The organism is Actinomadura sp. KC216 (genome assembly GCF_004348535.1).
In the GTDB taxonomy this organism is placed as follows: Bacteria; Actinomycetota; Actinomycetes; order Streptosporangiales; family Streptosporangiaceae; genus Spirillospora.
Window position 1 is genome coordinate 1 of the sequence record NZ_SMJX01000033.1, and the last position, 43,247, is coordinate 43,247.

At 73.5% G+C, this 43,247-nt stretch carries 30 protein-coding genes and 1 pseudogene; 18 read left to right on the forward strand and 13 right to left on the reverse strand.

Annotated elements, in window-relative coordinates:
• On the reverse strand, positions 1 to 876 hold an 876-nt coding region (entS, locus tag E1264_RS08405; protein ID WP_132171315.1), incomplete at its 3' end, for an enterobactin transporter EntS.
• 79 nt (positions 877 to 955) lie between these two features.
• Here entS and panD point away from each other — a divergent pair.
• The 3 genes from panD to E1264_RS08420 all read left to right on the forward strand — a co-directional run bounded on the left by panD (position 956) and on the right by E1264_RS08420 (position 6,731).
• Positions 956 to 1,363 carry an aspartate 1-decarboxylase gene (gene panD, locus E1264_RS08410; RefSeq protein ID WP_132171317.1) on the forward strand — a complete coding sequence of 136 codons (408 nt, stop codon included), beginning with the start codon at positions 956 to 958 and terminating at the stop codon, positions 1,361 to 1,363.
• 5 nt (positions 1,364 to 1,368) lie between these two features.
• A complete protein-coding gene (locus E1264_RS08415) occupies positions 1,369 to 2,937 on the forward strand; it encodes an AMP-binding protein (RefSeq protein ID WP_132171368.1) in 1,569 nt (522 codons plus the stop codon).
• Positions 2,938 to 3,092: 155 nt separating this feature from the next.
• Complete coding sequence (locus E1264_RS08420; protein WP_132171318.1) at positions 3,093 to 6,731, forward strand: ATP-binding protein; 3,639 nt, start codon at positions 3,093 to 3,095, stop codon at positions 6,729 to 6,731.
• Positions 6,732 to 6,780: 49 nt separating this feature from the next.
• Here the strand turns inward: E1264_RS08420 and E1264_RS08425 are convergent, their stop codons facing one another.
• Positions 6,781 to 7,680: an AraC family transcriptional regulator gene (locus tag E1264_RS08425; protein ID WP_132171320.1), complete on the reverse strand. Its 900-nt coding sequence runs from the start codon at positions 7,678 to 7,680 to the stop codon at positions 6,781 to 6,783.
• A gap of 122 nt (positions 7,681 to 7,802) precedes the next feature.
• On the opposite strand from E1264_RS08425, the gene E1264_RS08430 reads away from it, so the two are divergent.
• A complete protein-coding gene (locus E1264_RS08430; protein ID WP_132171322.1) occupies positions 7,803 to 8,402 on the forward strand; it encodes an NAD(P)H-dependent oxidoreductase in 600 nt (199 codons plus the stop codon).
• A gap of 7 nt (positions 8,403 to 8,409) precedes the next feature.
• On the opposite strand, the gene E1264_RS08435 is transcribed toward E1264_RS08430, so the two are convergent.
• Both E1264_RS08435 and E1264_RS08440 read right to left on the reverse strand, forming a co-directional pair.
• Complete coding sequence (locus tag E1264_RS08435) at positions 8,410 to 9,186, reverse strand: DNA-formamidopyrimidine glycosylase family protein (protein WP_132171324.1); 777 nt, start codon at positions 9,184 to 9,186, stop codon at positions 8,410 to 8,412.
• A 37-nt stretch (positions 9,187 to 9,223) separates the two neighbouring features.
• Positions 9,224 to 10,240: a LacI family DNA-binding transcriptional regulator gene (locus E1264_RS08440; RefSeq protein ID WP_132171326.1), complete on the reverse strand. Its 1,017-nt coding sequence runs from the start codon at positions 10,238 to 10,240 to the stop codon at positions 9,224 to 9,226.
• A 219-nt stretch (positions 10,241 to 10,459) separates the two neighbouring features.
• Here E1264_RS08440 and E1264_RS08445 point away from each other — a divergent pair, with 219 nt between their 5' ends.
• The 5 genes from E1264_RS08445 to E1264_RS08465 are packed head-to-tail and all read left to right on the forward strand — an operon-like array spanning position 10,460 to position 14,913.
• Positions 10,460 to 11,443, forward strand: coding sequence for an ABC transporter substrate-binding protein (locus E1264_RS08445; protein ID WP_132171328.1), 984 nt, complete (start codon positions 10,460 to 10,462; stop codon positions 11,441 to 11,443).
• On the forward strand, positions 11,440 to 12,309 hold the full coding sequence (locus E1264_RS08450) for an ABC transporter permease (RefSeq protein ID WP_132171330.1): 870 nt from the start codon (positions 11,440 to 11,442) through the stop codon (positions 12,307 to 12,309). The genes E1264_RS08445 and E1264_RS08450 overlap by 4 nt, the downstream gene beginning before the upstream one ends.
• On the forward strand, positions 12,306 to 13,100 hold the full coding sequence (locus tag E1264_RS08455) for an ABC transporter ATP-binding protein (RefSeq protein WP_132171332.1): 795 nt from the start codon (positions 12,306 to 12,308) through the stop codon (positions 13,098 to 13,100). Before E1264_RS08450 ends, E1264_RS08455 begins: the two co-directional genes overlap by 4 nt.
• Positions 13,097 to 13,906: an ABC transporter permease gene (locus E1264_RS08460; protein ID WP_132171334.1), complete on the forward strand. Its 810-nt coding sequence runs from the start codon at positions 13,097 to 13,099 to the stop codon at positions 13,904 to 13,906. Before E1264_RS08455 ends, E1264_RS08460 begins: the two co-directional genes overlap by 4 nt.
• Positions 13,903 to 14,913: an amidohydrolase family protein gene (locus E1264_RS08465; RefSeq protein WP_132171336.1), complete on the forward strand. Its 1,011-nt coding sequence runs from the start codon at positions 13,903 to 13,905 to the stop codon at positions 14,911 to 14,913. The genes E1264_RS08460 and E1264_RS08465 overlap by 4 nt, the downstream gene beginning before the upstream one ends.
• A gap of 64 nt (positions 14,914 to 14,977) precedes the next feature.
• On the opposite strand, the pseudogene E1264_RS08470 reads toward E1264_RS08465, so the two are convergent.
• Positions 14,978 to 15,199: pseudogene (locus E1264_RS08470) on the reverse strand (ABC transporter ATP-binding protein); the annotation flags it as partial.
• 140 nt (positions 15,200 to 15,339) lie between these two features.
• Between E1264_RS08470 and E1264_RS08475 the strand changes: the two are divergent.
• Positions 15,340 to 16,365 carry a LacI family DNA-binding transcriptional regulator gene (locus tag E1264_RS08475; protein WP_132171338.1) on the forward strand — a complete coding sequence of 342 codons (1,026 nt, stop codon included), beginning with the start codon at positions 15,340 to 15,342 and terminating at the stop codon, positions 16,363 to 16,365.
• A 35-nt stretch (positions 16,366 to 16,400) separates the two neighbouring features.
• Here the strand turns inward: E1264_RS08475 and E1264_RS08480 are convergent, their stop codons facing one another.
• The 4 genes from E1264_RS08480 to E1264_RS08495 form a co-directional block, all read right to left on the reverse strand.
• Complete coding sequence (locus E1264_RS08480) at positions 16,401 to 17,219, reverse strand: sugar phosphate isomerase/epimerase family protein (RefSeq protein WP_207935792.1); 819 nt, start codon at positions 17,217 to 17,219, stop codon at positions 16,401 to 16,403.
• Complete coding sequence (locus tag E1264_RS08485) at positions 17,216 to 18,394, reverse strand: dihydrodipicolinate synthase family protein (RefSeq protein ID WP_132171340.1); 1,179 nt, start codon at positions 18,392 to 18,394, stop codon at positions 17,216 to 17,218. The genes E1264_RS08480 and E1264_RS08485 overlap by 4 nt, the downstream gene beginning before the upstream one ends.
• On the reverse strand, positions 18,391 to 19,554 hold the full coding sequence (locus E1264_RS08490) for a Gfo/Idh/MocA family oxidoreductase (RefSeq protein ID WP_132171342.1): 1,164 nt from the start codon (positions 19,552 to 19,554) through the stop codon (positions 18,391 to 18,393). The genes E1264_RS08485 and E1264_RS08490 overlap by 4 nt, the downstream gene beginning before the upstream one ends.
• Before the next feature lie 68 nt (positions 19,555 to 19,622).
• Positions 19,623 to 20,642, reverse strand: coding sequence for an amidohydrolase family protein (locus E1264_RS08495; protein WP_243710823.1), 1,020 nt, complete (start codon positions 20,640 to 20,642; stop codon positions 19,623 to 19,625).
• A gap of 53 nt (positions 20,643 to 20,695) precedes the next feature.
• Here E1264_RS08495 and fabG point away from each other — a divergent pair, with 53 nt between their 5' ends.
• The 7 genes from fabG (at position 20,696) to E1264_RS08530 (ending at position 27,083) form a co-directional block, all read left to right on the forward strand.
• Positions 20,696 to 21,466 carry a 3-oxoacyl-ACP reductase FabG gene (gene fabG, locus E1264_RS08500; RefSeq protein WP_165964074.1) on the forward strand — a complete coding sequence of 257 codons (771 nt, stop codon included), beginning with the start codon at positions 20,696 to 20,698 and terminating at the stop codon, positions 21,464 to 21,466.
• The gene (locus E1264_RS08505) at positions 21,463 to 23,040 is read left to right on the forward strand and encodes a CoA-transferase (RefSeq protein WP_132171348.1); all 1,578 of its coding nucleotides are present in this window, start codon (positions 21,463 to 21,465) and stop codon (positions 23,038 to 23,040) included. The genes fabG and E1264_RS08505 overlap by 4 nt, the downstream gene beginning before the upstream one ends.
• Positions 23,037 to 23,810, forward strand: a complete 774-nt coding sequence (locus E1264_RS08510; protein ID WP_132171350.1) for an enoyl-CoA hydratase-related protein — start codon at positions 23,037 to 23,039, stop codon at positions 23,808 to 23,810. The genes E1264_RS08505 and E1264_RS08510 overlap by 4 nt, the downstream gene beginning before the upstream one ends.
• Positions 23,811 to 23,822: 12 nt before the next feature.
• Entirely contained in the window at positions 23,823 to 24,671 is an 849-nt protein-coding gene (locus E1264_RS08515; RefSeq protein ID WP_132171352.1) for a shikimate dehydrogenase, read from the forward strand.
• Positions 24,668 to 25,756 carry a glycerate kinase gene (locus tag E1264_RS08520; protein WP_132171354.1) on the forward strand — a complete coding sequence of 363 codons (1,089 nt, stop codon included), beginning with the start codon at positions 24,668 to 24,670 and terminating at the stop codon, positions 25,754 to 25,756. Before E1264_RS08515 ends, E1264_RS08520 begins: the two co-directional genes overlap by 4 nt.
• A gap of 140 nt (positions 25,757 to 25,896) precedes the next feature.
• Positions 25,897 to 26,766, forward strand: a complete 870-nt coding sequence (locus E1264_RS08525) for an FHA domain-containing protein (RefSeq protein WP_132171356.1) — start codon at positions 25,897 to 25,899, stop codon at positions 26,764 to 26,766.
• A 92-nt stretch (positions 26,767 to 26,858) separates the two neighbouring features.
• Positions 26,859 to 27,083 carry a hypothetical protein gene (locus tag E1264_RS08530; protein WP_132171358.1) on the forward strand — a complete coding sequence of 75 codons (225 nt, stop codon included), beginning with the start codon at positions 26,859 to 26,861 and terminating at the stop codon, positions 27,081 to 27,083.
• 42 nt (positions 27,084 to 27,125) lie between these two features.
• Here E1264_RS08530 and E1264_RS08535 read toward each other — a convergent pair whose 3' ends face one another.
• The 4 genes from E1264_RS08535 to E1264_RS08550 form a co-directional block, all read right to left on the reverse strand.
• Positions 27,126 to 29,369, reverse strand: coding sequence for an FHA domain-containing protein (locus E1264_RS08535; RefSeq protein ID WP_165964075.1), 2,244 nt, complete (start codon positions 29,367 to 29,369; stop codon positions 27,126 to 27,128).
• Positions 29,366 to 31,180: a protein kinase gene (locus E1264_RS08540; protein WP_132171362.1), complete on the reverse strand. Its 1,815-nt coding sequence runs from the start codon at positions 31,178 to 31,180 to the stop codon at positions 29,366 to 29,368. Before E1264_RS08540 ends, E1264_RS08535 begins: the two co-directional genes overlap by 4 nt.
• A gap of 651 nt (positions 31,181 to 31,831) precedes the next feature.
• Positions 31,832 to 32,173, reverse strand: a complete 342-nt coding sequence (locus E1264_RS08545; RefSeq protein ID WP_132171364.1) for a DUF5713 family protein — start codon at positions 32,171 to 32,173, stop codon at positions 31,832 to 31,834.
• A gap of 75 nt (positions 32,174 to 32,248) precedes the next feature.
• On the reverse strand, positions 32,249 to 33,571 hold the full coding sequence (locus tag E1264_RS08550; protein WP_243710822.1) for a salicylate synthase: 1,323 nt from the start codon (positions 33,569 to 33,571) through the stop codon (positions 32,249 to 32,251).
• Between the two features lie 125 nt (positions 33,572 to 33,696).
• Between E1264_RS08550 and E1264_RS08555 the strand changes: the two genes are divergently transcribed.
• Positions 33,697 to 43,247 (forward strand): non-ribosomal peptide synthetase (locus tag E1264_RS08555; protein ID WP_132171366.1); only part of this gene is annotated, 9,551 nt, incomplete at its 3' end.

Below are 43,247 nucleotides of genomic sequence, written 5' to 3' on the forward strand. Positions count from 1 at the left end.
CACCGTCCCCGCCCACCCGCTCGTGACGGACGCGAGCACCGCCCCGCACGCGGGCGCCGCGAACAGCAGCCCGACCGTGGTCGCGCCGCCGTCCAGGCTCCGCGTCGCGAACGCGGGCATGAGCACCGGGATGCCGCCCGCGACCATGAACAGCAGCCCGAGCAGCATCAGCGACCCGACGACGCGATGCGACGCGACGAACCGGAACCCGTCCGCGACGGACCTCAGCGGGTTCGCGGGCTTCTCGCCCCCGAGATCCGGTCTGAGCCTCGGCAACCCGGTCAGCAGCCCGAGCGTGCCGATCGTCCCGGCCGCCGCGGCCGCGTAGTTCCAGCCGACGCCGAACGCCGACACCACGAGCCCGCCGAGCGCGGGCGAGGCCATCGACCCGAGCCGGACGGTCAGCGCGTTCAGCGCGCCCGCCGCCACTAGCTTGTCCGGCGCGACCAGCGCGGGCGTCGCGGCCAGCAGCGCGGTGACGCTGACGCCGGTCGCGAGCCCGTCCCACGCCGCGAGCACGTAGATGGCCGGGAGCCACGGCGACGGCAGGAACGCGTTCAGCGCCAGCAGGACGAACCCCGCCCCGGCGGCCGTCCGGGCGTGCAGCATCAGCCGCCGCCGGTCGTACCGGTCGGCGAGCACCCCGCCCCACAGGAACCCGGCCAGGAGCGCGAACCCCTCCGCCGCCGACACCGCGCCGACGTGGAACGTCGACCCGGTCAGGTCGTAGACCTGCACCGGGACGGCGACCGCCAGCATCCCGATCCCGAACACCGACACGGTGCGGGCGATGAACACGTTGCGGAACGGCCTGCTGTCGCGCAGCGGGCCGACGTCCATCGCGAGTCGGCGCGCCAGTGCCAGACGCCGGAGCATTCTCGGGGTTCTCCTCTGCCGGGGGAGTGGCTAAGGTTAGCCTAGCCTTAGTTGGTCTGGGGAAAGTGAGGACGTACGGGTGCAGCGCGTGCTGATGAACGGAAAGATCCACCGTGCCACGGTCACCCAGGCGGACCTGCATTACGTGGGCTCGCTGACCATCGACGCGGACCTCATGGCCGCCGCCGACATCGTGGAGGGGGAGCAGGTCCACGTCGTCGACATCACCAACGGCTCCCGTCTCGTCACCTACGCCATCACCGGCGAGGCGGGCACCGGCGTCATCGGGATCAACGGCGCCGCGGCCCGCCTGGTCCAGCCCGGCGACCTGGTCATCATCATCACCTACACGGCCGTGGCCGAGGCCGACCGCCCCCGCCACCGGCCCCGCGTCGTCCACGTGGACGGCGCCAACCGCATCGTCGCGCTCGGCTCCGACCCGGCCGAACCGGTCCCCGGCGCCCCCGCCCAGCTCGCCGGGCGGTGAGCGGCGTGGAGGGCTTCGTCCCCTGGCCTGACGAGTTCGAGGCCCGCTACAAGGCCGAGGGCTTCTGGGGCGACCGCGTCCTCGGCGACGTCCTGCGCGGCGACCCCGGCAAGACCGCGCTGGTCGCCGGTGCCGACCGCCTCACCTACGCCGAACTCGACGACCGCGCGTCCCGTGCCGCCGCCGGGTTCCTGCGCCTCGGCATCGGCCCGGGCGACCGCGTCGTCGTCCAGCTCCCCAACACCACCGGCTTCGTGGTGACGTTCCTCGCGCTCGTCCGGATCGGCGCCGCGCCCGTCCTCGCGCTGCCCGCGCACCGCGAGAGCGAGATCCGCTACCTGTGCGAGCTGTCCGAGGCCCGCGCCTACGTCTGCGCCGACCGCGACGGCGACTTCGACTACCGCGCGATGGCCCGCACCCTCCCCGTCGAGCACGTCATCGTGGACGGCGACGCGCAGGACCTCACCGCCCTGTCCGAGGTCGACGCCGAGCCCGTCGACCTGCCCCGGCCCGACCCGTCCGACGTGGGCGTGTTCCTGCTGTCCGGCGGCACCACGGGCCTGCCGAAGCTGATCCCGCGGACGCACCGCGACTACGTCTACAACCTGGAGGCCAGCGCCGAGGTCTGCGGCTTCACGTCCGAGACCGTCTACCTGGTCGTCCTGCCCGCCGCGCACAACTTCGCGCTCGCCTGCCCCGGCATCCTCGGCGTGTTCGCCAGCGGCGGCACGGCGGTCCTGTCGCCGTCGGGCTCGCCCGACGACGCGTTCCCGCTCATCGAACGCGAGCGCGCCACGGTCTGCGCGGCCGTCCCGCCGATCGCCCTCCTCTGGCTGGACGCCGTGAGCTGGCAGGTCGAGGACATCTCATCCCTCGAACTCCTCCAGGTCGGCGGCGCCAAGTTCGCCGCCGAACGCGCCGCCGAGGTCCCGGACGTCCTCGGCTGCCAGGTCCAGCAGGTCTTCGGCATGGCCGAGGGCCTGCTCAACTACACCCGCCTGGACGACCCCCGCGACCTCATCGAGCGGACCCAGGGCCGCCCGCTCTCGCCCGCCGACGAGATCCGCGTCGTGGACCCCCACGGGAAGGACGTCCCGCCCGGCGAGGTCGGAGAGCTCCTCACCCGCGGCCCGTACACGCTCCGCGGCTACTACCGCGCGCCCGAGCACAACGCCCGCTCGTTCACCCCGGACGGCTTCTTCCGCACGGGCGACCTCGTCCGGCGGCTCCCGTCCGGCCACCTGATCGTGGAGGGCCGCGAGAAGGACCAGATCAACCGGGGCGGCGACAAGATATCCGCCGAGGAGCTGGAGAACCACCTGCTCGCGCACCCGGCCGTCCACGACGCCGCCGTCGTCGGCCTCCCCGACCCGATGATGGGCGAGCGGACCTGCGCGTTCCTCATCATCCGGGAGGGTGAGAAGGCCCCGGGCCTCCGCGAGATGAAGGACTTCCTCCGCGCCCGCGGTGTCGCCGCCTACAAGTTCCCCGACCGCCTCGAAACCACCGACGCCTTCCCCCGCACCCCGGTGGGCAAGATCAGCAAGAAGGCCCTGGCCGCTGACGTTCAGTAGCCGCAATATCACAATAACGGGCGCGACACCGGCAATGCCTCGCTACGGGCCGTTTATGGCCATGCCGCCCCGCCTCCCGCGCTTCAGGCACCAGGATCTCTGACTGGTGGCCGGACTGGGAGGGCGGTGCGCGGTTGCGGCGCGAGCGCGAGCGGATGGCCGATGTGCTTCGGTACTGGCGGGCCGTCGAGTTGTTCGACCCGCAGACGATCCCCCGGCTGACCCGCGCCGACGGGCGCCGCAAGCCCGGACGGGAACTGGTGCAGCAGGTCCAGCCCGTCCCCGGTCGGCCGCTGCCTCCGCTGCCCTGGGAGCCCGGGCACCATCTGGCCGGAGAGCAGCCGGAGCGGGGCAGGTACGGATCGTCCTGGCGGCACACGGTGTTCGGCGGCGTGTTCCCGGTCGCCGCGATCCACGACTCGCTGGCGGCGCGGTTCGGAAACCCGGACGGTGAGCAGGACCACGGCGGGCGGCGCAAGTCGGGCGACACCGCGCTGTTCGCGTTCACCGTCGACGACCAGGGCTGCCTCCTCGAAGGGACCGTGGTCGTCAACGCCTGCGCGTGGGCGACCGGCCGGATCTCCGATCCGGGTCCCGGCGCGCCCGGCTGGCTCGACGGGTTCGACCATGCCGCGACGGACTGCGCGGAGGCGGTGGACCTCCTCACCCGGCGCCATGTCCCCTATGTGCTCCCGAGCCCTACGCGGGCCGCACCGGCGGCCGGGCAGGAGACGCAGGGCGGGCAGCAGCCGGGCGGCTGGAAGACGGTGCTCCGGGAGGTTCTCGGCTCGGCCGCCGAGGGCGCGGTGGCCGCGCTGCTCGCCGGGGCGGTGGCCGGGCCGCTCGGAGCCGTCGGCGCCGGGCTCGTCGGCGGCGCCGCGCGACCGCTGCTGCGCCGTGTCTCCGGGCCGGACGGCGGCGACGACCGGCGGGAGACGGGCAACGCCGAGCCGGCGGACGGGCCGGCCCCGGCTCCGCCGCTCTCCGGCGCGACCCCGGGCTCCGACGACGCGTCCGGCGACCCCCGCGCGGTCCAGCTGCCGGACCTGGTCGCGTTCGCCGCGCATGTGGCGGACGTCTGCGGGGTCTCCGATCTCGTCGTCCCCGAGCGGCTCGCGGTCCGGATCGAGAGCAGGCCCGTCCACCACAAGAAGGACGGCTCGCTCCCGGACCCCGAGCCGGCGTTCCTCAACAGCCTCTTCCCGGCCGACCTGGAACGGGCCGCGTCGGATCCGGGCGGGTACGGGGCCGCCCTGACCGCCTACCTGCGCGATCCCGCCGCGATCGACGTGGCGGAACGCACCGACGTGCGCGACGATCCCCTCGCGACGCTGTACGGGGTCAGGCCCGCCGCCGTCCCCCCGGGCCGGTGGCCCGCCCCGGCCGGGCATCCGCTGGCCCTCAGCCAGCAGTTCGCCGTCAACGAGATCGTCGCCGAGCTGATGGGCGGCTCCGGGCTGTTCTCGGTGAACGGGCCGCCGGGGACCGGCAAGTCCACGCTGCTCCGCGACCTCATCGCCGCGATCATCGTGGAACGGGCACAGGCCCTGGCCGAGCTGCCGCGCCCGCAGGCGGCCTTCCACGGAACCCGCACCTGGACGGCCGACGGCCGGACCAACACCGTGCAGGTGCCGGTGCCCGCCGTCACCGGTCACGAGATCGTGGTGGCGTCCTCCAACAACGGCGCGGTCGAGAACATCACGGTCGAGCTGCCCTCCCTTGAGGCCATCGGCGAGGAATGGCGGGCCGAGGCGTCCTACTTCCTGGAGCAGGCGGCCGGGCTGCTGGGGGACACTCCCGTGTGGGGCGCGGTGGCCGCCCCGCTCGGGAAGGCCGAGAAGCGCCGCGAATTCGTGCAGCGGTTCTGGTGGGGCGGCACATCCGAGACGGGCATGCAGCGGCTGCTCCAAGACCTTGAGCAAGGCGGCCTCCTCCACGATCCACCCGCCGCCGGACGCTTCCCCGGCGGCCGGGGCGGCGACGGGCCCGCGCCCGTGCCGCCGGGGACGGCTCCCACGCCGACCGGCTGGCAGGACGCGGTCCGCCGATTCCGTGCGGCGCTGCGGGACGAAGCCGCCCTGCGCGCCGCCCGCGACGAGGCGTTCTGCTCCCTGGCCGTCCTGGACCTCTCTGCCGGGCCTGACGCCGCCGCCGAGGCGGAGCGGCTGGAGCGGCAGTGGGCGGCCGAGCACCGGCGCTACGAGGAGGCGCAGGCCGCGGCCCGCTCCGCCGCCGCCGAGGCGCGGCACGCCGAGGCGGCGGTGGAAGCGCACGCCCGGACGCGCCCGCGCGGCCTCAGCCGCTGGTACGGCTCGGCCGCGCGGGTGTGGGAGGAGACCGACCGCCTGCTGCGGACCGAGCACGCCCGCCGCCACGCCGAGTGGAGTGCCGCCCAGGGCATGGAGCAGGAGACCGCCGCGCGGGCGGTGGCAGCGCGGCAGGCCGCCGAACGGGCACGGCTGGAGGCCCGGCAACGGGCGGACGAGGAGGAGACCGCACGGCAGCGGGTCCGGGCCGCCCGCGACGAATGGCCCGATCGGTTCCCCGGTGACTTCGACGAGTGGGCCGCCAAGACCGACGAGGAACGCGAACTGTCGGCGCCATGGGCGGACGAGGAGTGGGTGCGCGCCCGGACCCGGGTGTTCCTGGCCGCCCTCGACCTGCACCGCGCGTTCGTCGCCGGCGCCGCCGGGACGATCCGCCGGAACCTGCGGCACCTGGTCAGGAAGCTCAGGCCCGAGCCCGGCGCGCCGCCCCCCGACGCGGAGCTGGCCGCCTGGCAGACGCTGTTCCTGGTGATCCCGGTCGTCTCCACGACGTTCGCCTCCTGCGGGCGGCTGCTGGAGTCCCTCGGGTCCGAGGCGCTGGGCTGGGTCCTGGTCGACGAGGCCGGGCAGTCCACCCCGCAGGCCGCAGCCGGGGCGCTGTGGCGGGCGCGGCGGGCGGTGATGGTCGGCGACCCGCTGCAGCTCGAGCCGATCACCCAGGTCCCTCGGGGAGTGCAGGAGCTGCTGTGCGGCGGCTACGGCGTGCCGTCCGAGTGGCTGCCCGCCGACACGTCGGCCCAGGCCCTCGCCGACCGCGTCAACTGCTGGGGGACCACCGTCGACACGCGGCGGGCGGACGGGGAGGCGGCACCGGTGTGGGTGGGGGCACCGCTGCGGGTGCACCGCCGCTGCGAAGAACCCATGTTCACCTTCAGCAACGCCATCGCCTATGACGGGCTCATGGTGTACGGGACGAGCGAGGCCTCGTTCCCCGGTCCCGGCCGGGCCCCCTATTCGGAGAGCTGCTGGGTGGACGTGACCAGCGATGACGCGGAAGGCAACTGGGTCCCCGCCGAGGGGCGGGCGCTGGCCCGGATGCTGGAGAAGCTCCACCGCGAGACCGGGGTCGACCTCGGCCGCATCCGGGTGCTGAGCCCGTTCCGCGACGTCGTGGCCGGGTGCCGGCGGACCGTGCGCGACCTCGACTGGGTGCGTCACCCGCCCCCTGGTGCCGACGCCCGCGCCTACCGCGCGCAGGTGAACGACTTCGTCGGCGGCAGCGTGGGCACCGTCCACACCATGCAGGGCAAGGAGGCCGATGTGGTGTTCCTAGTCCTCGGCACCCATCCGCGCCGCGGCGCCGGGGCCCGCAGGTGGGCCGCCGAGAAGCCCAATCTGCTGAACGTCGCCGTCAGCCGCGCCAAACGCCGGTTCTTCGTCATCGGGAATCGCGACCAGTGGCTCAAGGAACCCTACTTCCACCTTCTCGCCGATCTCCGGCCCCGCACGTGGACGCCGCGGAGCTGACCGGCGGCCCGCCGCGTCCCGCCTTCACCTTGCGCGGCGGGACGGCGCTTCAGACGCCGACGCCCGCGCGGCGGAAATGGCCCGGTGGGACGCCGTACTCCCGCTTGAACGCGTTGGCGAACGCGAAGCGGGAGGAGTAGCCGACCTGGGCCGCGATCCGCTCCAGCGGGACGTCGGTCTCGCGGAGCAGGCTCGCCGCCGTGGTCAGCCGCCACCAGGTCAGGTAGGCCAGCGGCGGGCGGCGGGTCGCCGCGGTGAACCGGCGCGCGAACGCCGCCCGCGACAGGCCCGCCTCGCCGGCGAGCGACTGGACGGTCCACGCCCGCTCCGGGGCCCGGTGGATGGCGTGCAGCGCCGTGCTGACCGCCCGGTCGGCCAGCGCCGCCGCCCACCCGACGCCCTCGGTGCCGCGCGGCCGGTCGTCGAACCAGGCGCGCATCACGTACAGCAGCAGCGTGTCGAGCAGCAGCGGGACCAGCGCCGTGCCGCCGGGACGCGCCGCCGCCAGCTCCCCGCCGAGCAGGTCGAGCGTCGCGCGCAGCTCGCCGTTCCCGCCGACCCGCGCGGGCAGGTGCAGGAGCGCGGGCATGTCGTGCAGCAGCGGGTGGCGCCGGTACGGGTCGACGCGGTAGCCGCCGCACAGCGTCACCACGTCGGCCCCGCCCTGCGGCGGCTCGGGCGGGCGGACGGCCTCGACCAGCGGCGTGGCCGGGTCGTCGGCCATGCCGAAGGCGTCCCCGCGCGGGGTGAAGATGACGTCGCCCGGACCGGCGGCCACCGGCTCCCGGCCGTCCGCCAGGACCCAGCACGACCCGCGCAGCACCACGGTGAAGCCCACGGTCCCGGGGCTCGGCGGGAACCGCATGCCCCACGGCGCGCGCATCTCGGCGCGGGCGAAACCGGGCCGTCCGATGCGCATGCTCGATATGACGTCGCTCAACACGTCCACACTGAGAGTCTAGGCAGTGAGACGTTCGATGTAAGAATCGAGACTCTCGTGCATTGGCCGTCTCGCATTGGGGCTCTAGCGTCGTGCAGGACTCCGAAAGCACGATGCGAAAGGCACGCCTGATGACGACCAGGATCGCGATCATCGTCGGCAGCACCCGGCCGGGCCGCAACGGCGAGGTCACCGGCATCCCGCGCAAGGGCGGGGACGTCGGCCGCTGGGTCCACGAGCTGGCGGGCAAGCGCGGCGACGCCGCGTTCGACCTCGTCGACCTCGCCGACATCGAGCTGCCGATTTTCGACGAGCCGTTCCCTCCCGCGATGGCCACCTACACCCGCCCGCACACCAGGGAATGGGCACGGATCGTCGCCCGCTACGACGGCTACGTCTTCGTGACCGCGGAGTATAACCACGCGCCCCCGGCCGCGCTGAAGAACGCGATCGACTACCTGTACGCCGAGTGGGCGAACAAGGCCGCCGGGTTCGTCGGCTACGGCGCCTTCGGCGGCGTGCTGGCCATCGAGCAGCTCCGGTCGATGATGGGCGAGCTCCAGGTCGCGGACGTGTCCGCCTGCGTGGGGCTCGGCCTGTTCACCGACTTCGAGGATTTCAAGCACTTGCGCCCGATGCCGCACCAGGAGGAGGCGCTCACCGAGATGCTGGACCAGCTCGTCGCCTGGACGAAGGCGCTCGCCCCCCTCCGCGCGGGCGCCGCGGCGTAGGACCGTGTCATCTCGGCTGGCAGGTGCGGCACCAGACCGTCCTGCGGCCGGAGACGCGGCGGCTGGACAGGGGCGTGCCGCAGCGCGGGCACGCGCCTTCGGGCTCGTCGCGGGCACCGGTGAGCCAGGTGCGGCGCGGCGGGACCCGTCCGGCCTTGACCGACGCGCGCAGGACGCCGCGCATCGCGCGGTGCAGGGCGGTGAGCTCCGGGCCGTCCAGGTCTCCGCCGGTGCGCATCGGGTTGATCCGGGCCCGCCAGAGGATCTCGTCGGCGAGCAGGTTGCCGAGGCCCGCGAGGACGGACTGGTCGGTCAGCGCCGGCTTGAGCCGCCCGCGCCGCCCGGAGAGGAGATCGGCGAGGCGGTCGCGGGACACCTCGGACGCGTCCGGCCCGAGGCCGTCGAGCGCGTGCTCAGCCGCCTCGCCGTCGGCGGCGAGGCGGACGCCCTGGAGCTTGCGCATGTCGCGGTAGCGCAGCTCGCCGTCCCGGAACCGCCAGATGACGCGGTCGTGCCGGTGGCGCGGCTCGTCCGCCCGGTGCCAGGACAGCGACCCGGTCATGCCGAAGTGCAGCAGCACCACCGGGCCGCCCGCGGGCGCGAGCAGCCATTTGCCGTGCCTGCGCGGCTCCCCGAACGGGCGGCCGCGCAGCGCCGCGTCCAGCCGCCGGGCGGTGACCCCGCGCAGGACGCCCGCGTCGAGCACCGACACCGACCGGATCGGCTCGCCGGTGTGCTCGGCCAGCACCCGGCGGAACTTTTCGACATCGGGAAGTTCGGGCATGGGAGGCCCCTACCCGCGATGTCGGGTGTTCACGGTGTCAGGTCCGGCGCGCCGTCGTCTCGCGGGGGATGAGGCGGTGGCTCAGCGGGGTGGTCTCGGCGGCGCCCGCCGCGGACTCCGGGGCGGCGTCGATGATCTGGCGGGCGGCCATCGCGCCCATCTCGTACAGCGGGAGGCTGACCGTGGTCAGCCCGACGAACCGGGCGACGCGCAGGTCGTCGATCCCGGCGACGGAGACCTCGCCCGGCACGTCGATGTGCGCCTGCCGCAGCGCGTTGAGCGCGCCGACGGCGGCCTCGTCGTTGGCCGCGAGGATGGCGTCGGGCAGCGGCGGGCGCGCGATGAGCCGCATGGCCGCGGCGTGCCCGGCCTCGAAGTCGAACCCGCCGGTCAGGACCTGCGCGCTGCCGGTGAGGTCGGCGTTGCTCATGCAGGCGAGGAAGCCGTCCCTGCGCTGCCGGGTGGCCACCATGCCCTCCGGCCCCTCGATGAACGCGATCCGGCGGTGGCCGAGCGAGACCAGGTAGTCGGTGATGTCGTAGGCGGCGGCCTGGGCGTCGGCGGCGATGACGGGGCAGCCGATGTCGCGGTGGGCGAGCGACACGGCGTGGACGCCCTGCTCCCGCGCCTGTCGGACGGCCTTGGCGAGCGCCGGTTCCCGCGGGTCGTCGACGTAGCCGCTGCCCGCGAAGATGACCCCGGCGGCGCGGTAGTCGCGCATCGTCTGGACCCTGGTGATCTCCGTCGTGGTGCGGCGGTCGACGTTGCAGAGCATGGTGACGTATCCGGCGCGGCTGGCGACGTCGTCCACCCCGCGGGCGATGACGGAGAAGTAGGGGTTGACGATGTCGCTCACGAGCACGCCCATGAGCCGGCTGCTGCGCGAGACCAGCGCGCGGGCCAGCGCGCTCGGCGAGTAGCCGAGCTCCTCGGCGACCGCGATGACCTTGGCGCGGGTCTTGGCCGAGATGGGATGGCTGGACCCGGTCAGCACCCGTGACGCGGTGGACACCGACACGCCCGCCGCCTTGGCGACTTCCGCGAGTGAGCTCACGGCCACCTTCCTAGGAGAACGTTTTCCTGATTATGGCACGCGGTGGTGGCGCCGCCAAACCGGGACTTGCCTGTTCCGGGGTGCTTTCTGGGGTTCACCCTTGACATTTCTGTGGTGACGCTCACTACCATGCCGGGCTAAGGCATACGTTTGCCTAGCCGATTACCTCGGGGTTCGACGCGAAGCCCGCGGGAACCGGCGCGATCCGAAGGAGGAGACGTGTACGCCGGGACACATCTCAGACGGTTCGCCGTGCTCGCGGCCCTCGTCACCCTGACCGCGTGCGGAGGCGGGGGCGGGGCCGACAGCGACGGGGACGGGAAGCTCTCGTTCAAGGTGGCGCTCACCGAACCCGACATCACGACCGTGCCGATCCTCGCCGCCCTCGACGACCTGCGCGGGCAGGGCCACACGATCAAGGTCGTCGAGCTGGCGGAGCCCGAGCTGTCCATCGAGGGCCTGGCCAAGGGCGACTACGCGCTCTCCGCCGAGGCGACGAGCCCCGCCCTGCTCGCGGTTGAGCGCGGCGCCCCCATCAAGATCATCGCCGATGCCATCGGGAACCAGTGGGCGGTCTACGGCAAGCCCGGCATCTCCTCCTGCGACCAGCTCGACGGCAGCCCGTTCGGGATCTTCAGCGAGGGCGCGACCGCGACCGCGATGGTCAAGGAGTGGGTGAAGTCGCACTGCTCGCCGGGCAAGGAGCCCAAGTACCTGACGATCGGCGGCTCCGACGTCCGCGCGCAGGCCCTCGTCACCGGGCGGATCGCCGCCACCGCGCTGGAGGTCTCCGACGTCGTCGCGCTGGAGGGCAAGGGCGGGCGGTTCGCCAAGATCGCCGACTTCGCGCAGAGCCTGCCCGACCTGCGCCCGCAGACCGTGTACGCCAACGGCGAGTTCATCAAGAAGCACAAGGACGTCACGCAGGCCCTGGTCACCGCGCTCACCCGCCAGCACGCGAAGATCAACGCCGATCCGGGGTACCTGGTGGGGCTGGCCGCCAAGTACCTGCCGGAGGAGGACGGCGCCGAGATGGCGAAAGTCGCCGAGCGGTACTCCCGGGCGCGGCTGTTCGGCGCGGCGGCGCTCACGGAGAAGAACATGCAGGGCACCATCGACTTCTTCGTCCGCGCCGGCGTGATCAAGAAGGGCATGACCGCGAAGGACGCGGCGGACCTGACCTTCGTCAAGGCGGCTCGATGACGGTGGCGACCACGCGGCGGTCCTCGCAGCGGCCCCCGCGGCGGGCCGGGGCGCGGACCGGGCCCCGCCCGGCGCGGCGCCCCGGCCTCCTGCGCCGCATCGCCGCCCGGAACCTGCCGTACCAGATCCTCACGTTCGCCGTGTTCGCGGCGGGCTGGGAGCTGTACGTCCGGCAGCAGGGCGGGCTGCTCATCCCGAGCTTCACCGAGACCGTCCGGGCGACCGTCGAGCTGCTCGGCAGCGGGGAGCTGTGGCGGGCCATGTACGTCAGCAACCAGGCACTGGTCATCGGGTTCGCCGTGACCGTCGTCCTCGGCGTGCCGCTCGGCATCCTGCTCGGCCGGTTCCGCGCCCTGGAGCGGCTGGCCGACGTCTACCTCAACATCCTGCTCGTCACGCCGATGGCGGCGATCATCCCGCTGCTCGTGATGTCGGTCGGCTTCGGGCTGGCCTCGCGGGTCATCCTCGTCACGATCTTCTCGATCGTGATGGTGGTGGTGAACGCGCGGGCCGGGGTCCGGCAGGTGGACCCGTCGCTGATCGAGATGGCCCGCTCCTTCGGGGCGGACGAGCGGGCCGTCTGGACCCGCGTCCTGCTCCCCGGCGCGCTGCCGGCGATCATGACGGGCATCCGGCTCGGCCTCGGCCGCGCGGTCACCGGCATGGTCATCGTCGAGCTGCTCATGGTCTCCGAGGCCCTCGGCGGGCTGATCCTGGAGTACCGCGGCCTGTTCCAGGCCCCGCTCCTCTACGGCACCATCGTGATCATCCTGGCGGAGGCGCTGTTGCTGATCTCCGTCGCGCGGTGGGCCGAGCGCAAGCTGACCGGTTGGGCACGCACCACCACGGCAAGGAGCCTCCGATGATCGAGATCCGCGGGCTGCGGAAGACCTACACCGGGCAGGACGGCGGGCTCGTCGAGGCGCTGCACGACGTCGACCTCGACGTCCGGCCCAACGAGTTCCTGACCGTCCTCGGGCCGAGCGGCTGCGGGAAGACCACGCTGCTGAAGTGCGTCGCGGGCCTGATCCCGTGGGACGACGGCGACATCCGCATCGACGGCGCCCCGGTGCGCGGGCCCGGGCCCGACCGGGCCATGGTGTTCCAGAACTTCGCGCTGCTGCCGTGGGCGACCGTCCTGGAGAACGTCGCCTTCGGGCTCCGGATGCGCGGCGTCGGCCGCGCCGAGCGCGAGGAACGCGCCCGCGCGCTGATCGGCACGGTGGGGCTGGCGGGGTTCGAGACCAAGCGTCCCGGCGAGTTGTCCGGCGGCATGCAGCAGCGCGTGGGCCTGGCCCGCGCGCTCGCCGTCGAGCCGCAGGTCCTCCTCATGGACGAGCCCTTCGGCGCCGTCGACGAGCAGACCCGCCGCCTGCTCCAGGAGGAGCTGCTGTCCATCTGGGAGGAGCGGCGGCTGACCGTCGTGTTCATCACCCACAGCATGGAGGAGGCGGTGCTGCTCGGCGACCGCGTCGTGCTGATGAGCGCGCGGCCGGGGCAGATCGCCGAGATCGTACCGGTCCCGCTGGAGCGCCCGCGCTCCAGCGACGTCGGCGCGCTGGAACGTTCCGCCGAGTACGTCGAGATCACCGCGTACCTGTGGGACCGGCTGCGCGACATGCACGCGGAACACCGTCCGGCCAAGGCGGCCGGATGAGCGCGGTCGCGGAACGCGGCGGGCGCTCCGCGCGGGCGCGCCTGGCCTGGCGGCGGCTGCCCGCGGCCCCGGTCAGCCTGGCCGTCGCCGCGGCCGGCTGGGAGCTGGTCGGGCACCTGGCGGACGCGTCGTTCTTCCCGCCGCTGAGCACGGTGCTCGCCCGGCTCGTGGACATGGCCTCCAGCGGGCTGATCTTCAGCAGCCTGCGCGACAGCCTGATCAACCTGGTGCTGGGCTTCGCGATCTCGCTGGCCGCGGGCCTCGCCGTCGGGGTGGCCATGGGCCGCTACCGCAAGGTCGAGGCCGCGCTCGGCGTGTACGTCTACGCGCTGCTCACCGCGCCGTCGCTGGTCTTCGCGCCGATCTTCTTCTCGCTGCTCGGCGAGGGGCGCGGCTCGATCGTCGCCGTCGTCGTCATGTACTCGATGTTCGTCATGATCATCAACACCGCGGCGGCGATCCAGGGCGTGCCGGGCCACCTGGTGGAGATGGCCCGCTCCTACGGCGCGGGGGAGGGCCAGGTGCTGCTGCGCGTCATGCTGCCCGCCGCCGCGCCCATGATCATGGCCGGCGTCCGGCTCGGCGTCGGACGCGCCGTCACCGGAATGATCAACGGCGAGATGTTCATCGCCGTCGTCGGCCTCGGCCGCGTGGTGACCCAGGCGGGCGGGCGCTTCGACGGCGCGAGCGTCCTCGCGGTGCTGCTGGTGATCATCGCCGTCGCGCTCGGCGCGGTGGCGCTGGTGCAGGCCGTCGACCGGCGGATCACCCGGTGGGTGCCGCAGACCTCACGAGGAGACCGATGAAGATCGACGCCTACAGCCACATCCTGCCCGAGCCGTACTTCGCCCGGCTGCGGGAGCTGGCCGACCCGGCGGCGTTCAAGCGGTGGCTGGAGCTGCCGGCGCTCCACGACCTCGGCGAGCGGCTGCGGATCATGGACGAGTTCGGCGCGGAGTACCAGCAGGTGCTCACGCTGTCCTCGCCGCCCATCGAGCTGATCGCCGGACCGGACGAGTCGCCCGCGCTGGCGCGGCTCGCCAACGACTCGATGCGCGAGCTGTGCGGCAAGCATCCCGACCGGTTCCCGGCCTTCGTCGCGTCGCTGCCGATGAACGACCCGGACGCCGCGCTCACCGAGCTGGCCCACGCCGTCGACGAGATGGGCGCGCGCGGCGTGCAGGTGTTCACCAACGTCAACGGCCGCCCGCTGGACGATCCCGCGTTCGCCGCCGTGTTCGCCGAGATGGCCGCCCGGGATCTGCCCGTCTGGATGCATCCGGCCCGCACGGCGGCGTTCGCCGACTACGTGACCGAGGACGCCTCGAAGTACGAGATCTGGTGGGCGTTCGGCTGGCCGTACGAGACCAGCGCCGCCATGGCCCGGCTGGTGTTCTCCGGCCTGTTCGAGCGGCATCCCGACCTCAAGATCATCACCCATCACATGGGCGCGATGATCCCCTACCTGGAGGGCCGGATCGGGATCGGCTGGGGCCCCCAGCTCGGCAGCCGCACGTCCGGCGCGGACTTCGAGCGCCTGCGGGACGCGACCCGCCGCCCCCTCGACCACTTCCGGAGGTTCTACGCCGACACCTCGCTGTCCGGCTCCGACATCGGGACCCGCTGCGGCCTGGACTTCTTCGGCGCGGACCACGTCGTGTTCGGCACCGACTGCCCGTTCGACCCCGAGGGCGGCCCCCTCTACATCCGCGAGACGATCCGCGTCCTGGACGCCCTCGACATCCCGGACGACGAGCGCGACCGGATCTACCACCGCAACATCCTGCGCCTGATGCGCCTGGCCGACGGATGACACCGGCGGAAGCGCCCCGCCGTCCTCCCGGACGCATCCGGGAGGACGGCAGGGCGCGGGGGTCCTAGTCGTGCGAACCGCCGTGGGCGCTGCCGAGCAGGGCCCGCAGCGCGGAGGTCTTGCGGCCGAACTCCTCGGCGCGCATCGTCGCGGCGTAGTCGCGGTCGAGCGGCAGGTCGACGTCCACGACCTCCGCGACCCGCCCCGGCCGGGCCGTCATGGCGACGACCCGGTCCGACAGGTAGACCGCCTCGGCCACCGAGTGGGTGACGAGCAGGACGGTGGTCCCGGTCTCCCGCCAGCGCTTTCAATTTCCGGCGCCGGCAATGTAGGCAGGTGTTGAGACACACGTCAAGGGGCAGAGTTGTAAGCGCTTACGGATTCCGCCACGATTGGCGGGACCGTACCGGGGAGGAACCGACACCGATGGCCGACCGCAACCTCGTCCGGCTGCAGGACGTCGCCGCGCACGCCGGCGTCTCGATCGCGACCGCGTCGCGGATGCTGAGCGATCCGAACTACGGCGGCCGGGCCGCGCTCCGCGAGCGGGTGCTCGCCGCCGCCGCCGAGCTCGGCTACCGCGCGAACCCGCACGCCCGCGCGCTCGCGACCTCGTCCTCGACCAGCGTCGGGCTCGTGATCCACGACGTCCGCGACAGCTACTTCGCGCTGCTCAGCGGCGGCGTCATGACGGTCGCCGAGCGCGAGGACCTGCTGGTCAACATGGTCTGCGCCTACCGCGACCCGGCCCGCGAGCTGGAGTACGTCAAGCGGCTCATCGACCAGCGCGTCCGGGCGCTGATCCTCGCCGGCAGCGCGTTCCGCGACACCGACCACAACGCCGCCATGCGCGCCGAGCTGCGCGACTACCAGGAGTCCGGCGGCTCGGTCGTCTCGGTGACGCGCGGGCGCGACATCGGGCACCTCGTCCAGATCGACAACGCGGGCGGCATGCGCGCGCTGGCCGGGGCGCTGGTGGAGCTCGGGCACACCTCGTTCGGCGTGCTCGCCGGGCCGCTGCGGCTGCTCACCGTCCGCGACCGGCTGCAGGGGCTGCGGCAGGGCCTGAAGGACCACGGCATCGTCCTCAGCCGCGACGACATCGTCTACACCGACCTGTCGCGCGAGGGCGGGCTGACCGGCGCGCAGACGCTGATGAGCCGCCGCAACCCGCCGCGCTGCCTGATGGCCGTCGCCGACGTCATGGCGCTCGGCGCGATGGCGTGGCTGCGCACGAACGGGATCTCCGTCCCGGACGAGGTGTCGGTGACCGGCTTCGGCGGCCTGCCCGCCGCGCTCGACGCCGTACCGCCGCTGGCCACGGTCGAGATCCCGCTGGAGCGGGTCGGCGAGACGGCGATGGACCTCGCGCTGCGTCCCCCGTCCCCCCGGCACGTGGTCGAGGTCGAGGGAACGCTGGCGCTCAGGGAGAGCGCCGCCGCGCCCCGGTGAGCGCGGAGGTCGCCGGGGCGCGGCCGGGGCGCCGGTCAGGGCAGGACGTGGCGGGGGAAGCCCGCGGCGACGGCGGCGAGGACGTTGTCGGGGTCGGCCGCCCACACCTTCTCGTTGAATATCTCCACCTCGATCGGGCCGGTGAACCCGGCGGCGCCGACGGCGCGGGTGATCGAGCGGAGGTCGATCGCGCCGTCGCCCGGGAGGCCGCGCCCGAACGTCGGGTGCGGCTGCGGCACCAGCCAGTCGCACACCTGGTAGCCGATGATCCGGTCGCCCGCGCGGGCCAGCGCCGCGCCGAGGCCGGGATCCCACCACACGTTGTAGGTGTCCACGGCGAGCCCGACGTGCGCGGGATCGAACTTCTCGACGACGTCCAGCGCCTGGTCGAGCGTCACCGTGACCGACCGTTCGGCGCACATCATCGGGTGCAGCGGCTCGACCGCGAGCCGCACGCCCGCCGCCGCCGCGAACGGCACGAGCTCGGCGATCCCCTCCACCACGGCCGCACGGGACCGCTCCAGGTCGAGATCGTCGCGGACGCCGCCGCTGACCAGGTAGAGGACGTCCCCGCCGATCGCCGCCGTCAGCTCCACGGCGCGCCGGTTGGCGTCGTGGTCGAGCCCGCCGCCGTCCGGGTTCTTGCCGGTGAAGAACCCGGCGCGGCACACGCTCGACACCCGCACGCCGTGGTCGCGCAGCAGCGCCGCCGCGCGCTCGGCGCCGTACTCCTCGACGGGCCCGACCCAGGCGCCGAGCCAGCCGATCCCGTGCCGCGCGAGCCCGCGCACGGTCTCCTCGAAGGACCATCCCTTCACCGTGATCTGGTTGATGGCGAGCCGTTCGATGCTCACGCGGCGCTCCGTCCGTCGATTCCCGCTGCCGCGAGCACGGCGAGCATGCGGTCGGCCGCGAGATCGGCGTCCTCGATGAGGCCCGCCTGGTCGGCGAGCCGGAACAGGCGGGCGAGGTGGTTCAGCGACCGGGCGCCCTGGTGCCCGCCGAGCATGACGAAGTGCGGCTGGAGTCCGCGCAGGTAGGCGAGGAACACGACGCCGGTCTTGTAGTGGTAGGTCGGGGTCTCGAAGATCGCTCGCGACAGCGGGACGGTCGGCGCGAGCACGCGGTCGAAGCCGTCCGCGTCGCCGTCGTCCAGCAGGGCGAGGGCCCCGGCGGCCAGCGGCGCGATCGCGTCGAAGATCCCGAGCAGGGCGTCGCTGTGGCCGTGGTCGTCGCCCCTGATGAGGCCGGGGTAGTTGAAGTCGTCCCCGGTGAACATCGCCGTCCCGGCGGGAAGGCGGCGGCGCAGGGCGACCTCCCGGTCGGCGGCCAGCAGCGAGACCTTGACGCCGTCGACCGAACCCGCGTTCTCCGACATCAGCCGGACGACGGTGTCCGCGGCCGTATCGAGATCGTGGGTGCCCCAGTAGCCGGACAGCCGCGGGTCGAACATGTCGCCGAGCCAGTGCAGGATCGCCGGGCGCGACAGCGAGCCCAGCACCTTCCCGTAGACGGACAGGTAGTCGCCGGCAGAGCGCGCCGTCTGGCAGAGCGCCCGGCTCGCCATCAGCACGACCTGGCCGTCCGCGTCCTCGATCCACCGGCACTGCCGGAGGTAGGAGCGCTCGATCTCCTCCAGCGTGACGGGCCTGTCTTCCGGGAGGTCGTCGGTGCCCGCCCCGCACGCGATGGCCGCGCCGCGCCCCGCCGCCTCCCGGCACGACCGCTCGATCAGCTCCCGGACGAGCCCGTGCGGCAGCCCCATCCCGCGCTGCGCGGTGTCCATCGCCTCGGCGACGCCCAGCCCGAGGTCCCACAGGTGGTGCCGGAAGCTCAGCGTCGCGTCCCAGTCGACGGCCGGGTCGAGCACCGGGTCGACGGTCGCGAGGGGATCGGCGACGACGTGCGCGGCCGCGTAGGCCCGGCGCGTCCGCGGCGGGTCCCGGCGGTCCGGGAGCGGGCGGGACGGCGCGCCGCGCAGCGTGTACTTCTCCAGCGACGTGCCGGAGGGCAGCAGCAGCGAGGTCACGCCGGCCCGGCCGTCGTCAGCTCGGGCACGTCGACCCAGCGCCGCTCGCGCGACGACCGCAACGCCAGCTCGGCGAGCTGGACGCCCTTGGCGCCTTCGAGCAGGTCCCAGCCGAACGGCGCGTCCTCGACCACGTGCCGCAGGAACATCTCCCACTGGACGCGGAACGCGTTCTCGAACTCCTCGTTGTCGGGCACCTCCTGCCAGCCCGCCCGGAAGTCGATCGGGTTGGGGATGTCGGGGTTCCACACCGGCATCGGCGTGTTCGCGCGCGACTGCGTCCGGCACTCGCGGAGCCCGGCGATCGCGCTGCCGTGCGTGCCGTCGAGCTGCCACTCGCCGATCTCGTCGCGGTAGGGGCGGGTGGCCCAGGATGTCGTGAACTGCGCGGTGACGCCGTTCTCCAGCTCGAACAGGCCGTAGGCGGCGTCCTCGGCGGTGGAGTCGTAGGGGCGGCCGTCCTCGTCCCAGCGCTTCGGGATGTGGATCGCGCTGTGGCACAGCACCGACCTGATCGGCGAGACGGTGTTGTCGATCAGGTAGCGCCAGTGCGGGTACATGTCGAGGACGAGGCCGCCGCCGTCCTCGGCGCGGTAGTTCCAGGACGGCCGGTTGAGGTGCTGCCAGTCGCCCTCGAACACCCAGTAGCCGAAGTTGAGGCGGAAGCTCAGCATCGTGCCGAAGAAGCCGCCGTCCACGAGCCTCTTCAGCTTGCGGATGCCGGGCAGGAACAGCTTGTCCTGGACGACGCCGTGCTTGACCCCGGCCGCGTCGGCGAGCCGGGCGAGTTCGAGGGCCTCCTCCAGCGAGACGGCGGTCGGCTTCTCGCAGAAGACGTGCTTGCCCGCCGCGATGGCCTTGCGGACCGCCTCCGCCCGCCGGTTCGTGGTCTGCGCGTCGAAGTAGATCGCGTCGTCGTCGTTGGCGAGGGCCTCGTCCAGGCTGGTCGTCCAGCGCTCGACGCCGTAGCGGCGGGCGAGGTCCTCCAGCTTGGCGGGGTTGCGCCCGACGAGGATCGGGTCCACGACCAGCCGGCGGCCGTCCCGCAGGACGAGCCCGCCCCGGTCCCGGATCGCCACGATCGACCGGTCGAGGTGCTGGCGCGTCCCCATCCGGCCGGTGACGCCGTTCATGATGATGCCGATCCGCACCTGGTCCATGTGAACCTCCCTGATATCTGTAAGCGCTTTCTATTTCATGCGATTCGCCACTGTCAAGGCGGCAAGGCTCAGAGACCGAGCAGCCCGGCGGCCGTCCCGCCCAGGACGTCGGCGCGCTGGGCGCCGGTCAGGCCGGGCGCCGCCGCCACCTTCGCGACCGCCTCGGGATCGCCGGTGGGGAAGGGGAAATCGCTGCCGAGCAGCACGTGGCCGCTCCCGGCGAAACCGACCAGCCACGACAGGGACGCCGCCGAGTGGGTGAGCGAGTCGTAGTAGAGGCGCCGCAGCGCCGTGCTCGGCGGGACGCGGTCGTCGGACCAGTCGGCCCGGAGCCGGGCGATCGCGTCGAGCCGTCCGGCCTGGTAGGGGAGGAACCCGCCCCCGTGGACGACGCACAGCCGCAGGCCGGGGAAGCGGTCGAAGACGCCCGCGAGGATCATCGCGGCGACGGCCGCCGTGGTCTGCGCCGGGTTGTCCACGATGTCGCCGAGCCGGTCGACGCCGTGCAGCCCCGCCGGGGACGCCGCTCGCCAAGGGTGGAGCAGCACCAGCGCGCCAGTATCGGACGCTGCCCTCCAGAGCAGGTCCCAGGCCGCGTCGTCCAGCCCCGGGCCAGGCCCGCCCGCCGCGAGTTCGCCGCCCGCGAAGCCGGGCCGGGCCGCCGCGCGCCTGAGCCGGGCCGCCGCCGACGCGGGGTCGTGCCGGTCGAGCAGGGACAGCGCGATCAGCCGGTCGGGCCGCATCGCCACGACCGCGGCCATGGCGTCGTCCAGGGCGTGCAGGAAGCCGGTCGCGGCGCCGGGGTCGAGCTCGTCCGGGCTCAGCTCCGGCCACGGCGAGACGACCTGGACGTCCACGCCGGCCCGGTCCATCTCCGCGATGCGGGAGCGCACGTCGGTGAGGGCATCGGCGACAGGGGCCGTGAGCCGCGCGCCGAACCGTATGCGCCGGTCATCGGTGAGGGCGGGCGACTCCGGGCCGGCGCCGCCGCGCTCCAGCTCGGCGAGCAGCGCGGCCGGGACGGCGTGCGCGTGGACGTCCACGACGCATCCGCCGTCCGGGGCCGGGTGAGGGCTTGAAGTGGTCATCACGCTGTGAGATGGTAGCCCAAATTTGAAAGCGCTTACAGGAGACGATGAGCATGCCGGATCGAAACGAGTCGGGCCCGCTGCACGGCCGGGTGGTGGCCGTCACCGGCGGCGGCCGCGGGCTGGGACGGTCGATCGCGCTGGCCGCCGCGGCCGCCGGCGCCGACGTCGCGATCGCCTACCGGGAGAGCGAGGCCGGGGCGAAGAGCGTCGCCGACGAGGCCCGCTCCCTCGGCGCCGAGGCGGACGTCCACCGCTGCGACGTGACCGACCGCGACCAGGTCTTCGCGTTCGTCGCGGCGGCCGAGCAGCGGTTCGGCCGCGTCGACGGCCTGGTCAACAACGCGGGCATCATGCCCGAGACCCCGTTCCTGGAGACGACCCCGCAGGAGTGGGACCGCGTCATCGCCACCGATCTGACCGCCGCGTTCCACGCCAGCCAGGCGGTGCTGCCCGGGATGCTGGAGCGCGGGTCGGGCAGCATCGTGAGCATCGCGTCCCGCCTCGGCCAGGTCGGCTGGCCGGGCGTCGCGCACTACGCCAGCGCCAAGGCCGGGCTGATCGCGCTCGCCAAGTCGATCTCCCGCGAGTTCGGGCAGCGCGGCGTCCGCGCGAACTGCGTGGCGCCCGGCGTCACCAACACCGACATGGGCCGGACGGTCATGGAGGGCGAGGTCGGCCGCAAGCGCATGGCCGAGCTGCCGCTGGGCCGGTTCGGCGAGCCCGAGGAGGTCGCCGACTGCGTGGTCTTCCTCCTGTCGGACGCGTCCGCGCTGCTCATCGGCCAGACCCTCAACCCGAACAGCGGGGGGCTGATGCCATGAGCCCGGCCATCGGGACCGTCGCGGACGCCCTCGCGCTCGTCCGCGACGGCGCCGCCGTCTGGGTCGGCGGCTCGGGCGCGGGGCACGGCGTGCCGCAGGCGTTCATCGACGCGCTCGCGGCGCGGTTCCGCGACACCGGCCACCCGCGCGACCTGACCACCGTCCGCGTCGTCGGCATCGGCGACTTCGCCGACCGGGGCTTCTCGCAGCTGGGCCTGCCCGGCCTCGCCCGCCGGACGATCGGCAGCAACATCGGCAACGAGCCCCGCCTCGGCGCACTGGTCGCGGACGGCGCACTGGAGGCGTACTCGCTACCCCAGGGCGTCCTCTCGGCGCTGTGCCGAGACATGGCCGCCGGACGCCCCGGCCACATCACCCACGTAGGACTCGGGACCTACGTGGACCCCCGGCAGACCGGCGGCAAGCAGAACCCGCGTACCACCGAGGATCTAGTCGAGGTAGTACGACTGGCAGGTCAGGAGTGGCTCCTCTACCGCGCGCTCCCCATCGACGTCGTCGTCCTGCGGGCCACCACGGCGGACGAGGACGGCAACCTCACCTTCGAGCACGAGCCGATCCTGGGCGACTCGCTCGCGCTGGCGATGGCCGCGCACAACAACGGCGGCAAGGTCGTCGTCCAGGTCGAACGGCTGGCGGCGCGCGGCTCCCTGCGCCCGGCGGACGTCCGCGTCCCCGGCGCCCTGGTCGACCTCGTCTATGTAGACGCCGTCCAACGCCAGACCTACGCGACGGCGTACTCCCCGTACTACTCGGGCGAGCTGCGCGCACCCCGTCCGGCGGCCGGGGAGGTCTCGCCGCTCGACGTCCGGAAGGTGATCGCGCGGCGGTCGCTCATGGAGTTCCGCCGCGGCGACATCTGCAACCTCGGCTTCGGCATCTCGCAGCAGATCGGCTCCGTCGCCGCCGAGGAGGGCATCGCGGACGCGCTGACCCTCACCGTCGAGCAGGGCATCTTCGGCGGGATACCGGCCTTCGGCGGCGACGGCGGCGCGGGCCACGGCTACCAGGCGCGCCTGGAACAGCCCTCGATGTTCGACTTCTACGATGGCGGCGGGCTCGACATCGCCAGCCTGTCGTTCGCGCAGGTCGACCGCTCCGGAAACGTGAACGTGCACGCGTTCGACGACCGTCCGCGCGGCCCCGGCGGTTTCATCAACATCAGCACCCGGACCAGGCGCCTCTGCTTCGTCGGCACGTTCACCGCGGGCGGTCTCCGCGTCGCCATCGAGGACGGCACGCTCACGATCCTGCGCGAGGGACAGCACCGCAAGTTCGTGGACGCGGTCACCGAGATCAGCTTCAACGGACGCCTGGCAGCAGAAAAGGGCCAGGAGGTCAGATACATCACCGAACGCGCCGTCTTCGAGCTGACCCCGGACGGCCTCGCGCTGATCGAGGTGGCCCCCGGCGTCGACGTGCAGAAAGACGTCCTGGCCCACATGGACATGGAGCCGTCCATCCCCGGCACACCCGCCCTCATGGACCCGCGGCTTTTCAGGTCCGCCCCCATGGGCCTGGCGGCCGACCTCACAACTCAGGAGGCGGCGACATGACCGATCTCGTGCATCTGATCCCGGGGGAGTGCGCGGAGATCGTCCTGGACAACCCGCCGATGAACGTCGTGTCGCGCGACCTGACCCGCCAGCTACGCGCTGCCCTCCACACCGTCGCGCGGGACTCCGACGTCAGAGCGGTCATCGTGCACGGCGCCGGGGGAAGGGCCTTCTGCGCCGGTTCCGACATCGCCGAGTTCCGTGACCTTCACAACCGCGTCGCCGAGGACAAGCTGCTCCTGGAACGCCTCGTCTACCGCCAGCTCGCCCAGCTCCCCGTCCCGACCATCGCCGCGATCGAGGGCCACGCGCTCGGCGGCGGCCTCGAACTGGCGCTGTGCTGCGACTTCCGGATCGCGACCCGCCGCTCCAAGCTCGGCATGCCCGAACTGAAACTCGGCGTGACCCCGGGCAGCGGCGGCACGCAACGACTCCCGAGGGTGATCGGCCTCGCCCGCGCCAAGGAGATGATCCTCCTAGGCGAGCCGGTCAACGCTGCCGAGGCCCTGGCGATCGGCCTGGTCACCCGAGTCGTGGACGACGGCCAGGCGGTGGACGCCGCCCGCAGCATGGCCGCGACCCTCGCCTCACGCGGCCCGGTGGCGATGCGCGTCGCAAAGAAGCTACTCGACCTATCTCTAGAGACCCCCTTGGAGGACGGCCTGGCCCATGAACTCGACGGCTCGGAAACCGTGTTCGCGACCGACGACGCCTTGGAAGGCGCAGCGGCCTTCCTGGCCAAACGCCCGGCCCGCTTCACGGGCAGATGACAGGAGAAGACCATGCGCACAGTCGCCCTCTTCGGCCGTCCCTTGCAGCGACGGCATTCGGCGGTGATGCACAACGCGGCGTTCGAGGCGGCAGGCGTGAACGCCCGCTACGAGCTGCGTGAGGTGGACGAGGACGGGCTCGCGGCCCAGATCGCCGAAGCGCGCCGCGACGAATGGATGGGTTTCCAGATCACCGCACCGTACAAACTGCTGGTGATGGACCTCCTGGACGAGATCGAGCCCGGCGCCCGAGCGATCGGCGCGGTCAACAGCGTCGCCGCCGCCCCCGACGGCCGCCTGATCGGCTTCAACACCGACGTCGTGGGCTTCATGGCAGGCGTCCGCGACTGCCTGGGCGAGGACGTCCAAGGACGATCCGTGGTCGTGGCGGGCTCGGGCGGAGTCGGCCACGCCGCCGTCTACGGCCTGGCCACCGCAGGCGCGGGGAGCCTCACCGTCCTGGACCTCGACGCAGACATGCCGCGCCGCCTCGCAGACGACCTGGGCGACGCCGCGACGATCGAGCCCCTCGCATTCGACGACCCACGCACCGGCGACCGCCTGGCGGAAGCCGACCTGTTCGTCAACGCGACATCCGTAGGCATGCTGACCCCAGGCCCGGTGATCGACGTGGACCTCCTTGATCCGTCCGCCGCCGTGTTCGACGTCGTGTACATCCCGGCTGAAACAGAGCTGGTGCGCCAGGCCCGCGCGCGCGGGATGCGGGCGTCCAACGGTGACGGGATGCTGGTAGCGCAGGCCGCCGCCGCGTGGTGCCGGTGGACGGGCCTGCCCGACCCGACCGAGACGATGCGCCGGGCCGTGGCCCCGCTCCTAGCCGAAGGAGATCCGCGCCCGTGACACAGCGAGTGGTGCTCGCACCAGACTCGTTCAAATCGACCATCACGGCAGCAAAGGCCGCCGAGGCGATGGCCGAGGGCTTCCGACACGTGCGCCCCGATATCGAGACGGAACTTCTACCCCAGGCGGACGGCGGCGAGGGCACGCTCGACACGGTTTTGGCCGCACGCCCGGACGCGTCCGTCCACACCACAACGGTGACCCTCCCGAACGGCCCCCACAAAGCGCGCTGGCTGACCCTCGACGACGGCACCGCGGTAGTAGAACTGGCCGAATGCTGCGGCCTACCGCTCGTCGGCACGGCCGACCCCGCAGGCGCCGACAGCGCCCCACTCGGCACCGTCCTCCGCGAGGCCCTCCATGCAGGCGCCCGAAGGATCGTCGTAGGGCTCGGCGGATCGGCCTCCACCGACGGCGGCTCGGGCTGCCTGCGCGAACTCGGCCTCCGCGCAATGGACCGGCGCGGCCGCGACGTCCCACCTGGAGCCACCGGCCTCACAACCGTGACCAGCATCGACACAACGCCCCTCCTGCCCCCGCCGCCAGACGGCGTCCTCCTCCTCTGCGACGTGGACGCCCCCCTTTACGGCCCACGCGGCGCCGCAGCCGTCTTCGCCCCTCAAAAGGGCGCCGACCCCGCACTGATACAGCTCCTAGACAAGGCCCTCCGCCGATGGGCGAACGTGATCGGCGGCGCCCCGGACGCTCCCGGCGCGGGCGCCGCAGGCGGCCTCGGATACGGCCTGTCAACCTGCTGGGGAGCGACGATGACGTCCGGCGCCCAATACCTCTCCGACCTGAGCCGCCTCCCGGACCGCATCCCCGGCGCCGCACTCGTCGTCACAGGCGAGGGCCGCCACGACGAGCAGTCCTACCAAGGCAAGATCACAGGCCACGTCATCGAGCTCGCCGAGCGCCACAACGTCCCCGCAGTCGTGATCGCCGGAACCGTCACAACCGCCCGCACCGGCGTGACGATGCTCAGCCTGACCGACCTGGCAGGCTCAGAACACGAAGCGATGCAAAACCCGGAACCCCACCTCCGCCACGCCGCCGAGCAACTCGCCGCCCGCCTCACGGCATGAAGGTCTTCACGAGCCCGCCGAAACGGTTCGCCAAGCGGCTTGGCCGCCGTCGGCCTCGCGGTGCGTGCCGGAACCGACCCGCGGGGGCGGCGGAAGCGAGATGCTGGTGCCCGCAGGGGCCGGACGATCCGTGAGGTGCGATGGTGGACACCGATGACCCGGACGACGACGGGGCCGTCGTCGTCAGCGGCCCGCTCGGGCCGCCGCGCCTGCTGCGGCCGGGCGATCGCCTGACCTTCGGCCGCGGCCCGGAGGTGGACCTCCCGCTCGGCCCGGACGACCGGTGGATGTCCAAGCGGGCGGGGGAGATCGCCGTGGACGGGGACGGCGTCCGTGTCGTCAACCTGAGCCGCAAGCACGCCCTGGTGATCCAGAGCGGGGACTATGAGCCGGGCGACCCGGCCCCGCCGCTGCGTGAACCCGTGACCCTGCGGCCGAGGCTGCCCGAAGACCCCGCCGAGGCGTGCGTGCTGACGGCGGGCAGCGCGCTCGTCGGCTCGGCGCTGATGCTCCGGGAGCTCCGGGCGGTCCACGTCCGGCTGCCCGGACCGGGACCCGCCGCCGACCCGGTCCTTCCCGGCGGGAGCGGCCGCAGGTCGAGCACGGTGGCGGGCATCACGATGAACCCGGAGACGCGCGAGTTCATGGTGGCGCTGCAACTGTGCGCGCCGTGGCTGCGGAACACCGCCCGCGTGGACCGGCTCCCGACCGAACCCGAGATCGGACCGCTGGCACTGGAGTCCGTGGGCGAGACCTATCTCGCCCGCCGGGCGCGCAACGACCCGGAGCTGCGCGACCGGCTCCAGAAGAAGGTCCACGACCATCTGAAGGCGCTGCGCAAGAAGCTGGTGGCGCGCACCCTGCTCCCCAAGGAGGGGACGCTCGGCAACACCGCGATCGCCTCCACCATCCTCCTCTACGACATTCTCGGCCACCGCCATCTCGCGTTGTTCGAGAACGCGTACTGGAAACAGGTCCAGGCGAACCAGTGGGCGCGATGCCTGGAGTAGAGCGCGCTACTCCCTGATCGGGGAGCAGCCGGGATCGCCGAGTTTCCCGATGCTGGAAAGCGTCCGCAAGGCGCGATCGAGCAGGAGGAACAATGATCCGGAGAGTACGGTTCCGCTGGGTGCGGGCCGCCGCCGGGGTCGTGGTGATCGACCTCGCCACCCGTCTCGGCCTCATCGCCGCGGCCGGCGCCATGGCGTTCGGCGCCGGCGACGCGGCCTTCCCCCTCGGCCACGGGTACTGGATCGTGGCGGCCCTGAGCGCGGTGCCGCGGGCGGGCGTCGTGATGCACGTCGGCCGCGGGGGCGAACAGGAGTGACGCGCCGCCCGGCGCCGCGCCGCGGCGCCGGGCAGCCGCCCGTCAGCGCCGGAGCCGCCGCAGGGTGAGCAGCGCCGCGGCGCAGCCCTGCCCGGCGAGGGCGAGCAGGCAGAGTATCCAGATGGACGCCGAGTGCCGCCACAGCAGGTCCGGTGCGCCGGTGCCGTGCCCGAGGTCGACGGTCGCCGCGAGCGCGGCGAAACCCCACCGCGCGGGCAGCAGCACCGCGGCCCCAGCGAGCACGGGCTCGTCGACCAGCGGCACCAGCCCGCCGGACAGCGCCATCTGTACCGCCGTCACCAGCGTGACGGCCGGCAACGCCCATTCGGCGCCGGGGACGTGCGCGGAGACCGCCATGCCGAGCAGCGCGCACACGACCGCGGTCACGGCCAGCCCGGCGGCGACCTCCACGGTCGGCAGGCCGAGCAGGACCGCGTCCGCCGGTCCCGGCCGCGCGGCGCGCAGCAGCAGCACGGCGAGCACCGCCTGGACGGCCGCCAGCCCGCCGAAGACCGCGGTCTTGGCCAGCAGGTACGCCTCGGGCAGCAGCCCGGCTGCCCGCTCGTGCCCGTAGAGCGTGCGTTCCCTCGCCAGGTCCCGCGCCGGGGGCAGCGCCGCGGCGGCCGCGACGCCGAGCACGAGCACGACGAGGACGCGGCGGGCGCCGCCGTCGGGAACGGCCAGCCCGGACGAGTCGGCGACGGCGACCCCGAGCAGCACGAGCAGCGGCACGACGAGGACCAGCAGCGCCGCCTCGGCCGGGTCGGCGATCAGCAGCCGGACCCGGCGCCGCGCGAGCACACCGGCGTCGCGCAGGACGCGGCGCCGGACGGCCGGATCTCGGACCACCGCCGCGGCGGGCGCGGGGGTTCGCTCCTCACGGGGGACCGTTTCCGGTGTGCCCGCGAGGCCGGACCTGGCGGCGGCGACCTGGGCCAGATCGTCGAACACGTCGGCCCAGGAGGTGGAGACGAACCGGCGGCGCAGCCCGGACGGCGGGCCGAGGTAGGCCTCGTACGCGCCGGGCGCCAGCACCAGCACCGAGTCGCACAGGTCGAGTTCGGACGGCTCCCTGGTGGTGATCATCACCTGCCGTCCGGCGTCGGCGAGGCGGCGCAGCAACCGCATCATCTCGCGCGCCCGCCCCGGGTCGAGGCCCGCGAGCGGCTCGTCCACCAGCAGCAGCGACGGGTCGGTGATCAGCTCGGCGGCGATGCCGAGGCGGCGGCGCCGGTCCTCGTCCAGGGCCGCCACCCGCCGCCCGGCGGCGTCGGCGAGCCCGGTCTCGGCGAGCACGCCGCGCACCGCCGCGGTCCGCTGGGCGGCGCCGATGTCGCGGGGCCGGCGCAGCTCCGCGGTGTAGGACAGCGCCTGCCCGACCGTCAGCCGCGGGTGGCCCGCGGGTTCGTGCGGCACGAGCCCGATCCTGGTGCGGACCTCGGCGTTGGCGTGCACGTCCTGGCTTTCGTAGCGGACGCGGCCCGCCGACGGGCGCAGCCGTCCGGCGAGCAGCCGCAGCAGCGTCGACTTGCCGCAGCCGGACGGGCCGACGACCGCCAGCAGCGATCCACCGGCCAGCCGCAGCGTCAGCGTGGGCGCGAGCGGCTCCCCGGCCGCCGCCGGCGCCACGGCGAGGCCGTCGGCCTCCAGCCCGGTGTCGGCGGTGCCGGGCAGGAAGTGCAGCCGGTCGGCGATCCGGACCAGCCGGGTCCGGCCGCAGGTCAGCACGTCCCCGTCCCGCAGCGCCGCGCGGGTCGCGCAGTCGCCGTTCACGAACGTGAGGTTGGCGCTGCCGAGGTCCTGGACGACGTGTCCCCGCGCCCCGAGAACGATCCGCGCGTGTTCGCGGGAGACGAGCGGATCGTCCAGCACGAGGGTGTTGCCCCGGCCGCGCCCGATCGTCAGGTACCGGCCCAGCGGCACCGGATCGGGGAGCGCGCCCGCACCGTGGCCGCCGGTGGCCCCGGGCAGGGCGGACACGGCGACGAGTTCGACGATGGGCCCGTCGAGCGGGTCGCCGACGCGGACGGCGAGCCCCGCGCCCACCGGCCGCGCGCTGAGCGCGGTCTCCTCGTGCCAGGTGCCGTTCGCGGTGTCCAGGTCGCGGAGCACCCAGCCGTCGTCGAACGCGAGCTCCAGGTGCCGGCGGGACACCCGGGCGTCATCGAGCACGATGTCGCATTCGGCGCCGCGGCCGACCAGTACCCGGTCGCCGGGACGGAACGCGCGGGCTATCCCGCCCGCGGTCACGGTAAGCCGGCCGGGCCCCGCGCCGGGCTCGCTCACCCGCCCGGCACCGGCGCGGTCGGGGACACGCTGGGCGGCGGCGTGTACCCGGCGGCGGCGACGAGCTGGGCGTCGCCGAGGACAAGGGTGCCGCCGTCGCACCGGGAAGCGTCGCCCTGGCTGAACGCCCAGCGGATGCTGAGCCGCAGGACGCCGCGGACGTCCACGTCCAGGTTCTTGGCCTTCCCGAGCGTCACCGTGATCGACTTCAGCTTGCGGGCGTCGCCGTAGAACTCCACGGTCACCTGCGTCTTGGCGGACGCCGAGTTGTCGTCGACGCCGGCGAGGCCCTCCAACCGCGTGTAGTGCTGCCCGAGGTCGTACTCGACGCCACCGGCCTCGTTGCCGCACGGCGACCCATCGACGCCGATCGCGTGCACTTGGACGTGCCCGGACAGCCGGTAGTTGGTGGCGTCGGTGCCGGTGCTGATCTCGTCACCGGAGCTGGGCTCGATGTCGGCGAGGTACTGGATCGCCTGCTTGGACGAGATGGTCAGCGCGATCGTGGCGGGCATGTCGGCGCCCGGCTGGGGCTCCTGGGCGAGGACCACGCCGTCCGGTGAGTTGGGCGGCGCCTGTTCCCGGCGGATCTGCACGCCGACCGTCGGCGGAAGAAGCGCCCTCGCCTGCTCCTCGGGCAGCCCCACGAGGGCGGGAACCAGGCCCGGACCGTAGGAGGGCCGGGCGCTGCTCTGCCCGGGGCTGGGCGCCGGAGAGAACTCCCCGCTCGGCGGCGGCGTGGCCGTGGTGGCGCCCTCCCGGCCCGGATCGCCGGACCGCGTCGCGGCGTACGCGCCGCCGGCCACCGCGCAGGCCACGACGAGGCATCCGGCGGTGAACACGATCGCGCGCCGGCGCCCGCGCCCGCGGCGCTTCCCGGCGCCGCCCGTGTCGCCCGCCGGGTCGCGGTGCGGGTTGCGGATGGACATCTCGGTCGCGGCGTCGCGCACGACGGGGACCGGTTCCGGCGGCTCGGTCAGGGTGGCGGCGGCGGGCAGCTGGTCCAGGTCGCGCGCCAGCGCCTCCAGCAGGATCGCCACCCGCCCCGCCGGTCCCGGCCTGGCCTCGGGGTCCTTGGCGAGCAGCGCCTCGATCAGTTCCCATACGGGATCCGGGACGCCCGGCGGACGGCCCGGCCTGCTGCCGCCGTGGTGCCTCAACATGACCAGGGTGGACTTGTCGGCGAACGGGGTGACGCCGCAGCACATCTCGTAGAGCATGATGCCGAGCGCGTACAGGTCGCTGGCGGGCGTCGGCGGCTGCCCGTCGGCGAGTTCGGGCGCGATGTAGGGCGCGGTGCCGACGAGCATGGTGGACTTGCTGCCGGTCTGCTCGGCGATGCGGGCGATGCCGAAGTCGGTCAGCCGGACGGCCGGCGGGCTCCGGCGGTCGTCGAGCAGGACGTTCTCCGGTTTCACGTCGCGGTGCACGACACCGGCGTCGTGGATCGCGGCGAGCGCGGAGGCGGTCTCGGCGGCGACCGTGCACGCGTCGGCGGGCCGCATCGCCCCGTGCGCGGCCAGCGGCTTGCGCAGGTCGGACCCGGTCACCAGGTCCATCGCGATCGCGAGCGTGTCGCCCTCGACGACGAGGTCGTGCACCCGCACCAGGTGGGGATGCGCGACGTCGGTGAGGATCGACCCTTCCTGCAGGAATCGGTTCACCGTCTCCCGGTCGCGGGCGAGGGTGTCGTGCAGGACCTTGAACGCCAGCTTCTCCCCTTCATGGGTGCGTCCGCGCCAGACCTCGCCCGTGGCGCCGCGGCCGAGGACCTCTTCAAGGACGTATTTGCTGCCCAGAGGGCGTTCCACTGCGGGCTCCTAGGTGATCACAGTCAGGAGAGCAAAGAATCGGGTCATTTTCTCACCACCCGGTTTCGGGGGAGGTGTGCTCCATTTCCTTGCTGATCGAATGGCCGACTGCGGTCATCAGAAGGATTATTAAATGCCCACTTTCTCGTATAAATCCGACAGTGCGGCGGAGAATCGTGCGGCGGTGTTCACAGGCCGGACGCCTCGTTCACGACCCGGTCACCGCGCACCCGCGAGCCGTGGAGGACCCCCGCTGCGTGGGCATCGACCGGCGCGGCGGGACCGACCGCCCGGAGAACGTCGGCAGACCTCAGGCGCCACCGGCACCGCCGCCCGACCAGGCCAGATCTCCTGGCCGGCCGTCCTACTCGGCGCGGGAACGGCTAGCGGCGGAACGAGTTTCCGGGCGCAGACGTTGGTGGACCGCGACAACGTCGAGGCGGTCTTGGTAGTGCCCAGCCCGGCCACCGTCGTGAGCGTCAGGATGGGGTGGTCATGGGCCGCCGGTCGTGGACTTTGGAACCGAGGAGGAGGGGCGGCGGGCGACGGAGGCGCGGCCGTACGTCCATGTCTGACCCGATGTGATCGGAATTGGCGGTGCGGCGCTGCTGGCCGTCGGCAGGCTCACTCCCCGCATGAGGACGCCCGATGTCACCAGTCTCGGGTGGCGACGAGTTCCTCTATATCGGCTTCGGAGAAGCCGTAAGTGGTGGCGATGAACCAGAACTCCTCTGCGATGAGGTCGCGGGCGACCGTCTCGATCTCGCTGTCGGCTTGAAAGAACTCCTCTTGCAGGTCGTTGAACTCCTCGGTCGCCGCATGGGTCAGCGGGTAGAGCGCCTCCAGGTCGCTCGGTGGATCGGTTTCGATCTGCTCGCACAACCTCAGCAGGATGGCTTTTCCCTTGTCGACGAGGTGATCAGGAAAGTATCCGTCGTCGTACATTCCCTTGAGGAAATCGTGCTCTAGCGCCTTCTGGTTGGTCAGTGGCATCACGGTCCTCCGCGCCTGTGGGTGGGGCTGAGGGCGCTGATCGTATTCGAGGCCACCGACACCGGCGTCCGGGCTTTAGGGGAGGGGGACGACGTGAGGGGCGATGCTGGTCAGCTTTTCGCAGGTCTCCTCGTATTCGCGTTCGGGGGTGGACGCGTCGACGATTCCGGCGCCCGCGCGGAGCCAGGCGCGGCCGTCGCGGTTGTAGAGGGCGCGGAGGACGAGGGCCGAGTCGAGCGCTCCGTCGTGGGAGACGGTGAGGACGGCGCCGGAGTACAGGCCGCGGTACTCGTCCAGGCGGGTGATCGCCTCGATCGCGGCGGGCTTCGGGATGCCGGACGCGGTGACGCCGGGGAACAGGGCGTCCAGGGCGTCCCATGAGGTGCGGCCGGGGGCGAGGACGCCGCTGACGGTGGAGCCGAGGTGCTGCACGCTGCCGCGCTCCTTCACCGTCATGAACCCGGTGACCTGGACCGTCGCCGGGTCGCACACCCGGTACAGCTCGCGCTGGGACGTGTGGACGGAGACGGCGTGCTCGTATATCTCCTTCGGGTCCGTCTCCAGGTCGTGGCGGCCGCGGGTGTCGGCGTCGGCGCCGAGGCCGAACGCGCGGGTGCCGGCGAGGGGCTGGGTCAGGACGCGTCCGGCGGCGTCCACGCTCACGAGGACCTCGGGGCTGAAGCCGGTGGCCTGGAAGCCGCCCATGTCGAGGAGGAACGAGCGCGCCGGGGTGTTCGCGCGGCGGCCCCGGACGAACGTCGAGACGATGTCGACGGGGTAGGGCACTTCTAGCCGCCGCGACACGATCACCTTCTGGTAGCGGCCGGCCTTGATCTCGGCGACGGCGTCGGCGACCTGCGCGCGGTACGGGCCGTCGCCGACCCGGACGTCCACCGGCGAGGGCGTCCCGGGGCCGGGGGAGTCCTCCCCGGTCTCGGTCAGCAGCAGCTTCGCGACCTGCTCCACCTCGTGCGCGTCGACGCCGGTGATACGGGCGCGGCCGTTCTCGGCGCGGACCTCGACGCGGGGGACGATCAGGTGCGCGAGCCGGCCCGTGGGGGAGGGCGTGGCGAACTCGAACGCGATCCAGCCGTAGGCGTTCCAGGCGGGGAGGGGGACGTCGGTGAACGTCTCGCGCAGCACGTCGGCCGGGCGTCCCTCCGTCCAGGTCCTGATGACCGGGGGGCGGCCGGGCCAGTGGGCGCGCACCCGGCCGGCGTCGAGGACGACCTCGCCGAGCAGGCCGCCGGCGAACGTCCACGATCCGGGTCTCTCGTAGACGACGTAGTCGTCGAACAGCCTCGATGCGGACAGCCGGGCCATCAGCGCGAGCGGGTCCGAGGTGTACTCGACGACCAGCTCGGCGGGGGTCGCGTCAGTGCGCAGAGCGAAGGACAAGGCAGCCAACTCCCTTTCGTGGGCCGGAACGGTCCCAAACTTAGGAAAGGCTAACCTTGCTTGAAAATGATAGGCAAGGCTAACCTAACCAACGCCGGGTGAAAGCCGACAACGGAGAGTTGAGCGTGCACGAGCAGACGACGACGGCACGACGACGCGAGCTGATGCGGCGGATGATGGCGGAGGCCGGGCTCGGCCCGGACACCGCCGGACTCGCCCCCCGCGGATCGGACGGGCCGGCGCCCCTGTCCTACGCGCAGCAGAGCATGTGGCTCCATCATCGGACGTTCCCGGACAGCCCCGCCTACAACGTCTGCCTGCTCATCCGCATGTCGGGGGCGCTGGATACGGAGGCGCTGCGGGAGGCCCTGCGCGGGCTGATCCGGCGGCACGCGGTCCTGCGCTCGGTGTACTCGGACGGGGACCACGGTCCCGTGCAGGTCGTCACCGATGACGACTCGCTGGAGCTGACGCCGGTCGCGTGCGCCGACCCCGACGCGCGGGCGGCGGAGCTCGCGGCCGTGCCGTTCGAGCTGGAGCGCGAGCGGCCGATCCGGCCCGAACTGCTGGAGCTGGACGGCGGCAATCAGCATGCCCTGGTCCTTGTCGTGCACCACATCGCGTGGGACGGCATGACGTGGGGCTCCCTGTCGCGCGACCTGTCGGCCCTCTACCGCGCGGCCGTGACGGGGGAGCCGGACGGGCTGCCGCCGCTGGACGTCCAGTACGCCGACTACGCCGCATGGGAGCAGCGGCGCCCCCTCGACGAGGACGCCCTCGCCTACTGGCGCGCGCGGCTCGACCCGCCGCCCGCGCCGCTCGACCTGCCCGCCGACCATGCGCGCGGCGCCGCCGTGTCCGAGCGCGGCGGGCGGCGGGCGCGGCGCTTCGACGACGCCGTGACCGAGGGGATGCGGAAGCTCGCCGCCGAGGAGAACCTCACCCCGTTCATGGTGATGATGGCCGGGTACGCCGTCCTGCTGCACCGGTACACCGGGGCCGTCGACGTGGCGATCGGGTCGGCGGTGATGAACCGGGAGCACGCGGAGGTCGAGCGGCTCGTCGGCAACTTCGGCAACACGCTGGTGATGCGGACCGACCTGTCCGGCGCGCCGACGTTCCGGGAGGCGCTGCACCGGGTCGGCCGGACGGTCACCGGCGGCTTCGCGCACCAGTCGCTGCCCTACGACCGCATCGTGCAGGAACTCCGTCCGGCGCGGGGACGCGGAAGGTCGGCGTTCTTCGACACCATGCTGCTGTTCCTCGCCCAGGAGATCGGTGAGCTGGACCTGCCCGGAGTCGTGTCGAGCTGGACGCACGTCCACAACGGCACCACGCACTTCGACCTGTCGCTGGAGGCGTTCGTCCGGCCGCAGGGCATGACGGTCGAGGCGACGTTCCGCCGCGAGCTGTTCGAGGACGAGCGCATCGACGCGCTGCTCGGGCACCTGGAGACGCTCCTCGCGGACGCGCTCGCCGATCCCGACCGCCCGATCGGCGCGCTCGAACTCATGGACGCGGGCGAGCGCGCCCTGATCGAACGCGCGAACGCGACCGGCCGGGATCTGCCGGACACCGACGTCGTCGCGCTGTTCGAGGAGCAGGCCGCGCGCACTCCGGATGCCACGGCCGTCGAGGCGGGTGACCGGTCCCTCACGTATGCCGAGTTGGACGGGCGCTCGTCGGTTCTCGCCGCGCACCTGCGGGCGCGGGGAGCCGGGCCGGAGAGCGTCGTCGCGCTGGCGCTGCCGCGCACGACCGATCTCGTGGTCGCGCTGCTCGGTGTCCTGAAGGCGGGCGCCGCCTACCTGCCGCTCGACCTCGACCATCCGGCCGACCGGCTCGCCTACATGCTGGACGACGCAGGGCCGCTCTGCGCCATCGTCACGGCCGAGACCGCGAACCTGCTTCCCGGCACCGCGAGCCTCCTCGTCCTGGACGGCGCGCTGGAAGACGTCCCGGCGGTGCCGTCCTACCGGGCGCGTCAGGACGACCTCGCCTACGTCATCTACACCTCCGGCTCGACCGGACGCCCCAAGGGCGTGGCCGTCCCGCACGGCGCGCTCACGAACTTCCTGCTGGCCACGCGCGCGCAGCTGAACCTCGGTCCCGCCGACCGGCTCGTCGCGGTCACGACCATCGCGTTCGACATCGCGGCGCTGGAGCTGTTCGCGCCGCTGACCAGCGGCGCGACCGTCGTGCTCGCCGGGCGGAAGGACGTCCGCGACCCGGCCGCGCTCGCCGTGCTGCTGGAGGACGCCACCGTCGTGCAGGGCACCCCGTCACTGCTCGGCACGCTCGACCCGGCCGCGCTGAAGGGGCTGCGGGTCCTCGTCGGCGGGGAGGCGCTGCCCGCCGACCTCGCCGAATCCCTGGAGGCGTCCGCGTCGCTCGCGACCAACATGTACGGGCCGACAGAGGCGACGATCTGGGCGACGTCCGCGGACCTGCCCGCGTCCGGCATCGGCGGGCCGTTCTGGAACACGCGGGCGTACGTGCTGGACGCGGCGCTGCGTCCCGTCCCGCCGGGCGTTCCCGGCGAGCTGTACCTGGCGGGCGCACAGCTCGCCCGCGGCTACGTCGGCCGCCCCGACCTGACCGCGGAGCGGTTCGTCGCCGACCCGTCCGGCCCGCCCGGGTCCCGCATGTACCGGACGGGAGACCTCGCGCGGCGCGCCCGCGACGGGTCGATCGAGTACCTGGGCCGCACCGACGACCAGGTGAAGATCCGCGGGTTCCGGATCGAGCCCGCGGAGGCGCAGGCGGTGCTCGCGGCCCGGCCGGGCATCGCGCAGGCCGCCGTCGTCGTCCGCGACGACCGGCTCATCGGGTACTACGTGCCCGACGGCGCCGTCGACGAGGCCGCGCTGCGTGACGCGCTCGCCCGGGCGCTGCCCGAGTACATGGTGCCGTCCGCGCTCGTCGCCCTGGACGCGCTGCCCCGGACCGTCAACGGCAAGCTCGACCGCGCCGCGCTCCCCGCCCCCGAGGCCGACGTCTCCGGACGGGCACCGCGCGACGCCCGCGAGGCCGCGCTCTTCGCGATCTTCGCCGAGCTGCTCGGCGTCGACGGGATCGGCATCGACGACGACTTCTTCGCGCTCGGCGGGCATTCGCTGCTGGCCACGCGCGTGGCGGCCAAGGCCCGCGCCGTCCTCGGCGGGTCGCTGTCCATCGCGGACGTGTTCGAGGCGCCGACCGTGGCCGCGCTCGCGCCGCGGCTGGTCACGGCGGAGACGGTCCGCGTCCGCGACGTCGAGCGGCCGGAGGTCGTCCCGGCGTCGGCGGCGCAGCGGGGGCTGTGGCTGGAGGAGCGTTTGCGGGGCCCGTCCGCCTCGTACGCGCTGCCGCTCGGCCTCCGGCTCCGCGGCCCGCTGGACGAGGCCGCGCTGGACGCCGCGCTCGCCGACGTCGTCGCCCGCCACGAGGCGCTGCGCACGCTGCTCGTCGAGGGGCCGGACGGGCTGCCCGTCCAGCGGGTCCTGGAACCGGACGTCCCCGTGCACCTCGCCATCGCGGCCAGCGAGGGGGAGGCCACCCGGCACGTCTTCGACATCGGCCGCGACCTTCCGATCCGCGGCAGCCTCATCCGGAACGGCGACGAGGACTGGTCGCTGATCCTGCTCCTGCACCACGCCGCCGCCGACGAGTGGTCGTTCACTCCGCTGCTCGCCGACCTGGCGCGCGCCTACGAGGCCCGGCGGGACGGGCGCGCGCCCGAGTGGGAACCGCTGCCCGTCCAGTACGCCGACTACGCGGCCTGGCAGCGCGACGGCGCGCCCGACGCCTCCGCGCAGCTCGACTACTGGGAGGAGGCCCTCGCCGGGCTGCCGGAGGAGACCGTCCTGCCGTTCGACCGGCCGCGCCCGGCGGAGGCGAGCCACCGCGGCGGGCTCGTCCCGTTCCGGCTCCCGGCCGCCGGGGCGCGGCGGCTCGCCCGCGACACCGGGACCAGCGTGTTCATGGTGCTGCACGCCGCCGTCGCCGCGCTGCTCCAGCGGTCCGGCGCGGGCGACGACGTCGCCGTCGGGTCGCCCATCGCGGGACGCGCCGACGAGGACCTCGCCGACCTGGTCGGCGTGTTCGTCAACCCGCTCGTGCTGCGCACCGACCTGTCCGGCGACCCGACGTTCGCCGAGCTGCTCGACCGGGTCCGCGCCGCCGACCTCGCCGCGTTCTCGCACGCCGACGTCCCGTTCGAGCGGGTCGTGGACCGGCTCGCCCCCGAGCGGTCCCTGGCCCGCAGCCCGCTGTTCCAGGTGATGATCGTCCACCAGCGGCTGGACGACGTGCGCCTCGCGCTGCCGGGCGTGCGCGCGGAGCCGTTCCTCCCGGAGACCGGCGGCGTCAAGTTCGACCTCGACGTGTACTTCGCCGAAGGCGACGAGGAGATCGAAGGGTTCGCCGCGTACGCGACCGACCTCTTCGACGCCGCGACCATCGAGCGGCTCCTCGACGGGCTCGACGACCTCCTCGCCCAGGTCACCGCCGACCCGCAGCGGAAACTGTCGTCCCTTGGCACACCTGTCGAGCACCCTGACACGGCACGCGAACTCCCCGTGCGGACCGTCGCCGCGCTCGTCGAGGAGCAGGCCGCGCGGACGCCCGCCGCGCCCGCCGTGGTCTTCGGCGACACCGTCCTGACCTACGCCGACCTCGACCGCCGCGCGGAGGCGCTCGCCGACCGGCTCGCCGCCGCCGGGGCCGGGCCCGAGGAGGTCGTGGCGCTGGCGCTGCCGCGCTCGGCGGAGTTCGCGGTCGCGCTGCTCGCCGTCCTGAAGGCGGGCGCCGCGTACCTGCCGATCGACCTGGCGTACCCGCCCGCCCGCGTGGAGGCGATGCTGGACGCCGTCCGGCCGCTCCTCGTCCTCGGCCGGGACGAGCCGCCCGTGGACGCGCCGCCCCGCCAACGGCCCGGCCTCCACCCGGACCACCCGTCGTACGTCATCTTCACGTCCGGGTCGACCGGGACGCCGAAGGCCGTCGCCGGGACGCAGCGCGCCCTCTCCAACCGGCTCGCCTGGGGCGCCGATCTCGCCGAGCCCGGCGGCGTCCGCGTCGCGAAGAGCTCGCCCGCGTTCATCGACGGCACGACCGAGCTGCTCGGCGGCCTCGTCGCCGGGGACACGGTCGTCATCGCCGACGACGCGACCGCAACCGACGCCGTCGCGCTCGCCGAGCTCATCGAACGGCACGATGCGCGGCTCGTCACGCTCGTCCCGAGCCTGCTGGCCGCGCTGGTCGAGAACGGGCTGCCGGCCTCGGTGACCACCTGGGTCAGCAGCGGCGAGGCGCTGCCCGCGGCGCTCGCCGAGCGCGTCCCCGCCCGGCTCGTCAACCTGTACGGATGCTCGGAGGCGGCGGGCGACAGCCTCATCGACGTGGGCGGCGGGCTGGTCCCCATCGCCAACACCCGCGCGCACGTCCTGGACTCCGCGCTCCGCGAGGTCCCGGTCGGCGAGCTGTACCTGGCGGGCGACGGGCTCGCCCGCGGCTACCTCGGCGACCCGGCCCGCACCGCCGAGCGGTTCGTCGCGGACCCGTTCGGGCCGCCCGGCTCCCGCCTCTACCGGACCGGCGACCGCGTGCGGCGCCGCCCGGACGGCGGGCTCGACTTCCTCGGCCGCGCCGACGAGCAGGTGAAGATCCGCGGCTTCCGGATCGAGCCGGGCGAGGTCGAGGCCGCGCTCGCCGCGCAGCCCGGGGTCCGGCGGGCCGCCGTCGCCGCGCACGGGTCGCGGCTCGTCGGCTACGTGACCGGCGACGTCGACGTCGACGACCTGAGCGAACGGCTCCGCGCGCTGCTGCCCGACTACCTCGTCCCGGCCGAGCTGGTCGTGCTGGACGAGCTGCCCCTCAACCCGAACGGCAAGGTCGACCGGCGGGCGCTGCCCGAGCCGGGACGGCCCGCCGCCGGACGGGCGCCCGCCACGGAGCCGGAACGCGTCCTCGCCCGGCTCGCCGCGACCGTCCTCGGACGCGACGCCGTGGGCGCCGACGACGACTTCTTCCGCACCGGCGGCGACAGCATCAGCGCGGCGCTCCTCGTCGCCCGCGCCCGCCGTGCCGGGCTGTCCCTCACCGTCCGCGACGTGTTCAGGCTGCGGACCGTCGAGGCCCTCGCCCGGGCCGCCGCCCCCGCCGTCGCCGCGCCCGCGCACGCCGCGGAGCAGGCCGGGGAGCTGCCGCTCTCGCCGCTCCAGGAAGGGCTGCTGTTCCACCTGATGATGGCCGGGGAAGGCCACGACATCTACGTGCAGCAGGCCGTGGTGGCGCTGTCCGGGCCGGTCGACCCGGCGCGGATGGCGGACGCGGCGCGCGCCGTCCTGGAGAAGTACCCCAACCTGCGGGCCGGGTTCCGGACGGACGGCGACCGCACCGTCCAGTTCGTCCCGGAGGACTTCGACACCCCCTGGACGCACGCCCGCGTCGCCCCGGACGACCTCGACGCGTTCATCGACGCGCAGCGCGCCGAGCCGTTCGACCCGGGCGAGCCGCCGCTGATCCGCTTCGCGCTCGCCACCCTCGCGGGTGACGACCACCGGCTGATCCTGACCTCCGAGCTGATCCTGCTGGACGCCTGGTCCGGCGGCCTCCTCGTCGCCGCGCTGCTCGACTCCTACACCGACCCCGCCGCCGCGGCCGCCCGCCCCGTCCCGTCGTTCCGCACGTTCCTGGACTGGGTGAACGGCCGCGACACCGAAGCCGCGGTGGCGGCGTGGCGGCGCGCTCTCGGCGGGTTCGACGAGCCGGTGCTCGTCCGCCCCGACCTGGTCGACCGGCCCGCGGAGCGCGCCGCGGCGGCGGAGCTGCACCGCGCGCTGCCGCCGGGGATCGCCGAGCGGCTGGACGCCGTCGCCCACGACCGCGGCGTCACGCCCGGCACCCTGTTCAAGGCGGCGTGGGGCCTGGTCCTGATGGGCCTCACCGGACGCGACGACGTCGTCTTCGGCGAGTCGGTGTCCGGCCGCCACCCCGACGTGGACGGCGTCGAGGCGATGGTCGGCCTGCTGTTCAACACCGTTCCCGTCCGCGTCCAGGCCGGGCCGGACGAGGCGCTGGCGACCGTGCTCGACCGCGTCCAGGCCGCACAGCTGGACCTGTTCGACCACTCCTTCGTCGCGCTCAGCGAGATCCAGCGCGCCACCGGCCTCGGCACGCTCTTCGACACGCTGTTCGTCTTCCAGAACTTCCCGAGCATGCCGACCGGCCGCGACTTCGGCCCGGACGGCGCCCTGCGCGTCCTCGGGCGCGAGATCCGCGACGCCGCCCACTACCCCCTCACCATGGTGGTCGAGCCGGGCGCCGGGCTGCGCGTGATGTACCGGGGCGACGCGTTCACCCGCGCCGAGGCCGAGCGCATCACCGACCGGTACGTGCAGGTCTTGCGGACGCTCGCGGAAGCACCGGAAACGCCTTGCCGGCGCCTCGACCTGCTCCTCCCCGACGAGCATGACCGCCTGCGGCGCGACCGGGAGCAGACGACCCATCCCGTCCCGGAGGAGACGGTGGCCGAGCTGCTCGCCGCGCGCGCGGCGGAACGGCCCGACGAGCTCGCCCTGGTCTCCCTGCCGGACGTCCGGCTCACCTACGGCGAGCTCGACGCCGAGATCAACCGGCTCGCGCGGCTGCTGCTCGCGCACGGCGCGGGCCCGGAACGGATCGTCGCGCTGGCGCTGCCGCGGTCCGCGCAGATGGTCGTCGCGCTGTTCGCCGTCCTGCGCACGGGCGCCGCCTACCTGCCCCTCGAACTCGACTATCCGGCCGACCGGCTCGACGTCATGCTCGACGACGCCGCGCCCACGTGCCTCGTCTCGCACCGCGACATCGCCGCGGGCCTGACGCACTCCGGCACGACCCTCGCGCTGGACGACCCCGGCGTCGCGCGCACGCTCGCCGGCCTGCCCGGCACCGGCCTCACCCCGGACGAGCTGCCCGGCTTCGCGCCCGGGACCCCGGGCCGCCTCGACCACCCCGCCTACGTCATCTACACCTCGGGCTCCACCGGGCGTCCCAAGGGCGTGGTCACCCCGTACCGCGGCCTGACGAACATGCAGTTCAACCACCGCGCCAACATCTTCGACCCGGTCGTGGAGTCCGCGGGACGCCGCCTGCGGATCGCGCACACCGTCTCGTTCTCCTTCGACATGTCGTGGGAGGAGCTGCTCTGGCTCATCGAGGGCCACGAGGTGCACGTCTGCGACGAGGACCTGCGCCGCGACGCCGAGGCGCTCACCGCCTACCTGGCCGAGCACCGCGTCGACGTCATCAACGTGACCCCCACCTACGCCCAGCAGCTCCTGGACGAGGGACTCTTGGACGGTGCGGGGGGTGTGGGGGGTCGTCCCCCCACAGGGGAACAGGCCGGCGAGCACCGGCCGCCGCTCGTCCTGCTCGGCGGCGAGGCCGTCCCCGCCTCGGTGTGGGACCGGCTCGCGCAGGCCGACGGCGTCCTCGGCTACAACCTGTACGGGCCGACCGAGTACACGATCAACGCGCTCGGCGGCGGCACCACCGACAGCGCCACCCCGACCGTCGGGAAGCCGATCTGGAACACCCGCGCCCACGTCCTGGACGGCGCGCTGCGGCCCGTCCCGCCCGGCGCGCCCGGCGAGCTGTACCTCGCGGGCGCGGGGCTGGCCCGCGGCTACCTCGGCCGCCCCGACCTCACCGCCGAGCGGTTCGTCGCCGACCCGTCAGGACCGCCGGGCGCCCGCATGTACCGGACGGGCGACCTCGTCCGGGTCCGCGCGGACGGGAACATCGACTTCCTCGGCCGCACCGACGACCAGGTCAAGATCCGCGGCTACCGGGTCGAGCCCGCGGAGATCGAGAACGCCCTCGCCGCCGAGCCCGGCGTCGGGCAGGCCGCGGTCGTCGCCGCCGACACCGACGTGCCCGGTGTCAAGCGCCTGATCGGCTACATCGTCCCGGACGGGACGCGCGAGGGCGCGGTGGACGAGCAGCTCGCCGAGTGGCGGCAGATCTACGACGCCGAGTACACCGAGATCGACACCGTCGTCCACGCCGAGGAGTTCGCCGGCTGGAACAGCAGCTACGACGGCGCGCCGATCCCGCTGGCCGACATGCGCGAATGGCGCGCGACGACGCTCGACCGCATCCGCGGGCTCCGCCCCCGCCGCGTCCTGGAGATCGGCGTCGGCGCGGGCCTCATCCTCACCCGCATCGCCCCCGAGGTCGAGGAGTTCTGGGGCACCGACTTCTCCGCGCCCGTCATCGCCAAACTGCGGCACGACCTCGGGAGCGACTCGCCGGTGCGGCTGAGCTGCCAGCCCGCGCACGACACCACCGGCCTGCCCGAGGACCACTTCGACACCATCGTGATCAACTCGGTGACGCAGCACTTCCCGGGACCCGCCTACCTCCAGGACGTCGTCGCCAAGGCGATGCGGCTGCTCGCGCCCGGCGGGGCGCTGTTCATCGGCGACGTCCGCGACCTGCGGACGGTGGCCTGCCTGCACGCGGCGGTCCAGCTCGGCCGCGGCGGCGACCTGAAGGCGGTGGAACGTGCCGTCCGCATGGAGAAGGAGATGCTGCTCGACCCCGCGTTCTTCACCGCCCTGGACGCGACGGCGCGGGTGGACGTCCTGTCCAAGCGCGGCACCAAGCACAACGAGCTGACCCGGCACCGGTACGACGTCGTCCTGTGGAAGGA

Coding starts and splice junctions, on each gene's coding strand:
- E1264_RS08525 (WP_132171356.1), top strand. CDS start 25,897: ATGGTGGACACCGATGACCCGGACGACGACGGGGCCGTCGTCGTCAGC.
- E1264_RS08420 (WP_132171318.1), top strand. CDS start 3,093: ATGGCCGATGTGCTTCGGTACTGGCGGGCCGTCGAGTTGTTCGACCCG.
- E1264_RS08490 (WP_132171342.1), bottom strand. CDS start 19,554: ATGGACCAGGTGCGGATCGGCATCATCATGAACGGCGTCACCGGCCGG.
- E1264_RS08530 (WP_132171358.1), top strand. CDS start 26,859: ATGATCCGGAGAGTACGGTTCCGCTGGGTGCGGGCCGCCGCCGGGGTC.
- E1264_RS08495 (WP_243710823.1), bottom strand. CDS start 20,642: ATGACCACTTCAAGCCCTCACCCGGCCCCGGACGGCGGATGCGTCGTG.
- E1264_RS08515 (WP_132171352.1), top strand. CDS start 23,823: ATGCGCACAGTCGCCCTCTTCGGCCGTCCCTTGCAGCGACGGCATTCG.
- E1264_RS08460 (WP_132171334.1), top strand. CDS start 13,097: ATGAGCGCGGTCGCGGAACGCGGCGGGCGCTCCGCGCGGGCGCGCCTG.
- E1264_RS08505 (WP_132171348.1), top strand. CDS start 21,463: ATGAGCCCGGCCATCGGGACCGTCGCGGACGCCCTCGCGCTCGTCCGC.
- E1264_RS08435 (WP_132171324.1), bottom strand. CDS start 9,186: ATGCCCGAACTTCCCGATGTCGAAAAGTTCCGCCGGGTGCTGGCCGAG.
- E1264_RS08465 (WP_132171336.1), top strand. CDS start 13,903: ATGAAGATCGACGCCTACAGCCACATCCTGCCCGAGCCGTACTTCGCC.
- E1264_RS08430 (WP_132171322.1), top strand. CDS start 7,803: ATGACGACCAGGATCGCGATCATCGTCGGCAGCACCCGGCCGGGCCGC.
- E1264_RS08450 (WP_132171330.1), top strand. CDS start 11,440: ATGACGGTGGCGACCACGCGGCGGTCCTCGCAGCGGCCCCCGCGGCGG.
- E1264_RS08545 (WP_132171364.1), bottom strand. CDS start 32,173: ATGCCACTGACCAACCAGAAGGCGCTAGAGCACGATTTCCTCAAGGGA.
- E1264_RS08455 (WP_132171332.1), top strand. CDS start 12,306: ATGATCGAGATCCGCGGGCTGCGGAAGACCTACACCGGGCAGGACGGC.
- E1264_RS08510 (WP_132171350.1), top strand. CDS start 23,037: ATGACCGATCTCGTGCATCTGATCCCGGGGGAGTGCGCGGAGATCGTC.
- E1264_RS08475 (WP_132171338.1), top strand. CDS start 15,340: ATGGCCGACCGCAACCTCGTCCGGCTGCAGGACGTCGCCGCGCACGCC.
- fabG (WP_165964074.1), top strand. CDS start 20,696: ATGCCGGATCGAAACGAGTCGGGCCCGCTGCACGGCCGGGTGGTGGCC.